The organism is Streptomyces sp. 2-1 (assembly GCF_048564895.1).
Lineage (GTDB): Bacteria > Actinomycetota > Actinomycetes > Streptomycetales > Streptomycetaceae > Streptomyces > Streptomyces phaeochromogenes.
In genome coordinates, this window is the sequence record NZ_CP183383.1 from 1,423,284 (window position 1) to 1,479,728 (window position 56,445).

50 protein-coding genes and 1 pseudogene (2 of these 51 running past the window's edge) are annotated in these 56,445 nt (G+C 71.0%); 19 read left to right on the forward strand and 32 right to left on the reverse strand.

Going from position 1 to position 56,445, the window contains the following annotated elements; genetic code table 11:
• Positions 1-971 carry the start of an FAD-dependent oxidoreductase gene (locus tag ACN20J_RS06435; RefSeq protein ID WP_419665473.1) on the reverse strand. Its footprint begins 1,045 nt before the window's first position, so the window shows 971 of its 2,016 coding nt (coding positions 1-971); it begins with the start codon at positions 969-971; the stop codon falls past the left edge of the window.
• A gap of 182 nt (positions 972-1,153) precedes the next feature.
• On the reverse strand, positions 1,154-1,927 hold the full coding sequence (locus ACN20J_RS06440; protein WP_419665474.1) for a putative protein N(5)-glutamine methyltransferase: 774 nt from the start codon (positions 1,925-1,927) through the stop codon (positions 1,154-1,156).
• Between the two features lie 307 nt (positions 1,928-2,234).
• Here ACN20J_RS06440 and ACN20J_RS06445 point away from each other — a divergent pair, with 307 nt between their 5' ends.
• Positions 2,235-2,693, forward strand: coding sequence for a MarR family winged helix-turn-helix transcriptional regulator (locus ACN20J_RS06445; protein WP_361998210.1), 459 nt, complete (start codon positions 2,235-2,237; stop codon positions 2,691-2,693).
• A 55-nt stretch (positions 2,694-2,748) separates the two neighbouring features.
• On the opposite strand, the gene ACN20J_RS06450 is transcribed toward ACN20J_RS06445, so the two are convergent.
• Both ACN20J_RS06450 and ACN20J_RS06455 read right to left on the reverse strand, forming a co-directional pair.
• Positions 2,749-3,471, reverse strand: coding sequence for a GNAT family N-acetyltransferase (locus ACN20J_RS06450; RefSeq protein ID WP_361998212.1), 723 nt, complete (start codon positions 3,469-3,471; stop codon positions 2,749-2,751).
• Positions 3,468-4,388 carry a quinone oxidoreductase family protein gene (locus tag ACN20J_RS06455; RefSeq protein ID WP_419665475.1) on the reverse strand — a complete coding sequence of 307 codons (921 nt, stop codon included), beginning with the start codon at positions 4,386-4,388 and terminating at the stop codon, positions 3,468-3,470. The genes ACN20J_RS06450 and ACN20J_RS06455 overlap by 4 nt, the downstream gene beginning before the upstream one ends.
• Before the next feature lie 194 nt (positions 4,389-4,582).
• Here ACN20J_RS06455 and ACN20J_RS06460 point away from each other — a divergent pair, with 194 nt between their 5' ends.
• Entirely contained in the window at positions 4,583-5,188 is a 606-nt protein-coding gene (locus tag ACN20J_RS06460) for a sulfite oxidase-like oxidoreductase (RefSeq protein ID WP_361998218.1), read from the forward strand.
• Positions 5,189-5,195: 7 nt separating this feature from the next.
• The gene (locus ACN20J_RS06465) at positions 5,196-5,972 is read left to right on the forward strand and encodes a ferredoxin reductase (protein ID WP_419668842.1); all 777 of its coding nucleotides are present in this window, start codon (positions 5,196-5,198) and stop codon (positions 5,970-5,972) included.
• Positions 5,973-6,036: 64 nt separating this feature from the next.
• On the opposite strand, the gene ACN20J_RS06470 is transcribed toward ACN20J_RS06465, so the two are convergent.
• Positions 6,037-6,924 (reverse strand): universal stress protein, encoded by an 888-nt coding sequence (locus tag ACN20J_RS06470; protein WP_419665476.1) that lies wholly within the window; start codon positions 6,922-6,924, stop codon positions 6,037-6,039.
• 306 nt (positions 6,925-7,230) lie between these two features.
• Here ACN20J_RS06470 and ACN20J_RS06475 point away from each other — a divergent pair, with 306 nt between their 5' ends.
• The gene (locus tag ACN20J_RS06475) at positions 7,231-7,815 is read left to right on the forward strand and encodes a hypothetical protein (protein WP_419665477.1); all 585 of its coding nucleotides are present in this window, start codon (positions 7,231-7,233) and stop codon (positions 7,813-7,815) included.
• A 34-nt stretch (positions 7,816-7,849) separates the two neighbouring features.
• Here ACN20J_RS06475 and ACN20J_RS06480 read toward each other — a convergent pair whose 3' ends face one another.
• Positions 7,850-9,208, reverse strand: a complete 1,359-nt coding sequence (locus ACN20J_RS06480; RefSeq protein WP_419665478.1) for an 8-oxoguanine deaminase — start codon at positions 9,206-9,208, stop codon at positions 7,850-7,852.
• A gap of 112 nt (positions 9,209-9,320) precedes the next feature.
• On the opposite strand from ACN20J_RS06480, the gene ACN20J_RS06485 reads away from it, so the two are divergent.
• From ACN20J_RS06485 to ACN20J_RS06495, 3 genes are all read left to right on the forward strand, one after another.
• Positions 9,321-10,289 (forward strand): acetylxylan esterase, encoded by a 969-nt coding sequence (locus ACN20J_RS06485; RefSeq protein ID WP_419665479.1) that lies wholly within the window; start codon positions 9,321-9,323, stop codon positions 10,287-10,289.
• Between the two features lie 10 nt (positions 10,290-10,299).
• Complete coding sequence (locus ACN20J_RS06490) at positions 10,300-10,707, forward strand: nuclear transport factor 2 family protein (protein ID WP_189838782.1); 408 nt, start codon at positions 10,300-10,302, stop codon at positions 10,705-10,707.
• 139 nt (positions 10,708-10,846) lie between these two features.
• Complete coding sequence (locus ACN20J_RS06495; protein WP_419665480.1) at positions 10,847-12,001, forward strand: serine hydrolase domain-containing protein; 1,155 nt, start codon at positions 10,847-10,849, stop codon at positions 11,999-12,001.
• 31 nt (positions 12,002-12,032) lie between these two features.
• Here ACN20J_RS06495 and ACN20J_RS06500 read toward each other — a convergent pair whose 3' ends face one another.
• Both ACN20J_RS06500 and ACN20J_RS06505 read right to left on the reverse strand, forming a co-directional pair.
• Positions 12,033-13,010, reverse strand: coding sequence for an anti-sigma factor RsbA family regulatory protein (locus tag ACN20J_RS06500; protein WP_419665481.1), 978 nt, complete (start codon positions 13,008-13,010; stop codon positions 12,033-12,035).
• A gap of 26 nt (positions 13,011-13,036) precedes the next feature.
• Positions 13,037-13,924: an MEDS domain-containing protein gene (locus ACN20J_RS06505; protein WP_361898483.1), complete on the reverse strand. Its 888-nt coding sequence runs from the start codon at positions 13,922-13,924 to the stop codon at positions 13,037-13,039.
• A 171-nt stretch (positions 13,925-14,095) separates the two neighbouring features.
• Between ACN20J_RS06505 and ACN20J_RS06510 the strand changes: the two genes are divergently transcribed.
• Entirely contained in the window at positions 14,096-16,168 is a 2,073-nt protein-coding gene (locus ACN20J_RS06510; protein ID WP_419665482.1) for an ATP-binding protein, read from the forward strand.
• A gap of 209 nt (positions 16,169-16,377) precedes the next feature.
• Positions 16,378-17,199: an alpha/beta fold hydrolase gene (locus ACN20J_RS06515; RefSeq protein WP_419665483.1), complete on the forward strand. Its 822-nt coding sequence runs from the start codon at positions 16,378-16,380 to the stop codon at positions 17,197-17,199.
• Between the two features lie 72 nt (positions 17,200-17,271).
• Here the strand turns inward: ACN20J_RS06515 and corA are convergent, their stop codons facing one another.
• From corA to ACN20J_RS06535, 4 genes are all read right to left on the reverse strand, one after another.
• A complete protein-coding gene (corA, locus tag ACN20J_RS06520; protein WP_361916351.1) occupies positions 17,272-18,351 on the reverse strand; it encodes a magnesium/cobalt transporter CorA in 1,080 nt (359 codons plus the stop codon).
• Positions 18,352-18,494: 143 nt separating this feature from the next.
• Entirely contained in the window at positions 18,495-19,832 is a 1,338-nt protein-coding gene (gene lysA, locus ACN20J_RS06525) for a diaminopimelate decarboxylase (RefSeq protein WP_361898471.1), read from the reverse strand.
• Positions 19,833-19,852: 20 nt separating this feature from the next.
• Positions 19,853-20,236 carry an SAV_915 family protein gene (locus ACN20J_RS06530; RefSeq protein ID WP_419665484.1) on the reverse strand — a complete coding sequence of 128 codons (384 nt, stop codon included), beginning with the start codon at positions 20,234-20,236 and terminating at the stop codon, positions 19,853-19,855.
• Positions 20,237-20,622: 386 nt separating this feature from the next.
• Positions 20,623-21,036, reverse strand: coding sequence for a VOC family protein (locus ACN20J_RS06535; RefSeq protein WP_189838773.1), 414 nt, complete (start codon positions 21,034-21,036; stop codon positions 20,623-20,625).
• Positions 21,037-21,337: 301 nt separating this feature from the next.
• Between ACN20J_RS06535 and ACN20J_RS06540 the strand changes: the two genes are divergently transcribed.
• Complete coding sequence (locus ACN20J_RS06540) at positions 21,338-23,377, forward strand: APC family permease (protein WP_364182296.1); 2,040 nt, start codon at positions 21,338-21,340, stop codon at positions 23,375-23,377.
• 159 nt (positions 23,378-23,536) lie between these two features.
• Positions 23,537-24,100 (forward strand): hypothetical protein, encoded by a 564-nt coding sequence (locus ACN20J_RS06545; protein ID WP_419665485.1) that lies wholly within the window; start codon positions 23,537-23,539, stop codon positions 24,098-24,100.
• A gap of 28 nt (positions 24,101-24,128) precedes the next feature.
• On the opposite strand, the gene ACN20J_RS06550 is transcribed toward ACN20J_RS06545, so the two are convergent.
• Positions 24,129-24,866, reverse strand: coding sequence for a class I SAM-dependent methyltransferase (locus ACN20J_RS06550; protein WP_361916289.1), 738 nt, complete (start codon positions 24,864-24,866; stop codon positions 24,129-24,131).
• Between the two features lie 137 nt (positions 24,867-25,003).
• Here ACN20J_RS06550 and ACN20J_RS06555 point away from each other — a divergent pair, with 137 nt between their 5' ends.
• Positions 25,004-26,599, forward strand: coding sequence for an alpha-amylase family glycosyl hydrolase (locus ACN20J_RS06555; protein ID WP_419665486.1), 1,596 nt, complete (start codon positions 25,004-25,006; stop codon positions 26,597-26,599).
• On the opposite strand, the gene ACN20J_RS06560 is transcribed toward ACN20J_RS06555, so the two are convergent.
• From ACN20J_RS06560 to ACN20J_RS06585, 6 genes are all read right to left on the reverse strand, one after another.
• The gene (locus ACN20J_RS06560; protein WP_419665487.1) at positions 26,560-28,059 is read right to left on the reverse strand and encodes an MFS transporter; all 1,500 of its coding nucleotides are present in this window, start codon (positions 28,057-28,059) and stop codon (positions 26,560-26,562) included. The two genes, ACN20J_RS06555 and ACN20J_RS06560, sit on opposite strands and share 40 nt — an antisense overlap.
• 3 nt (positions 28,060-28,062) lie before the next feature.
• On the reverse strand, positions 28,063-28,263 hold the full coding sequence (locus tag ACN20J_RS06565; protein WP_419665488.1) for a hypothetical protein: 201 nt from the start codon (positions 28,261-28,263) through the stop codon (positions 28,063-28,065).
• 49 nt (positions 28,264-28,312) lie between these two features.
• Positions 28,313-29,587 (reverse strand): RNA polymerase sigma factor, encoded by a 1,275-nt coding sequence (locus ACN20J_RS06570; protein ID WP_419665489.1) that lies wholly within the window; start codon positions 29,585-29,587, stop codon positions 28,313-28,315.
• Entirely contained in the window at positions 29,584-29,925 is a 342-nt protein-coding gene (locus ACN20J_RS06575; protein WP_055616712.1) for a YciI family protein, read from the reverse strand. The genes ACN20J_RS06570 and ACN20J_RS06575 overlap by 4 nt, the downstream gene beginning before the upstream one ends.
• Positions 29,926-30,052: 127 nt before the next feature.
• Positions 30,053-31,315 carry a cytochrome P450 family protein gene (locus tag ACN20J_RS06580; protein WP_419668843.1) on the reverse strand — a complete coding sequence of 421 codons (1,263 nt, stop codon included), beginning with the start codon at positions 31,313-31,315 and terminating at the stop codon, positions 30,053-30,055.
• A 71-nt stretch (positions 31,316-31,386) separates the two neighbouring features.
• Positions 31,387-32,598 (reverse strand): flavin-dependent monooxygenase, encoded by a 1,212-nt coding sequence (locus ACN20J_RS06585; protein WP_419665490.1) that lies wholly within the window; start codon positions 32,596-32,598, stop codon positions 31,387-31,389.
• Positions 32,599-32,970: 372 nt separating this feature from the next.
• Here ACN20J_RS06585 and rho point away from each other — a divergent pair, with 372 nt between their 5' ends.
• On the forward strand, positions 32,971-34,113 hold the full coding sequence (rho, locus tag ACN20J_RS06590) for a transcription termination factor Rho (protein WP_361998264.1): 1,143 nt from the start codon (positions 32,971-32,973) through the stop codon (positions 34,111-34,113).
• Between the two features lie 125 nt (positions 34,114-34,238).
• Positions 34,239-35,078: pseudogene (locus tag ACN20J_RS06595) on the forward strand (D-alanyl-D-alanine carboxypeptidase family protein); the annotation flags it as partial.
• 62 nt (positions 35,079-35,140) lie between these two features.
• On the opposite strand, the gene ACN20J_RS06600 reads toward ACN20J_RS06595, so the two are convergent.
• From ACN20J_RS06600 to ACN20J_RS06650, 11 genes are all read right to left on the reverse strand, one after another.
• Complete coding sequence (locus ACN20J_RS06600; protein WP_419665491.1) at positions 35,141-36,538, reverse strand: glycosyltransferase 87 family protein; 1,398 nt, start codon at positions 36,536-36,538, stop codon at positions 35,141-35,143.
• Positions 36,535-37,941 (reverse strand): polyprenol phosphomannose-dependent alpha 1,6 mannosyltransferase MptB, encoded by a 1,407-nt coding sequence (gene mptB / locus ACN20J_RS06605; RefSeq protein WP_419665492.1) that lies wholly within the window; start codon positions 37,939-37,941, stop codon positions 36,535-36,537. Before mptB ends, ACN20J_RS06600 begins: the two co-directional genes overlap by 4 nt.
• A 131-nt stretch (positions 37,942-38,072) precedes the next feature.
• Entirely contained in the window at positions 38,073-39,005 is a 933-nt protein-coding gene (locus ACN20J_RS06610; protein WP_189838761.1) for a glutaminase, read from the reverse strand.
• 515 nt (positions 39,006-39,520) lie between these two features.
• Positions 39,521-40,918, reverse strand: a complete 1,398-nt coding sequence (aspA, locus tag ACN20J_RS06615) for an aspartate ammonia-lyase (protein ID WP_361898424.1) — start codon at positions 40,916-40,918, stop codon at positions 39,521-39,523.
• 57 nt (positions 40,919-40,975) lie between these two features.
• Positions 40,976-42,001, reverse strand: a complete 1,026-nt coding sequence (locus ACN20J_RS06620) for an asparaginase (protein ID WP_190228590.1) — start codon at positions 41,999-42,001, stop codon at positions 40,976-40,978.
• Positions 41,998-43,449: an amino acid permease gene (locus tag ACN20J_RS06625; RefSeq protein ID WP_190228591.1), complete on the reverse strand. Its 1,452-nt coding sequence runs from the start codon at positions 43,447-43,449 to the stop codon at positions 41,998-42,000. Before ACN20J_RS06625 ends, ACN20J_RS06620 begins: the two co-directional genes overlap by 4 nt.
• Positions 43,446-44,189 (reverse strand): FadR/GntR family transcriptional regulator, encoded by a 744-nt coding sequence (locus ACN20J_RS06630; protein ID WP_189838757.1) that lies wholly within the window; start codon positions 44,187-44,189, stop codon positions 43,446-43,448. The genes ACN20J_RS06625 and ACN20J_RS06630 overlap by 4 nt, the downstream gene beginning before the upstream one ends.
• Before the next feature lie 89 nt (positions 44,190-44,278).
• Positions 44,279-45,109 (reverse strand): undecaprenyl-diphosphate phosphatase, encoded by an 831-nt coding sequence (locus tag ACN20J_RS06635; protein ID WP_419665493.1) that lies wholly within the window; start codon positions 45,107-45,109, stop codon positions 44,279-44,281.
• 132 nt (positions 45,110-45,241) lie between these two features.
• Positions 45,242-45,616, reverse strand: coding sequence for a fluoride efflux transporter CrcB (gene crcB, locus ACN20J_RS06640; protein ID WP_189838755.1), 375 nt, complete (start codon positions 45,614-45,616; stop codon positions 45,242-45,244).
• 97 nt (positions 45,617-45,713) lie between these two features.
• Positions 45,714-46,190: a fluoride efflux transporter CrcB gene (gene crcB / locus ACN20J_RS06645; RefSeq protein ID WP_189838753.1), complete on the reverse strand. Its 477-nt coding sequence runs from the start codon at positions 46,188-46,190 to the stop codon at positions 45,714-45,716.
• Positions 46,191-46,240: 50 nt separating this feature from the next.
• Positions 46,241-46,636, reverse strand: coding sequence for a nuclear transport factor 2 family protein (locus ACN20J_RS06650; RefSeq protein WP_189838752.1), 396 nt, complete (start codon positions 46,634-46,636; stop codon positions 46,241-46,243).
• Between the two features lie 126 nt (positions 46,637-46,762).
• On the opposite strand from ACN20J_RS06650, the gene ACN20J_RS06655 reads away from it, so the two are divergent.
• Complete coding sequence (locus tag ACN20J_RS06655) at positions 46,763-48,274, forward strand: AMP-binding protein (RefSeq protein WP_189838751.1); 1,512 nt, start codon at positions 46,763-46,765, stop codon at positions 48,272-48,274.
• 78 nt (positions 48,275-48,352) lie between these two features.
• Here the strand turns inward: ACN20J_RS06655 and ACN20J_RS06660 are convergent, their stop codons facing one another.
• Together ACN20J_RS06660 and ACN20J_RS06665 are read right to left on the reverse strand one after the other, a co-directional pair.
• Positions 48,353-49,921 (reverse strand): glycoside hydrolase family 53 protein, encoded by a 1,569-nt coding sequence (locus ACN20J_RS06660; RefSeq protein ID WP_419665494.1) that lies wholly within the window; start codon positions 49,919-49,921, stop codon positions 48,353-48,355.
• A gap of 308 nt (positions 49,922-50,229) precedes the next feature.
• On the reverse strand, positions 50,230-52,251 hold the full coding sequence (locus ACN20J_RS06665) for a beta-galactosidase (protein ID WP_419665495.1): 2,022 nt from the start codon (positions 52,249-52,251) through the stop codon (positions 50,230-50,232).
• A 310-nt stretch (positions 52,252-52,561) separates the two neighbouring features.
• Here ACN20J_RS06665 and ACN20J_RS06670 point away from each other — a divergent pair, with 310 nt between their 5' ends.
• The 4 genes in view from ACN20J_RS06670 to ACN20J_RS06685 are tightly spaced (each overlapping or abutting the next) and all read left to right on the forward strand, a layout consistent with a single transcriptional unit that may run on beyond the window.
• Entirely contained in the window at positions 52,562-53,884 is a 1,323-nt protein-coding gene (locus tag ACN20J_RS06670) for an ABC transporter substrate-binding protein (protein WP_189838748.1), read from the forward strand.
• Positions 53,881-54,804 carry a carbohydrate ABC transporter permease gene (locus tag ACN20J_RS06675; protein ID WP_361890035.1) on the forward strand — a complete coding sequence of 308 codons (924 nt, stop codon included), beginning with the start codon at positions 53,881-53,883 and terminating at the stop codon, positions 54,802-54,804. Before ACN20J_RS06670 ends, ACN20J_RS06675 begins: the two co-directional genes overlap by 4 nt.
• Positions 54,801-55,706, forward strand: coding sequence for a carbohydrate ABC transporter permease (locus tag ACN20J_RS06680; RefSeq protein WP_190228597.1), 906 nt, complete (start codon positions 54,801-54,803; stop codon positions 55,704-55,706). Before ACN20J_RS06675 ends, ACN20J_RS06680 begins: the two co-directional genes overlap by 4 nt.
• Positions 55,703-56,445, forward strand: the 5' portion of a protein-coding gene (locus tag ACN20J_RS06685) for a LacI family DNA-binding transcriptional regulator (RefSeq protein WP_190228598.1). It continues 289 nt past the right edge of the window; the window shows 743 of its 1,032 coding nt (coding positions 1-743); its start codon is at positions 55,703-55,705; its stop codon lies beyond the right edge, outside the window. The genes ACN20J_RS06680 and ACN20J_RS06685 overlap by 4 nt, the downstream gene beginning before the upstream one ends.

Here is a 56,445-nt window from a genome sequence, read left to right on the forward strand (position 1 = left end):
TTGGCGACGAAGTCCGGGTCGGCGAGCATCGGGCGGGCCAGCGACACCATGTCGGCGTGGCCCTCGGCGAGCAACTCCTCAGCGAGTTCAGGGGTGTTGATGCGGTTCGTCGTCACGAGCGGGATCGACACGGCACCCATGACCTTCTTGGTCACCCAGGCGTACGCGCCCCGCGGCACCGAGGTCGCAATGGTCGGGATCCGGGCCTCGTGCCAGCCGATACCCGTGTTGATGATGGTCGCCCCGGCCGCCTCGACGGCCTTGGCGAGCGTGATGACCTCGTCGAAGGAGGATCCGCCCGGGACCAGGTCCAGCATCGACAGCCGGTAGATGATGATGAAGTCCTCGCCGACCGCCTCCCGCACCCGGCGGACGATCTCGACGGGGAACCGCATGCGGTTCTCGTACGAACCGCCCCAGCGGTCCTCGCGTTTGTTGGTCTGAGCGGCGATGAACTCGTTGATGAGGTAGCCCTCGGAGCCCATGATCTCGACGCCGTCGTAGCCGGCCTGCCGCGCGAGACGGGCGGCCCTGGCGTAGTCGTCGATGGTCCGCTCGACCTCGTCGTCGGTGAGCGCGTGCGGCGGGTACGGGCTGATCGGCGCCTGGAGCGCGCTCGGGGCGACCAGGTCCTGGTGGTAGGCGTACCGCCCGAAGTGGAGGATCTGCATCGCGATCTTCCCGCCCTCGCGGTGCACCGCGGTGGTGATCCCGGTGTGCTGCTCGGCCTCCGCCTCGGTGGTGAGCTTGGCCCCGCCCTCGTACGGGCGGCCCGCGTCGTTGGGGGCGATGCCGCCGGTGACGATGAGGCCGACACCGCCGCGCGCCCGGGCCGCGTAGAACTCCGCCATACGCTCGAAGCCCCGCTCGGCCTCTTCCAGGCCGACGTGCATGGAGCCCATGAGCACGCGGTTCGCCAACGTGGTGAAGCCCAGGTCGAGCGGTTTCAGCAGATGCGGGTAACGGCTCATGGGCCCCTCCGTACGCGGTGTCGTCATGTCTTTGTAGACGACGGCGAGGGCCTTTTGCAACTAGTTGCACAATGGCGTGCCACACAGAGGGCCGCCGGGGTGTTGCACATGCGGCTCCGCCGAGTGGGCGCGAGCAGCCACAGCCGACCCGTACCGCACCCGCACCCGCAATCCCGCAGCCTCTAGCTCCCCTTCACGCCGATCACGACGTTCGCGTACAGCTCCTCCGAGACCTCCAGCCTCGGTATCAGCCCGGCATCGGCGAGGATCTCGACAGCGAGGCCCGCCTGGCGCTCACTCGTCTCGACGAGGAGACTCCCGCCGGGCGCCAGCCACCGCGGCGCCTCCACGGCGACACGACGCAGGACGTCGAGCCCGTCCCCACCCCCGTCGAGCGCCACCAGAGGCTCATGGTCACGGGCCTCGGGCGGCAGCAGCCCGACCTCGCCGCTGGGCACGTACGGCACATTGGCGGCCAGAATGCCGACGCGCCCGCGAAGGGCACACGGCAACGCGTCGAAGAGATCCCCCTCGTAGACATGAGCACCCGCACTCACGTTCCGCCGAGCGCATCGCACCGCGGCGGGATCGACATCGGCGGCGTGCAGTTCGACCCCGGGAAGCGCGGCGGCGAGCGCCGCACCCACCGCGCCGGAGCCACAGCACAGGTCCACGACGACGGGGGCCTCGGGGGCGAGCGCGACGGCCTGCTCGACCAGGAACTCGGTGCGGCGGCGGGGCACGAACACACCGGGTTCCACGGCTATGCGCAGGCCCCTGAACTCGGCCCAGCCCAGGACGTGTTCGAGGGGCAGGCCCGCGACGCGGCGGTCCACCATCACGGTGAGTTCGGCAGGCGTACGAGCAGTGGAGAGGATCAGACGTGCCTCGTCCTCGGCGAAGACACAGCCGGCGGAGCGGAGCGCGGTGACGACATGTGCGTAAGAAGGTGGCATGGAAGCCGAGAGCCTTTCGGGAAGCCGAAGGGCGCCCTCCAGGTCACCTGATGCCGGTGAGGCCCTGAGGCGAGAGCACCCGAGCTGACACAGCGGTAATGGGGCCCACCTCCTCGGTCCGTTCGCGGCTGGGGCGGTCCGCAGCCGGACGGCAACATTACACGGCGCCGACTCCGGCCGGGACCCGGTCTCCGACCCTCGCCACCTCGCACCCGAGGCACCTCCAGACGCGGCACCCGAGACGCCTCTAGTTGCATGAGGCAACCACTTAGTTGTACGGTGCAACCAGAAGAGGAAGGAAAGAACCGTGAACGCAGCCGACGTGTCCATCGAGACGATCCACCACGAGCTGACGGCCTTCGCCCGCCGCGCCCGGGCCTCGGCGGGACGTCTGCACCCCGAGCTTTCACTGGTCTCGTACACACTGCTCGGCCATCTCGAAGACGTCGGTGGCTGCCGCGCCACCGACCTGGCCGCGCACTACGCCCTGGACAAGTCCACGGTCAGCCGCCAGGTCTCGGCCCTCGAACGCGCCGGGCTGGTCGAGCGCCGCGCCGATCCGCAGGACCATCGCGTCCAGGTGCTCCACCTCACCCCCGCCGGCAAGGAGATCCTCGCCCAGGTGACCGCGAGCCGCCGGGTGGCGTTCCGCGAGCGGCTCGCGGGCTGGCCGGAGGAGGACCTGGAGCGGTTCGCCGGGTATCTGCTGCGGTACAACGCGGCGGCGGGCGGAGTGACGTTCAGGACCGCGCCCGCGAGCGACTGAGGCACGCCGGAACCACGAGCGGGCCGGTGGCAGGCCTAGCGGCCCGCCACCTCACCTATGCGACCCCCAACGTCTCCCGGTCGCCGAGCAGTTCGGGCACCCGCGCCCCCACGAACCGCGTCCTGCGCCGCAGCCGGAAGCCCATCGCCTCGTAGAGCCGGATGGCAGTGGTGTTGCCGGCGGCGGCGTGCAGGAACGGGGTCTCGCCCCGGGCGCGGATGCCGTGGGCGACCGCCAGGGTCAGCCGGGTCGCGAGGCCCTCGCCGCGGAAGTCCGGATCGGTGCAGACCGCGCTGATCTCGGTCCAGCCCGGTGGATGCAGCCGCTCCCCCGCCATGGCGATCAGGTTCCCGTTCCGGCGGATCCCGAGATACGTGCCGAGTTCGACGGTCCGGGGCAGGAACGGGCCCGGCCTGGTCCGCTCGACCAGGTCCAGCATCTCCGGTGCGTCGGCGGGCCCGAGCAGTACGGCCTCCGGCTCGGGTGCGGTGGCCAGGCCGTCGTCCACGAGCTGTACGCCGTCCAGGCTGAACGTCACTTCCCAGCTGTCCGGGATCCCCCCGTCGAAGGCGGGCAGCCCCAGCTCCTCGCCGGGGCCGACGAGTGCCGCGAGATCGGCCCAGTCGTCGGCGTCCGGCTCGTCGGGCAGCGCCAGCCAGGGCGACACGTCGACGGGGTAGCGCAGCACCCGACCGCGCTGCTCGGCGAAGTGGGCGTGCGGGCCGGTCAGCGAGCCGAGCGCGGGGTTGTCCAGCGGATGACGGGCACCGCCGCTCATATGGCGACCTCGATCACGACCTTGCCGCGCGTGTGGCCCTCCTCGACGGTACGCAGCGCCTCCCCGGCCCGTTCGAGGGGGAAGGTCTGCGTCACCAAGGGGTCCAGCCTGCCGTCGGCCACCAGCCGGGCCACCTGGTCGAGCACCGCGGCGGTACGGGCCCGCGCGACGGGCGAGCCACCGAGGCGCGCCACGATGTCCTTGCCGCCCGCGGTGATCAGCTTCGTCCGGTCCGCGACCAGCTCGGCCGCGGCTTCCAGGACCTCACCGCCGACCACGTCGTAGACGGCGTCCACACCGTCGGGCGCCACGGCCCGTACGCCGTCGGCGAAGTCGGGGCCCGACGGCACATGCACGGCGCCGAGCGACTCGACCAGGTCCTTCTTGCCCGCGCTCGCGACACCGATGACGTTCAGTCCGTCGGCGCGGGCGATCTGGATCACCGAGACGCCCACACCGCCGCCCGCGCCCGTGACCAGCAGGGCCGAACCGGCCGGAAGGTCCAGCTGACGGATTCCGTCGTACGCGGTCGCCGCCGCGACGGGCAGGGCGGCTGCGTCCGTGAAGGAGACACCGGCGGGCTTGTGGGCGGTGACCGCCACGGGGAGCAGCACGTACTGGGCGAACGCTCCGGCGACCGGGTTGCCGAAGACCTCGTCCCCGACCGCGAAGCCCGTGACGCCCTCGCCGACCTCCTCGACGACTCCGGCGGCCTCGTTGCCGAACACCGCGGGCACCGCGCGCGGCTGCTGGCCGGGGCGCTGGTAGCCGGTGCGCTGCTTGGAGTCGACGGGGTTCACGCCCGCCGCCCGTACGGCGACCAGCAGCTCGCCGGGTCCGGGGCTCGGGCGGTCCTGGTCGACGAGTGCTTCGGTCTCGGGGCCGCCGTACTGGGTGAAGACGTACGCCTTGGGCATTGCTCCGTCACTCTCCTTCGCACCGGGGTGTCAGTAGCGGCAAGGAAGATCACGGGGTTGCTATTCCCGGGCCGCCGGACTGTTCATGCGGCCGCAATGATCCGGGGAAGGGGCTTGCGGGCTGGCCCGGTACCGTGGAGGGCGTACGCAACGATCAAGGGCCGCCGTCCGGCAGGCCTGGAGGCACCTCCCACATGAACGTCACCCGAGGCTTCACCGGGCGCCCGCGCGTCCGGAACGACGGGCTGCCGCCCGGCCAGTACGACGCGGGCGACGACTGGCCCGTCCTGTCCGCGGAGGTCACACCGGACCTGACGCCCGCGGAGTGGACGTTCACCGTCGACGGCCTGGTCGCCGAGCCGCGCACCTGGACCTGGGACGAGGCGCACGCGCTGCCGCCGTCCGCCTACGAGGGCGACATCCACTGTGTGACGAGCTGGTCGAAGTTCGGGGTGCGCTTCGGGGGCGTGTCGCTCGACGCGTTCCTCGACACGGTCCGCCCGGCGCCGGAGGCCACGCACGTCGTCGCGTACTCGCACACCGGATACACCACGAACCTCCCCCTCGGGGATGTCACCGGCGGGCGCGCCTGGATCGTGTGGGAGTACGGGGACGGGCCGCTGCCCGCCGAGCACGGTGGTCCGGCGCGGCTGATCGTGCCGCATCTGTACTTCTGGAAGAGCGCCAAGTGGATCGCGGGGCTGAGGCTCCTGGACCACGACGAGCCGGGCTTCTGGGAGCAGAACGGCTACCACCACCGCGGCAACCCCTGGGAAGAGCAGCGCTACTCCGGTGACTGAGACCACCATGTCCGTTACGGACTCCACGCCGTCGGCCGGCTTCACGCCGCCGACCCGCTTCGCCGTGCCGGGGCGGATCGCCGTGAGCAACCGCGCGGCGGCCACCTGGCAGCGCGCCACGCTCACCGAGGTCCGCCGGGAGACCCCGCACGCGGCGACCTTCCGGTTCGCCGTGCCGGACTGGGAGGGCCATCTTCCCGGGCAGCACCTGATGCTGCGGCTCCGGGCGGGGGACGGCTATGTCGCCCAGCGGCACTACTCGATCGCCTCGCCGCCCGACGACGCCGGGCACATCGAGCTCACCCTCGACCATGTCGACGGCGGTGAGGTGTCCGGCTGGTTCCACACGGTCGCCAAGCCGGGCGACGAGGTGGAGGTGCGCGGCCCGCTCAGCGGCTTCTTCGCCTGGCCGGGCGACCGGCCCGCCCTGCTCGTCGGCGCGGGCTCCGGCGTCGTACCGCTGATGTCGATGGTCCGCCACCACCGCGCGCGGGGGCTGTCGGTGCCGCTGCGGCTGCTCGTGTCGGCCCGCAGTCCCGAGGAGCTGATCTACGCGTCTGAGTACGGCGCCGAGACCACACCCGTGTTCACCCGCACCGCGCCGGAGGGTGTACCCGTGGGACGTGTGTCGGCCGCACATGTGGCGGCGCTCCTGGCCGACGGGCCCGAAGGTGGGTGGGAGGCCTATGTGTGCGGTTCGAACGGGTTCGCCGAGCATGCCTCGCGGCTGCTGGTGGACGCCGGCCAGCCGGTGGACCGTATCCGGATCGAGCGCTTCGGCTGATCGGCCCGAGTCGTGCGGCCGGTCCGAGACATGTGGCCGGCCCGACTCGCGCGGTCGGCCTCACTCACGGATGCGGCACCACGGCGACCGGGCACGTGGCGTGGTGGACCAGGGAGCGTGCAGCGCGGCCCAGGCCCGGGCCGGCCGAGGCGCGGCGGCCGATGACCAGCAGTCCGGCCCGGGCGGACGCCTGCAGCAGATGGTGCCCGGCGTGCCCGTGGGCGACGCGCTCGGTGACCTCGGTCTCCGGGTACTTGTGGCGCCATGGCCCCAGGGTCACCGCCAGGGAGCGGGACTTGGCGTTCTCCTGCTCGGCCGTGTCGCCGGGCGTCCGACCGCCGTCGAGGTAGCCCCGCCGCGGGGACGGCGTCCAGGCGTGCACGACGTGCAGCGGCGCCGAGCGGACCGTGGCGGTGTCGAAGGCGTGGCCGATGAGGCCGTCGGCGGGGTGGGCGAGGTCGAGACCGAGGACCACCGGCAGGTACGGGGCCCTGGCCGGCGGGGTGGTCCCGTCGACCGGCATCCGCTCGTCCTCGGGGAGTTCGCCCGCGCGCACCAGCACCACCGGGCGCTGGGCCCGTGCGGCCACCGCGAGCGCGACCGAGCCGACGAGGAATCCGGCGAAGCCGCTGAAGCCCCGCGAGCCGAGGACCAGGGTCTCCGACTCCGCGGCGGCGGCGACCAGCGCCGGGACGGCAGGCGTGTCGGTGCGGCGGGCGATGATGTCCAACGCCGGGTGGCCGTAGGAGAGTTGGACGGCGGCCCGGTCGAGGGTGGTACGGACGGGCGCGCCGCCCGGGGGCCGTGCGGGTTGGGCGGGTTCGGCTCCGGCGTGCAGCAGCCGTAGGGCGACCCCGCGTCGCTCGGCTTCTCGGGCCGCCCAGTCGGCGGCGTCGAGACTCGCGCGGGAGCCGTCTATGCCGACGGTGACGGTCCGGGTGTCCTTGTTCATGGCTCGTACCTTTCGAAGCTCATGCCTCCTGCCTTTCGCCCGTGTGTCCCGGGGTACCCCTCTCGCGTGTCGCGCGGATGCCCTCGTGGTGATCGCCACCCCGGTCGCACACACGACTTCCCGGTCGCACACAGGACGCGGGTTCCACACCGGGCGCGGATCAGTCGTGGGCGGCTGGCGAAGTCGCCCGACCAAGAGGACGGTGGAAGGTGGGCGGCGTACGCCGGTGAGGTTGTGACGAGAGGCGGTAACGGTCACGAGCGGTGCCGGGAGGCGCGAGCGGTCGAGCGGTGAGGAGGCCGGGAGATGCGGACGCGGATGCGGGGCTGGCGATGGCGGCGCAATCCGCTGCGGCGCCGCTCGGACGTGGTGGAGGCGTGGACCGCACTGTGTGTCGCGGTCCTGCTGTGCGTCGGCGGCCCGCTGGCCGGGATCGCCGCGGGCTGGTGGGCGTACGACGGAGCGCGGACCAGGGCCGAGGAGCAGCGCACCCAACGGCACCGGGTGCCCGCCGAGGTCACCGAGCACGCGCCCGCCGCGATGCCGGCCTCGGAGGGCGAGCGGCAGCCGACCTACCGGGTGACCGTCCGCTGGACCGAGCCGGGCGAGCAGCCGCGCACGGACAAGGCGCGGGTACCCGCCGGCACCCGGAGCGGCGACCGCACGTACATCTGGCTGGACGACCGGGGCCGGGTCGTGCCCGCCCCCGCGGACGGCACCGCCGTGTGGCAGCACACGCTGTCGGCGGGCGCCTGCGGCACGGCTCTGTTCGCGGGCGGTGTCCTGGCCGGGTACGCCGTCGTACGACGGGTCGCCGCACGCCATCGCCTCGCCGAGTGGGAACAGGAGTGGGCGTACACGGGGCCCGAATGGCGACGTCACTGCACCTGAGCGGATCCGCCGGTGATCAGCCTTCGGCGGGGGGTCAGCCGAGGCGCTGCATGCTCCGCGCGATGCGCCCGTGCTCCCGCAGCGCGTCACGCAGTCCGGGCAGCACCGGCTCGCCGCGGTCGACGAGGACTCGGCCGCCGACCACCGTGGTCCAGGCGCGGCCGGGGCCGCAGCGCAGCCAGGCCTCGACGGGGTCGCTCAGCGCGCCCGCGAGCGCGACCTCGTGGAGGTCCCAGACGACGAGGTCGGCGCAGGCGCCCGGCCGCAGATGCCCCAACTCGTCGGCGCGGCCCAGGCATTGGGCGGAGCCGCGGGCCGCGATGTCGAGGGCGTCGCGGGCGGTCATCGCGCCGGGCCCGCCCCGGTAGCGGCCGAGCAGGAGCGCGCCGCGGGTCTCCATCCACAGCGAGGCGTGGTCCGTGGAGGCGGAGCCGTCGCAGCCGATACCGACGGGCAGGCCCAGCTCGCGCATCTCCTTCACCCGGGCCGTGCCGCCGCCGATGAGCATGTTGGAGCTGGGGCAGTGCGCCACCCCGACCCCGGCCCCGGCGAGGCGCCGCAGCTCGGCGTCGTTCGGGTAGATGCAGTGCGCGACCCAGCTGCGGTCGCTCAGCCAGCCCGTGTCCTCGAAGTACTCGACGGGCCGGCAGCCGTACGTCTCCAGGCAGTACGTGTCCTCGTCGCGGTCCTCCGCGAGATGCGTGTGCAGGCGTACGTCGTACCGTTCGGCGAGTTCCGCGGTCGCCGTCATCAGTTCCTTGGTGACCGAGAACGGCGAGCAGGGGGCGAGTGCGACCCGGACGAGCGCGCCCGGTTCCGGGTCGTGGTGGGCCTTGATCAGCCGCTCGCTGTCGGCGAGGACCTCGTCCTCGGTCTGCGTGACGCTCCTCGGCGGCAGGCCGCCGTCCTCCACCGACCGGGTCATCGAGCCGCGGGTGGCGTGGAAGCGGAACCCGATGTCCCGCGCGGCCCGGATCTCGGCGTCCACGAGGCGCGGGCGCGGATGGACGTAGAGGTGGTCGGAGGAGGTCGTGCAGCCGCCCATCAGCAGCTCGGTCATGCCGACGTACGCCGACACGTAGACCGCCTCCTCGTCGAGCGCGGCCCACAGCGGGTACAGCGTGGTGAGCCAGTCGAAGAGGGAGCCGTTCACCGCGGGCGCGTAGGAGCGGGTGAGGTTCTGGTAGATGTGGTGGTGCGTGTTGATCAGTCCCGGGGTGACGATCCGGCCGGACGCGGACACCGTCGAGCGGGCCTCCGGTTCGGCCCCGGGACCGCCGACGACAGCGACCCGGCCGTCCGTGACGGCCACCCAGCCGCCCGGGATCTCCCGTTCCCCGTCCACGACGAGCAGTTCGGCGTCCTTGACCAGCAGGTCCACGGCAGGCGGCATGGCGTCATCGTAGCCAGGACGGGCCGGCCCGCGGAGGAGGTCTGGCGGCCCTCCGGCCACCCCCGTACGGTGTGATCATCCGCACCCTTATTCGTAGCAAAGGCGGTCTTCCATGGCCTTGTTCGACCTTCCTCTCGATCAGCTCCGGACCTATCGCAGCGCGTCCGTCGAGCCCGAGGACTTCGACGCCTTCTGGGGCAAGACGCTTCAGGAGGCGCGCGAGCACGGTCTGGACGCCCGCTTCGAACCCGTCGAGGCGCATCTGAAGAACGTGAAGGTCTTCGACGTCACGTTCGCCGGGTTCGGCGGCCACCCGGTGAAGGGCTGGCTGACGCTTCCGGCCTGGGCGAACACACCGCTGCCGACGGTCGTCGAGTACATCGGCTACGGCGGCGGACGCGGCCTCGCGCATACGCATCTGCTGTGGGCCTCGGCGGGCTTCGCGCACTTCGTGATGGACACGCGGGGACAGGGCGGCGCGTGGGGCGGCGGCGGTGACACGCCGGACCCGGTGGGCAGCGCGCCCGCGTATCCCGGGTTCATGACGCGGGGCGTCGACGCTCCCGAGAACTACTACTACCGGCGGGTGTTCACCGACGGGGTACGGGCCGTGGAGGCGGCCCGCTCGCACGAGTTCGTCGACTCCGAGCGCGTCGCGGTGGTCGGTTCGAGCCAGGGCGGCGGCATCTCGATCGCGGTGGGCGGACTGGTGCCGGACCTCTCGGCGGTCGCGCCGGACGTGCCGTTCCTGTGCGACTACCCGCGCGCGACGACGCTCACGGACCGCGATCCGTACCGGGAGGTCGGCAACTACCTCAAGACGCACCGCGGTCGCACCGAGCAGGTGCTGCGCACGCTCTCCTACTTCGACGGCGTGCACTTCGCGTCGCGCGGCAGCGCTCCCGCCCTGTTCTCGGCGGCGCTGGAGGACCAGACCTGCCCGCCGTCGACGGTCTTCGCTGCCTTCAACGCGTGGGGGCACGACGACAAGGCGATCGAGGTGTACGACTTCAACGACCACGAGGGCGGCGGCCCGTTCCAGGAGGCCGTGAAGCTGGCCTGGCTGCCCCAGCGCTTCTGAGGCGGCCGGAATGGAGACGCGCGAGGCGGCCGAGCGGTTCGTCCGGGTGTGGGAGCGGGCCTGGGCGCGGCACGACGTGGACGCGCTGCTGGCGCTGTACGCCGAGGGGTGCGTCCACCGGTCGATGCCGTTCCGCGAGCCGCATCGCGGGCGGGACGAACTCGCCGCGTATCTTCGCTGGTCGTTCGCCGACGAGCGGGTCGTCGATGTGCGGTTCGGGCCGCCGGTGATCGGTGAACACGGCCTCGCCGTCGCCGAGTTCAGGGTTCTCGCCGAGGAGGGCGAGGGGCCCTCGACGCTGGCCGGGTGTGTCTTCGTCCGCTTCGACGCGGAGGGCCTCGCCGTGGAGACGCGGGACTACTGGCACTCCGCGCCGGGGCATCAGGAGCCGGCGGGGTCGTCGCTGTTTCTTGGCTGAACGCGCCGACTTCACCGATCCGGCTTCAGAGCCCGCACACGCGCCGTCCGACCGCTTCCCTCCTGTCCGACCAGTCGGTATGTTCAGGGAGGCCGAGCGCCCTGTCGCGCCCGGCTTCCCGGCGGACGACGGAGGAGCCATGTCTCAGGTTCAGGGTCGGTGCGAGACTCGCTTCGAGGCGGTGCGGGCCGCGTTCGAGGCGAACTTCCGGGAGCGCGACGAGCTGGGCGCGGCCGTGACCGTCACGGTGGACGGCGAGACCGTGGTCGACCTGTGGGGCGGCTGGGCGGACGCGGCCCGGACACGCGCGTGGGAGCGGGACACGCTGGTCAACGTGTGGTCGACCACGAAGGGGCCGACAGCGCTTTGCGCGCACATCCTGGCCGACCGCGGGCTGCTCGACCTGGACGCGCCGGTGGCCACGTACTGGCCGGAGTTCGCCGCGGCGGGCAAGGAGGCCGTGCTCGTACGGCATCTGCTGTCGCACCGGGCGGGTCTGGCCGGGCTGCGGGAGCCGCACTCGCTCGAGCAGTCCCTCGACTGGGAGCTGACCACGAAGCGGCTCGCGGCGACGGAGCCCTGGTGGGAGCCGGGGACGGCCTCGGGCTACCACGCCTTCACGTACGGCTACCTGGTCGGTGAAGTGGTGCGGCGCGTCTCGGGGTTGCTGCCGGGCGCGTTCCTGGAGCGGGAGGTGACCGGGCCGCTCGGCATCGACTTCACCATCGGCCTGCCGGAGAAGGAGGCCGGGCGCGCGGCCGAGCTGGTGCATGCGCCGGCCGCCTCGTCCAGTGAACAGGCCGCGATCTTCAGCCAGTTGACGCCGGTGGCGCTGGCCGCCCTGGCCAATCCCGTGCTGGGCGCGGCGGAGGCCAACACGGCAGCGTGGCGGGCCGCGGAGATCCCGGCCGCCAACGGACACGGCACCGCCCGCGCGGTCGCCGCGCTGTACGGAATCCTCGCCGGGCGCGGGTCGTACGGCTCGCAGCGCGTTCTCTCCGCGGAGGCCGTCGAGCGGATCCGTGAGGGACAGGGCGCATGCCGGGACCTGGTCCTCGGGGCCGGTTTCCAATACGAGACGGAGATCGGCCTGGGCCTCTGGCTCAGCGGCCCCGGCCGCTCCTACGGCCCGAATCCGAGGGCGTTCGGGCATGACGGCTTCGGCGGTTCCTGCGGTCTCGCCGACCCGGAGGCGGGTGTCTCGCTGGGCTATGTCATGAACCGCATGGGCACGCACATCGCCGACGACCCACGGAAGATGGCACTCGTCGACGCCGTCTACAGCGCGCTCTGAACACCGACGCGGATTCGGCCCCTCCCTCCTGTCACACGGCTGCTGCGCTTCTCCGGAAGTACAGGCGTACGACGGAGCCCGTGGGGTCCAGCGTCTGAGTGGCCAGGTCGCTCAACTGCCGTACCACCCACATCCCGTGGCCGTTCGGGGCGCGCGGGCCGGGTGGCAGATGTCCCGGGAACGGCGGGGGCGGTGCAGGTGGCGCGGCCGGCGTGCCGGTGTCGGAGATCTCGCAGATCACGTACCCGGAGTCGCAGCGCAGCCGCAGGACGCCCCGACCGCCTCCGTGGCGCACGGAGTTGACCACCGCCTCGTGCACCGCGCTCACGATGTCGTGTGTCAGCTGCTCGGACACGCCCAGGCCACGGGCGTACGCGGAGACCGCGCGCCGCACATGTGCCGACCGGCCCCGCGCGAAGGGAACGTCGTCGCGTCCCGCGGGGAGGACCGGCGGCCGGGTCGTGTCGCACTCGGCGTAGAAGTCGGCCGGGTCCACGTAGCGGCCGCAGTGTGCCGACCGCCTTGGGCCCAGGGCGAGTTCGGGATGGGTGCGGACCGCCGAGCGGATGATGTCCACCGTGAGGGCGCGGGTGTCGTACGGGCAGAGGATCCAGTGGCCGGTGCCCGCGAAGGCGATGTTGAGCAGGGACTCGTAGCGCGTCCACTCCCGGACCTCCAGGGCCGTACGGTCCGACCAGACTGGCTCGCCGATGACCCGGATCCCGCGCGGCCGGCCGGTCGCATCCGTGTCGTGGGCGGCGCAGTAGGCGTTGTAGCGGCCCAGGGTGCGGGACGGACTGCCGTACCAGTCGTTCGCGTCGACGAACTCGACCTCGTCGGAGCGGTGGCCGAGCGCCTCGTCGAGGAGGCCGATGTTGTGGGACGCGACGACGGCGAGGACGGTGTCGCCGGCGTCCAGGCCGTCGCGGGCGAAGGTGAGCGTCCCGTCGAGGAACTCCTCGTCCGAGCCGTAGCAAAGCGCCTGGTGGACGAACCGCGTACGGCTCACGGCGCCGCTCCTTCCGCCAAGTCCTCTTACTGGTGCGCTTGCTCCACGACCAGCCCGGGCACCCGGTCCCAGCCGGTGACCCGCATCAGCCGCTGGATGTGCGGGGCGACGCCGTGCAGGACGAGGGTGCCGCCGGACGCGGACAGGGCACCGCCCGCGAAGACCAGCAGGCGCAGCGCGCCGACGTCGATGAAACGCAGGTCGCGCAGGTCGATCCGGGTGCGCATCCCGTGCACCGGGCGGGCGCGGGCGCGGGCCGTCTCGGCGTGCAGGGCGCGGGCCAGGGCGGTCACGTTCGTGTCGTCGACCTCGCCGGCGAGCGCGAGACCGGGCGGGGCGAAGGTGCGGGTGATGGAGAGCAGTTCGTCGTGCCAGACGAGGTCGGCGGCGACCCGGCCGTGGTGCAGTCCGTCGAGAGGGGCCAGCTCGCCCTCGTCGAAGACCCGGCGGTCGTACTGGCAGATGCCGAGGACCGGCAGGGACGCGAAGACGGGTTCGAGGAGGAGTTCGCTGTCGTGCAGCGTCTTGAGGCCCTTGCCCGCCTGGCCGCGCATGATCTCCATGCTGACGCGCAGGCCGAGGTAGCCGTCACCGACCGCGCGGCGCGTCTCGCGGCGGATCACCTCGTCGAGGTCCCACAGGCCGTCGGGGGTCGCGAGGTGCGGGTCCACGGTCAGCCGTCCGGCGGCGAGTTCGTCGTCGACGGCGCAGCCGCGGGACTCCAGGAAGGTGAGGGCGAGGTCGGCCGGCAGATCGGCCGGGCCCAGCACCAGCCCGCGGTGGCCGCTGGCCAGCCCGTCCAGGAGGAACGCGGCGACCACGGTCTCGCGCTCCTCGTCCGCTTCGTAGCCCAGGAGCAGATGGTCCCCGGCGCGCATCTCTCCGACTGCTCTCGGTGCGGGCACGGTGTCCATCCCCCGCACCTCCCAAGGGCGCCGCTTCGGCGTGCCGGAACGCATCCACGCTACGCCCAATACGGCCTCGGCGTGAGGGCGAAGGCCCTATTACCGGTCACCCGGACAGGTGTCGGACACGGGCGTTCCCGGGCGTTAGGGTGACCGCCATCGGTCGGGTGAGGGGGAGCGATGGTGGCCTCGGTACGCAACGGCATGACCGGCAATCTCCCCGCCGAGTCCAACGCCTTCATCGGCCGCAGATCCGAACTGGCCGAAATCTCCGCCCTGTTGGGGACCGCGCGGCTCGTCACCCTCACCGGCCCCGGAGGCGTCGGCAAGTCACGGCTGGCGCTGCGGGCCGCACACACCGTGAGGGCCGCCTTCCCCGGCGGGGTGTGGCTGGTGGAACTGTCCGACCTCAAGAACCCCGACCTCCTCACAAACGCCCTGGCCGAGGCGACCCGGCTGACCGAGCAGACGCTGCGCCCGCTCCTGGAGGCCGTCTACGAGCATCTCGACGACGGTCCGCTCATGCTCGTCCTGGACACCTGCGACCACGTACTGGACGAGTGCGCGCGTGTCGTGCAGGAACTCCTCGCGCACGTACCCGAGTTACGGGTTCTGGCCACCAGCCGTCAGCCATTGGGCGTGGCCGGCGAGCATCTGCTGTCCGTGACGCCGCTGCCACTCGGCGAACGCGACGACGCGGTGGCGCTGTTCGCGGCCCGCGCCGCGGCAGCCGTGCCGTCGTTCGCGCTGACCGACGCCAACCGGGCGAACGTGGCGGCGGTCTGCGCCCGCCTCGACGGGATACCGCTGGCCCTGGAACTGGCCGCCGTGCGGCTGCGCGGCTTCGCCCTCGACCGGCTCCTGGCAGGCCTCGACTCCCGGTTCGACCTGCTCGTCTCCCCCGCCCGGCCGCGGCTCGCCCGGCACCAGACGCTGCGTACGGCGATCGGCTGGAGCCATGAGCTGTGCACTCCGCTGGAGCGGCTGCTGTGGGCCCGCCTCTCGGTGTTCGCGGGCGGCTGGGACGTGGAGGCGGCCGAATTCGTGTGCCACGGGGGCCCGTTGGACGCGGAGGAGATCCTGGCGCTGCTCGCGTCGCTCACCGAGAAGTCGATCGTGACGCGCGAGGGCGACGGGGTGGCCGGGCGCTACCGCATGCTCGACACGGTCCGCACCTTCGGCGCCGAGTGGCTCGAAGGTCTCGGTGAGCAGGACACCGTACGCGGCCGTCACCGTGACTACTTCCGCTGGATCGCGCGCCAGGGCCAGGCCGAGTGGCTGGGCCCGGGCCAGCGGATGTGGGCCGAGCGGCTGAGCGTGGAGCACGCCAACCTGCGGGTCGCTCTGGAGGAGTGCCTGACGGCGCCGGAGCCCGAGACGGCACTCGAACTCGCGGGCACGCTCTGGTACTTCTGGTTCGCCTGCGGCTTCGCAGAGGAGGGCCGCGGCCACCTGGAGCGCGCACTGCGCCGGGCGCACCACAGCGGCCCCGAGCACACGCTGGCGACCTGGGCACACCGGCTGGTCACGGTCGTGCCGGACGACCTGGACGCCGCGGAGTCGGTGAGCGCGGCGTACGTGTGGCTCGCCGAGGAGCGCCAACTGCCCGTGCCCGCGCTGCCGTTGACCGGGGCAAGTCTCGCGGTGCGCGGGGAGTCGGCACGGTCCGCGCTGCTGTACGGCAGCAGCACGCAGGGGCCGGGCGGTGGGGGCGGAGCGGAGTTCTTCCAGCTCCTGACGCTGGCGCTGCAGGCGTATCTCCTGGCGGGCCAGGGCGCGTTCGAGCGCTGCGCGGCGGTGGCCGAGCGGCTGCGCGCCGACTGCGCCAAGCGCGGTGAACTGTGGATGCGGGCCTGGGGCGACTTCTTCGTCGCCCTCGCCGGGATCGGGCTCGGGCGGCCGGACGACGCGCTGGTCTCCGCGCGCGAGGCGCTGGCCGCCAAGTGGCGCGTCCACGACCGGCTCGGTGCCGCGGCCGTCGCCGACCTGCTGGTCGCGGTGGAGGCCTCCAGCGGCGAGCCCGAACGCGCCGCCCGCCTCCTGGGCGCGGGCACCCGCCTCTGGCACGCGGCCGGACTCCCCCAGCTCGGCGACACCGGGACGACCGTCTTCCGCCGGGAGTACGCACGCCACCTCCGCAAGGCCCTCGGCGAGGAGGTCTTCGCCGAAGCGGTGCGCGAGGGAAGGGAGTTGAGCCCGGAGGCGGCGGTCCTGCTCGCACTGGACGGCGTACTCGACGAACCGGATCTCTGAGCGGCACCGGATCTCTGGGCGGCACCGGGCCTCTGAACGACACCGGTCCGAGAATGCCGTCACGTGACGGATGGCAGATGTGCTGTGCGGGCCTAACCTCGAAGGCATGTCCGAGACGGCCACCGAGATGCCGAATCGGGCCCACTCGCTCACCATCGACAAGGGGCCACCTGCAGAGATCCTTAATGTTCGAAAGGAAAGGCACCCCCATGGGAACCTTCACCACCGGCGACGGCACCGAGATCTTCTACAAGGACTGGGGCACCGGACAGCCGGTCGTCTTCAGTCACGGCTGGCCCCTCAACGCGGACGCCTGGGACGGACAGGCCCGGCTGGTCGCCGACAACGGCTTCCGTGCCGTCGCCCACGACCGTCGCGGTCACGGCCGCTCCGGTCAGCCGTGGCAGGGCAATCACATGGACCAGTACGCGGACGACCTGGCGGAGCTCCTCGACGGGCTCAACCTCACCGACGTGGTTCTGGTCGGCCACTCGACGGGCGGCGGCGAGGTGACCCGGTACGTCGGGCGCCACGGCACCGCGCGGGTCGCCAAGGCCGTGCTGCTGGGAGCCGTACCACCGCTGATGCTCAAGACGGACGCCAACCCCGAGGGCACCCCGCGGGAGGTCTTCGACGGCATCCGGGCCGGCGTCGAGTCGGACCGCTCGCAGTTCTACTGGGATCTCAGCGAGGCCTTCTACGGCTTCAACCGGCCCGGTGCCACGGTCTCGGAGGGCCTGCGCCGCTCGTTCTGGATGTGGAGCATGCAGGTCGGGCTGAAGGCCGCGTACGACTGCGTCGAGCAGTTCTCCGAGCAGGACTTCACCGAGGACCTGGGGCGCATCGACGTGCCCACGCTGATCGCGCACGGCGACGACGACCAGATCGTGCCCATCGTGGCGGCCGCCCAGAAGTCGGCGCAGCTCGTCAAGGACGCCACCTTGAAGGTGTACCCGGGCGCTCCGCACGGCCTGGTCGGCGAGTACGAGAAGGCCTTCAACGCGGACCTGCTGGCCTTCATCAGGAGCTGAGGCGGGTTCTTCGGTAGCTGAGGCATCTTCGTCGGGAGCCGAGGCCCGCGGTGATCGCTTCGCGGGCCCGGCTCAGAGCCAGCCGTTGCGCCGGAAGCCCCGGTGGATGACGAGGCAGAGGGTGGCGATGACGCCGAGGACCAGGGGGTAGCCGTACGTCCAGCGCAGTTCGGGCATGTGGTCGAAGTTCATGCCGTAGAGACCGCAGATCATGGTGGGGACGGCGACGATGGCGGCCCAGGCCGTGATCTTGCGCATGTCCTCGTTCTGGGCGACCGTGACCTGCGCGAGGTGGGCCTGGAGGATCGAGTCGAGCAGCCCGTCGAAGGCGTTGATCTGCTCGGTGACGCGGGCGAGATGGTCGGCGACGTCGCGGAAGTACGGCTGGATGTCCGGGGAGAGGGCCGCCGGCGGCTCGTGGGCGAGGATCTGCAGGGGACGGGCCAACGGGACAACGGCCCGTTTGAGCTCCAGGAGTTCCCGCTTGAGCTGGTAGATCTGGCCGGCGTCGCCGCGTGCGGTGTGCTCGGCGAAGACGGCGGTCTCGACGGCCTCTATGTCGTTCTGGACGGCGTCCGTGACCTCCAGATAGTCGTCGACCACATGGTCCGCGATGGCGTGCAGGACGGCGGAGGGCCCCTTCGCGAGCTGCTCCGGCAGGCTCTCCAGGGCTTCGCGGAGCGGGCCCAGGGAGCCGTGGCTGCCGTGCCGGATGGTGATCACGAAGTCACGGCCGATGAAGACCATCAGCTCACCGGTGTCCACCACCTCGCTCGTCGCGGTGAGCCGCTCGTGCTCGACGTAGCGCACGGTCTTGAAGACGGCGAACAGCGTGTCGTCGTACCGCTCCACCTTCGGCCGCTGATGGGCGTGCACGGCGTCCTCGACGGCCAGCGGGTGGAGGCCGAAGAGTTTGGCGAGGCCCGCGAACTCCTCGTCCGTGGGCTCGTGCAGTCCGATCCAGACGAAGCCCCTGCCCTTGCGGGCCCGCCGGATCGCCTCGGCCGGTGCCCAGTCGCCGGGCTGCCGTCCGCCCTCACGGTAGACCACGCAGTTCACCACCGCGCTGCCGAGCGGGGAGCGGGCGGGATGGCTGAGGTCCACGGTGCGGCGGTAGGCGCGGCGCACCGCTCTGCTCAGGTTGCTGATCATGGGCACGGGTCGGTCTCCTTCGGTGACCGGGTCAGTGTGCCACCGAATTCCGTTCGCTCCGCATATGGGTCACCGGGCCGCTGACCGGGATGAACACCTCCGGGCGGGGCCGGGCCGTCACTCGCCCGGAGGTGGGTCCTCGCCTACAGGCCGACGTCCCGCCTGCGGATGTCCTCCAGCGACTCCCGGCGGACCAGGAGCCGGGCGTGACCGCGGTCGACGGCGACCACGGGCGGACGTCCGACCAGGTTGTAGCCCGAGGCCATGGAGAGGTGGTACGCACCGGCCACCGGCACGGCCAGCAGGTCCCCCGGGTGCACGTCACCGGGCAGCCGGACGTCCGAGGCGAGGATGTCGCCCGCCTCGCAGTGCCGGCCGACCACCGTGACCGGGGCAGGCTCCGCGGTGGAGTGGCGTCCGATCAGCCGGGGCGCGTACCGCACTCCGTAGAGCGCCGGGCGCGGGTTGTCGCTCATCCCGCCGTCCACGGCCACGAAGGTGTGATCGGCGGTCCGCTTCACCGCGAGCACGTGATAGAGCGCGAGGCCGGCCGGTCCGGCGATGGCACGCCCGGGCTCGATCAGCAGCCGCGGCACCGGCAGTCCGGCGGCGGCGCAGCTCTCGACGAGTTCGGCGCGCACCTTGCGGGCCAGCATGGTGAGGTCGAGCGCCTCCTCCCCCGGCCGGTAGGCGATGCCGTGACCGCCGCCCAGGTCCAGTTCGGGCAGGACGACACCGTGGGCGTCGCGCAGGCGGGCCATCAGCCCCACCATGCGTCGTACGGCCGCGAGATAGGGCTTGACGGTGGTGATCTGCGAGCCCAGGTGGCAGTGCAGGCCGGTGAGTTCCAGTTGGGGCTGGTCAAGGATGCGGGCGATGGCGTGCTGGGCGTAGCCGTCGGTGAGGGTCAGGCCGAACTTCTGGTCGTCCGTGCCCGTCCGGATCTTCTCGTGGCCGCCCGCGCTGATGCCGGGGACGACCCGCACCATCACCTTCTGGTGTCCGCCGGGGCCGACCGCCGCGGCGAGCCGCGCGATCTCCGACGGGCTGTCGATCACGATGCGTCCGACGCCGAGGCGCAGCGCGGTCTCCAGGTCGTGCGGCGACTTGGCGTTGCCGTGCAGCACGATCCGCTCGGGCGGGAAGCCGGTGGTGACGGCGAGTTCCAGCTCACCGGCGGAGCACACGTCCAGGCCGAGGCCCTCCTCCTCGACCCAGTGGGCCATGGCACGGCACAGGAACGCCTTGGCGGCGTAGAGGACTTCGGCCTCGGGGAAGGCGTCCCGGTAGGTGCGGCAGCGTGCGCGGACCTCGCCCTCGTCGAGCACGTAGACGGGGGTGCCGAAGCGGTCGGCGATCTCGGTGAGCGGTACGCCGCCGACGGCGAGGTCTCCCCGGTCGTGCCGGGCGGTGGAGGCGGGCCACACCGACAGGTCGTCGGCGGCCCGGGTGGTGACGGCGGGCTCATGCAGAGTGGTCATCGCGGGTTCCTCTTCCGGCCTCAGACGGTCCGTACGGCCCGTACGGCGCGGGTGTTCGACGCGCTCGCGCGCGGCATCTCGGCGGCCCGCGGATCCCATGCGCGGGGCGCGGGACCGGGCAGGGGCGCGGAGAACTGGGGGTCCACGGTGACCGTGGTGACGCCGAGCGGTTCGGTGAGGGCGCGGAGCACGGGCTCGGCGAGCCGGATCCAGGCCTGCCCGTCGCCGAGGGTGGCGGTCAGCAGCTCACTGCTGGTGAAGCCGACGGCGGTCCGGGCCCCGAGGGGTGTACGGAACAGCCGGGTCGAACATCCTGCTGGTCCCGGCCGGACGGGTACGTACAGGGGCCCGGCCGGGAACCGTTCTGAGGGCTCGGGGTCTTCGGCGCACGCGATGTCTGTCATGGGATACCTCCTGGAGGATCCGGGTGGTGGGGCGTGATGCCGCCCCGGCGCGGGGAGGCGAACCCGGGGCGTGCCACGAAGGTATGCCCCCTCCCGCCGGCTCCCTTGGCCACCGACGCCCTTCATGACGGGATGCTGACGGCGAACCGCCACGGACTGACGGGACGCTGACGCGAGGGCCCCCGGGGTCAGGCCTTCGCCCCAGCGCCGCGGGCCGCCGGGCGCCGGGACCGGGACCGGCGGTGGCGGTGGCGGTGGCGGTGGCGGTGGCGGCCACGAGACCACGACCGCGACCGCGACCGCGGAAAACGACGAGGTCCCGCCGACCGTAGGGTCGGCGGGACCTGGGACGGGCGTCCGGGCCCGGTTTTCTGCGGGTGGCCCGCTCAGCCCTGTGTCTCGCTGATGTTGACCATCCAGGGGATGCCGAACCGGTCCGTACACATGCCGAACACGTCACCCCACATCTGCTTCTCGAGCGGGACGGCCACCGTGCCGTCGGCGGACAGCTTCTCCCAGTAGCCGCGCAGTTCGGCTTCGTCGTCACCGCTGAGGCTGACCGAGAAGTTGCCGCCCGGTGTGTACTTCATGCCCGGCGGGGTGTCGGCGCCCATCAGCGTGAACCCGCTCGGGGTCTCCAGCATGCCGTGCATGATCTGGTCCGCTTCGGGGCTGTCCGCCATACCGGACTCCCCGAAGGTGTTCAGCGCCAGTGTGCCGCCGAGGACCTCCTTGTAGAACTCCAACGCCTGCCGGGCGTCACCGTCGAAGCTGATGTACGGATTGAGGCGCGAGGCCATGAAAACCTCCCAGATTGGGCCAAACGATCAGATCTGCGCAGACTAGCGCGGGCCACTGACAACGGCCCGTCGTGACTGATGGGCGCCGGACGAAGGACAGGTGAACCGGGGGAGGGTCCCGCCGCGCGGGGCACTTTCGGCCAGGAGGCCGCCGGGGCGATCGGCAGGGACGGTCCGGACGGTCCCTGCCCGGCAGCCTCTTACGCCATCCGTAGCGATCTCGCCGGACCTGACGTGGTCCTGACGCCCCGCCGGGCAGGGCGCCCCGGATTCGGACCGCTCCCGCGCTTACGCTCGCGCCGTGTTCAACGTGACCGGTCTGCTGAAACGCCTGGTGATCGGCCGGGCCAGGCGCAGCGAAGAGCTCCAGGGCACGCTGCTGCCCAAACGGCTCGCCCTGCCGATCTTCGCCTCCGACCCGCTGTCGTCGGTGGCGTACGCGACGCAGGAGATCCTCCTCGTGCTCACCCTCGGCGGGCTGGCGTATCTGCACTTCACGCCGTGGATCGCGGTGGCGGTCGTGTCGCTGATGACGGTGGTGGTGCTCTCGTACCGCCAGGTGGTGTACGCCTACCCGAGCGGCGGCGGCTCGTACGAGGTGGTCTCCACGAATCTCGGCCCGTCGGCCGGTCTGGTGGTGGCGGCCTCGCTGCTCGTCGACTACGTGATGACGGTGGCGGTCTCCGTCGCCTCGGGGGTCGACAACATCATCTCGGCGATGCCCCAACTGGCCGATTACCGCGTCCCGTTGGCGCTGGCCTTCGTGGCAATCCTGACCGCCATGAACCTGCGCGGCACCCGCGAGTCCGGGAACGCCTTCGCCGCTCCGACCTACCTGTTCATCGGCGGCGTACTGATCATGGTCGGGACCGGTCTGGTCCGCTATCTGCTCGGTGACGCGCCCGTCGCGGAGAGCGCGAAGTACGGCGTGACACCGGAGCCCGGGGACGCGAATCTCGCCGGGCTGGCGCTGCTGATGCTGGTCCTGCGGGCCTTCTCGTCGGGCTGTACGGCGCTGACGGGTGTGGAGGCGATCTCCAACGGCGTACCGGCGTTCCGCAAGCCCAAGTCGCAGAACGCGGCGGCCACGATGGTGGCGATGGGGGCCATCGCGATCGTCATGTTCGTCGGTGTCACCACGCTCGCGATCGTCTCCAAGGTGCACATCACCGACGACTCGTGCCGGCTCACGGGCCTGGACGGCAACTGCGAGGACCATACGCAGCGCACGGTCATCGCACAGATCGCCGCCGCCGTGTTCGGCGGTGAGAACAGTGTCGGCTTCTACTTCATCCAGGCGGCCACCGCGCTGGTGCTGGTCCTCGCCGCGAACACCGCGTTCAACGGCTTCCCGCTGCTCGCCTCGATCCTCGCCCAGCACCGCTATCTGCCGCATCAGCTGCACAACCGCGGCGACCGGCTCGCCTTCTCCAACGGCATCATGGCGCTCGCGGTCGTCGCCGGTCTGCTGCTGTGGGGTTTCCGGGCGAACGTCACGAACCTCATCCACCTCTACATCCTGGGTGTGTTCACCTCGTTCACGCTGTCGCAGACGGGCATGGTCCGGCACTGGAACCGTGAGCTGCGTGCCACGACCGACCCGGCGCTGCGCCGACGCCACCACTCCGCGCGCGTGATCAACGCGGTGGGCGCGGTGGTCACGGGCCTCGTCCTGGTGATCGTGCTCGCCACGAAGTTCCTGGAGGGCGCATGGCTGGCGGTGCTCGCCGCGATCGTGCTGTGGGTGATGATGCGGGGCATCCGCCGGCACTACGACGCCACCTCCGCGGAGCTCGCCGTGACGGACCCGCGCGAGGAACTCGTCCCGCCCTCAAGGGTGTTGGGCATCGTGCTGGTCTCGACACTGCACAAGCCGACCCTGCGGGCACTGTCGTACGCGCATGCCCTGCGCCCCGACCGGCTGGAGGCGCTGACGGTGTCGGTGGACCGCGACGAGGCCCTCGCGCTGCGGGAGCGCTGGGAGGAGTACGCCATCGACGTGCCCCTCAAGGTCATCGACTCGCCCTATCGCGAGGTGACCCGGCCGGTGGTCGAGTACGTGCGCTCGCTGCGGCGGGAGAGCCCGCGGGACGTCGTGGCGGTGTTCATCCCCGAGTACGTCGTCGGCCACTGGTGGGAGAACCTGCTGCACAACCAGTCCGCCCTCTGGCTGAAGAGCCGACTGCTGTTCACGCCCGGTGTGATGGTCACCAGCGTCCCCTGGCAGCTGAGCTCCTCGGCACGCGCCGACCGCCCCACCGCCCGGGCACCGGGCTCGGTCCGCCGCGGCGAGCCCGTCTACACGAGGACGCGCGAGGACAGCGACCTGAGCAGGCACTGACCGGCATCCCCCGCACCGACGAAAGGGCGACCACGGACGGTGACGGGTGGTTGCATTCCGGACGGGCGCCGTACGACACGCGTCAATTTCGTCGGCCGGAGAGTCAGCGAAGCATCAAGTCGCTCCCACCGCGTGACGCGCGTGCCTACCGTCGCCGCCATGTCTCGACGTATCGAGGGGCCCGCGTCCGGTCGTTTCCCCGATGTGCCGGCGTACGACGACGGCACCTGGGTGCACGACCGCACGTGGGCGGGTGAGGCGCGCTCGGCCGTGGGTTGTGCCGTGCTGATGCTGGGCCTGTTGCTGGTGTTCGACGCGGGTTCGGGACGCCTCACGGCGGTGCGGTTCCTGCTGTGGGCGGCGCTGGCCTTCGCCCTCTTCGCCGTGCTGCTGCCCGCCCGCGTGTCCGCGTGCGAGGACGAGCTGGTGTGCCAGGGCCTGTTCGCGCACCGTTCCGTGTACACGGACCGGCTCGTCGCGGTGTGCCGCTCGGACGGAGTGGCCCAACGCCTCGTCCTGCGCGACGAGTTCGGCGGACGCGTCGAGTTCGATCCCCGGGTCCTGGTCGCCAACCCCGCGCTGTGGCGGCTCCTGGACGAGGGCGCGCGGGCCTCGGAGGCGGGCGGCTCGCTCGTCTGCGGTACGACGGAGCTGCGAAGCCTGTCGGAACGGCTCGACCGGGAGACGGCACGGACGGTGTTCAGGGTCTCCGGGCTCGAATAGCCCCTCCAGGCGCCCCGGCCGGCCGCAGCTACTCCGCACTCCCCGACTTCGTCGCCACCACCATCCGGCAGCGGGGGCTGCCGTCACTCCTGCGCCCGAACTCGGAGAGCGCGTACAACTCCACCGTGAAACCGGCGCGGGCAAGTTCCCGCCGCACGTCGTCGAGACGGAAATCCCGGTAGTACATGACGAACGGAGGCCGCCACACGGCGTTCCGAACGCGCATCGCCGCGTCGAAGCCGAGCAGGGCCCAGTAGCCGCGCGAACCGGGGCGGGCGGGGGCGCCGATCGGGAAGGCGAACCGTCCGCCGGGCCGGAGCACCGAGTGGACCTGCGCGAACAGCCCCGGCAGCTCCCTGGGCAGGAAGTGCCCGAACGCCCCGAAGCTCACCACCAGGTCGAAGGCCGGCCCGAACGGCAGGGCCCGGGCGTCGCCGCGTACCCAGGCGGTCGGCGGCCCGCCGGGACGTGCCGCCCGTTCCCGGGCCACGGCGAGCATGCCGGTGCTGATGTCGAGGCCGGTGACCTGCTCCCGGCACACCGTCCGCAGCACGTCCATGCCCGCGCCGGTGCCGCAGCACAGGTCGAGTCCGCTCTCGAACGGGCCGATCGTCCTGAGCGCCCGGGCGACGGACCGCAGTACCGAGTCCGGCGTACGGAAGGGGGTGTGGTCGAACTTCGGTGCGAGGAGGTCGTAGCCGTGCTCGACGGACGACAGCGCCTGTACGGCGAGTTCGCGGAACGTGGGGCCTTGCGGAGTGAACATGGCTACTCAGCGTAGGCGTTCCACGGGGGTGCGGGGATTCGTCCGAGGGTTCGTCGTGGCCCGGCGCGCCCCTCGCGGCGGAGCCGTGTGAACACGCGGCCTCGCGCCCCTTCAGGGCTCTGCCGAATACTCGCCCTATGACCTCCTTCCGTCCCGCGCCCGCCTGGCTGGCCGATGCCGTGTTCTACCAGATCTACCCGCAGTCGTTCGCGGACTCGAACGGCGACGGGATCGGTGACTTCGACGGCATCGCCGAGCGTCTCGACCATCTGGAGTGGCTGGGGGTGAACACGGTCTGGCTGAACCCGTGCTTCGTCTCGCCGTTCGGGGACGCCGGGTACGACGTCGCCGACTATCTGAACGTGGCTCCGCGCTACGGATCCAACGACGACCTGGCGAAGCTCGTCGACCTGGCGGGCCGCCGCGGCATTCGCGTGCTCCTCGACCTGGTCGCCGGGCACACCTCCGCCGAGCACCCGTGGTTCAGGGCCTCGGCGAACGATCCGGACGACCATCGCTACATCTGGGCGCCGGAGGGCCGGTCAGGGGATACGCCTGACGGTTTCGTGGCCTCGCCGGGCAGCAGGCCGGGCGCGTATCTGCCGAACTTCTTCGACTTCCAGCCGGCTCTCAACTTCGGTTACGCGCGCGAGAGTTCGGCCGAGCCGTGGCGGCAGCCGGTGGACGCGGAGGGCCCGCGCGCCAACCGTGAGGCCCTGCGCACGGTCATGGACCACTGGCTGAGCCTCGGCCTCTCGGGCTTCCGCGTCGACATGGCCGCCTCGCTCGTCAAGGACGACCCGGACAAGGCCGGGACGAGCGGGATCTGGGCGGAGCTGCGCCACTGGCTGGACCGTACGCACCCGGACGCGGTGCTGCTGTCCGAGTGGGGCGAGCCCGAGGTGTCGGTTCCGGCGGGGTTCCACACGGACTTCTTCCTGCACTTCGGCGGCCCCACCGACGGCCTGGCGCTGCGCTCGCTGTGGAGCAACGGCACCGGCACCGTCAATGAGACCTGGGACCCGCTCGACTGCTTCTTCGACCCGAGCGGCCGGGGCTCGCCGCGCCCCTTCGTCGAGGCGTGGCAGCGGGCTTCGTCCGCCCTGGGTGACAGCGGTTTCATCTCCCTGCCCACCGCCAACCACGACTTCTCGCGCCTCAACTGCGGCCCCCGCACGGCCGAACAGCTCCCCGCCGCCTTCGCCTTCCAGCTCACCTGGCCCACGCTCCCCGCCATCTACTACGGCGACGAGATCGGTATGCGCTACGTCCCGGACCTCCCCGACACCGAGGGCAGCGTGCTCGGCCCGCGCTACAACCGGGCGGGTTCCCGCACCCCCATGCAGTGGGACGACGGGCCCAACGCGGGCTTCTCGACGTCCGACCACCCCTACCTGCCGGTCGACCCCGCCCCCGACCGCCCCACCGTCGCCGCCCAGCGCGCCGACGACACGTCCCTCCTCCATCTCGTACGCCGTCTCATCGCTCTCCGCACAACGACCCCGGAACTCGGGGCGGACGGCTCGGTGGAGGTCCTGCACACCGGCTACCCGTTCGTGTACGTACGCGGCGGACGGTACCTCGTGGTCGTCAACCCCCAACGGGAGCAGGCAAGTTACCGCCTCGACGGCATCCGGCCCGGCCGAGCCCTGGAGGCATCCGGTGCCGGGACCGACGGTGACACCGTCACGGCTCAGGGCTTCGGGTTCGGGATCTTCGACGTGCTCGGGTAGTCCGGCCCGGGGCCGGCAGAGCTGCGCCCGGCAGGCCGTCGCCTCCGGCCGAGAAGGACGAGTGCGACGGCCGTCCCGACCACCGCGAGGACGACACACGCGACGAACGCGGCCCGGTAGCCCGCTGTGAGGGCCGCGAGCCGGTCCGCCCCGCTCGTGTACGACACCGCGACCGAGGAGACGACCGCGACGCCGAAGGCACCCCCGATCTGGAAGGCCGCGGTGTTGATCCCGGAGGCCACCCCCGACTCCCGCTCCCCCACTCCGGTCAGCGCGGCGATGGAACCGGCGACCGCGCAGGCACCGAGACCCAGCCCGAAGACCAGCAGCCCGGGGAACAGGTCGCGCACGAACCCGCCGTCCACCGGCACCCCGGCCAGCAGCAGGCTGCCCACGCCGACCAGCGTGAGCCCGCCGACCGCGACCGGACGCGGGCCGACACGGGTGACCAGGGCCTGTCCTGCGTACGAGCCGATCACGGCCGTCACCGGCATCACGACGTTGTAGAGGCCGAAGCGCAGCGGCGAGTAGCCGAGAACGCCCTGCCCGTACTGGGAGAGCGTGTACGACATCCCGAAGGCACTGCCGCCGAGCAGGAACACCACGAGGTTGCCGCCGCTCACCCCACGGGAGCGCAGCAGTCGCAACGGCACAAGGGGCGCCTTCGACCGGGCCTCGACTCGTACGAACAGCAGCGCCAGTGCGGCGGAGACGGCCAGCAGGCCCAGCGTCTGCGCCGACAGCCATCCGGCCCGGGGCGCCTCGACGACGGCGTAGACACAGGCGAGGAGCGCCGCCGTGACGGCCAGGGCGCCGGCCGGATCGTACGAGCGGGTCCGTGCCTCGGTGCGGCTCTCGCGCAGCAGAACGGGGCTCAGGGCGAGCAGCACCAGCGCGACGGGCACGTTCAGGAAGAACACCCACTCCCAGCCGAGGACGTCGGTGAGCGGGCCGCCGATCAGCAGCGCCGCCGTGGCGCCGAAGCCGCCGCTGCCGGACCAGAGGGCGAGGGCCTTGTTGCGCTCGGTGCCCTCTTCGAAGGTGTTCAGGAGGATGGAGAGCGCGGTGGGTGCCATGACGGCGGCCGACACGCCCTGCACGGCGCGGGCGGCCACCAGCACGCCGGCCGTCCAGGCGAACCCGCACAGCAGTGAGGACATCGCGAAGAGCAGGGTGCCGGTCATGAAGACGCGGCGGCGGCCCAGCAGGTCGGCGATCCGTCCGCCGAGGAGCAGGAGCCCGCCGAAGCTGAGCAGATAGGCGCTCATCACCCACTGGGCGCCGCCCGCGGTGAACCCGAGTCCGTCGGCGATGGACGGCAGCGCGAGGACGACGATCTGTGCGTCGAGGATGACCATGAACCCGGCCACGCAGAGCAGGGCGAGGGCACGCCAGCGGCGCGGATCGGGGGCGGGGCCGGAGGTCGTGCCGGTCCGGCTTTCCGGTGTCGTGGCGGCCATGGTTCAGCTCCCCAGCCGGAGGCCCGCGAGCCAGACGTCCGGGCCGCTGTCCGGGGCGCCGCCGCCCGTGCTGTGGCTGGTCGAGGGTCGCGTCACATGGGACACGGGCCGTCGGCGGCGCGGCGACAGCAGCGCGAGGAGTTTGTCGGTGCGCCGGATGGGGACGGCGGGCACGGCTGGAATGGTCGAGACAGTGGCGGTCATCGGAATCTCCGGTGTCGTCGGGTGCTTTCGCCCCACCGACGAACCGCGCCTACGCCGATCGACACTCCGCGAGCCGCTTTTCCAGAAATCGCCGCTCGGCGTCGTTCTCCACCAGCTCCAGCGCCTTCTCGTACGCCTCGGCCGCTTCTCCCATCCGTCCCGAGCGCCGAAGGAGGTCCGCCCGGGTGGCGGGCAGCAGGTGGTACCCGGCCAGGTCGCCCGCCTTCTCCAGCTCCGCCACGAGGGCCAGACCGGCCTCGGGGCTCTCGGACATGCCGACGGCCACGGCACGGTTCAGCCGGACGACGTCGGACGGCACGTGGAGCGCCAACTCCCCGTACAGCGCGGCGATGTCGGCCCAGTCCGTCTCCTCGGCGGTGGCCGCGGTGACATGGCAGGCCGCGATGGCGGCCTGGATCTGGTACGGCCCCGGCCGCCCGCGGCGCAGTGCCGTCTCCAGCAGGGCGGCGCCCTCGTCGGCCTCCGCCCGGTCCCAGGCCGTACGGTCCTGGTCCTCCAGGGTGACCAGGTCACCGGCCGCGTTCACCCGGGTGTTCCGCCGGGCGTCGTGCAGCAGGAGGAGCGCGAGCAGGCCGAGGACCTCGGGTTCGTCGGGCATGAGCCGGGCCAGCACCCGGGCGAGCCGGACGGCCTCCGCGCAGAGGTTCGTCCGCAGGAGATCGGCGCCGGACGTGGCCGCGTACCCCTCGTTGAACAGCAGGTACACCACGCCCAGCACGCCGGTCGTCCGCTCGGGCAGCAGATGCGCGGGCGGTACGCGGTACGGAATCCCGGCGTTGCGGATCTTCCGCTTGGCGCGCACGAGGCGTTGCGCCATCGTCGCCTCGGGGACGAGGAAGGCGCGGGCGATCTCGGGCGTGGTGAGCCCCGCGAGGGTGCGCAGGGTCAGGGCGACCCGGGCCTCGATGGGCAGCGCGGGATGGCAGCAGGTGAAGAGCAGCCGCAGCCGGTCGTCCGTGACCCCGCTGTCGTTGTCGAAGTCCGGGTCGTGCGGGTCGAACGGTCCCCCGTCCCGTGCCAGCACCGCCGCCTCCCGCAGTTTCGCCGCGCCAACGGCCTCCCGGCGCAGCACGTCCATGGCCCGGTTGCGCGCGGTCGTGGTCAGCCAGGCGCCGGGGCGGCGCGGCACTCCGTCGCGCCGCCACCGGTCGAGTGCCTGGGCGAAGGCGTCCTGCGCGCACTCCTCGGCGAGGTCCCAGTCGCCGGTCACCCTGATCAGGGTGGCGACGACCTGGCCCCATTCCTCTCGGAAGGCGGCGGCGACAGCCTCCTCGACGCCGTCCGCCCGCTCGTCCTCGTTCACTCCCAGACCGGCCGCACCTCCACCGAACCGCCGCCGAGCGCGGCGGGATGCCTGGACGCCAGCGCGATGGCCTCGTCGAGGTCGGCGACCTCGATGATGTCGAAGCCGGCAACATACTCCTTGGACTCCACGAAGGGCCCGTCGCTGAGCAGGACCTCGTCGCCCTGGACGCGCACGGTGGTGGCGTCGGTGGCCGGCCGCAGCCGTGCGCCGCCCTTCACCACGCCGCTGGTGCGCACCTCGTCGATGTACGAGGTGAAGCGGGGGTCGTCGGCGATCTCCTCGGGGCTGAGTTCCTCGCCGCCGACGGGGGTGCAGATGAACATCACGTACTTCATGACCGGTCCTCCTGAATTCCCGCGGTTCGTTCAATTTCGGTGTCACTGCACCCCACCGACGAACGGACCGGCGCCGGATCGACACATCCCCATGATTGTTCGGGATGACTACTCGGGCGAGCGGACTTCACACCCTCGGTGACACCCGCGGCGACACCCGTACGGGAAGCGCCCGGACGCTGTTGCCCACGAAACTGGAGTGGCGGGCGAGGTCCGCCTCGGGCAGGGCCAGGTCGAGGCCGGGGAAGCGGGCGAACAGCCGCTCAAGGGCGATGGTGGACTCCAGCCTGGCCAGCGGGGCGCCGAGACAGTAGTGGGCGCCGTGGCCGAGGGACAGATGCCGGGTGGTGCCGGGCCTGGCGGGCCTGGTGACGTCGAAGCGGTCGGCGTCGGGCCCGTGCGCGGCCCGGTCGCGCCCAGCCGCCGAGTAGCCGGCGAGGACGGGCGTACCTCGAGAAATCACGGTCCCGTCGACCGTCAGGTCCCGCACGGGATAGCGGAAGGGGAAGTAACTGACGGGCGCGTCCCAGCGCAGGGTCTCCTCGACCACGTCCGACCAGCTTGCCTCGCCCTTCCTGACCCGCTCCAGCTGGTCCCGGTGGCCGCACAGGGCGCGTACGGCGTTGGTGATGAGGTTCAGCGTGGTCTCGTGCCCGGCGATGATCATCAGTACCAGGGTGCCGATGAGTTCCTCGTGGGTGAGCCGGTCGCCGCCCTCGTCGCGGGCGGTGATCAGCGCGCTGGTGAGGTCGTCGCCCGGCCGCTCAGTCCGGTCCGCGACCACCGCACCCAGCACGGCGACCAGCTCCCTGTTCGCGGCGAGGGCCTTCTCCGGGCGGATGTCGGTGGCGACGACCTGGTTGGAGAGGTGGTGCAGCCGGTCGCGGTATTCGGCGTCGACCCCGAGCAACTCCCCGATGACGCCCATGGGCAGCGGCAGTGCGAAGTGCTCGCGCAGGTCCGCGACTCCCCCGCCCTGTTCGGCCGCGTGGTGCAGGTCGTCGAGGAGCCTGTCCGTCAACTCCTCTATCCGAGGCCGGAGTTGCTCGACCCGCCGGGCGGTGAACGCCCTGCTGACCAGCGAGCGCAGGCGCCGATGGTCTTCGCCGTCCGCGGTCGTCATCCCCCGTACGGTCGCGAAGGTCGCCAAGGGCCATCCCTTGGCTATCCGCCCCTCCCGCAGCGCGGTGAAGTGCCCTGCGTCCTTGGCGACTTCGGGGTGGGCGAGGAACTCCTTCAGCGCCTCGTGTCCGAGGACCGCCATGCCCTCCACACCGCCGGGCAGGACGACCGACGCCACGGCGCCGCGCGCGAGGAGCCGTGCGTTGTCGGCGTGCGGGCAGCCACCGGCGGGGTCCATCCGATGCGGTGGCGTGGCAGGGGTGTTCATGGCAGGGGTGCTGTCCAACCGAATCTCCTGAGTGTCGTCGCCGAAATCGCCCTGGCCGCCGTCCGTGACCGTCAAAGGAAGGGCGTTCCCGGGTCGACTCCCGACAGGACACGCCCGTAGATCTCCAGGTTGGTGGCCGGGTTCATGAAGGAGTGCAGGGACAGGGCGTTGATGTCGCGGGCGATGCGCTGCATGGGCACCTCCCGCTGGAGCGAGGAGGCACCGGCGGCAGAAGCGAGCAGATCGACGGCCTCCTTGCAGAGGCGTGTCAGATAGCCGCTCTCGGCCCGGATCCTGGCCCGCTCCGCGAGGGTGTACGGGGAGCCGTCGCGGGCCTTGGTCTCGATCTCGGAGGTCAGCCGGGCGGCGACCAGCTCGGCGCTGGAGATCCTCATCTGCGCCTCGGCCGCCTGGAGATGGGTGACAGTGGCCTCGTTCTGCCGCTCGTAGAAGGTGTACGTGATGCCGCGCCGGTGAATGCGCTCGCCGAACTCCGTCATCGCCGCCCGGGCGAGCCCCAGCGCCACCGGCGCGGCCCAGGCGCAGAACAGCAGCAGCACGGGCATGCGGTAGAAGGGATCGTCCGCGTTCGCCTTGGACGGGATCTGCCCGGCGAGCATCGGACCGACCGGAAGCACGCGATGAGCGGGCACGGGAATGTTCCGGGCCACGACGGTGTTGCTGCCAGTACCGGCGAGACCTGTGACATGCCAGTCGTCCAGGATCTCCAGCTCGGACATCGGCACCGCGGCCCAGATCATCTCGGGCGGTCCTTCCGGCGGCGAACCGTCTGCGGGAGTGACCGCAGCCGTCAGTAGATGCCAGTCCGCGTGATGACAGCCGGTCGCGAAGGCCGAGGCGCCGTCCACCCGATAGCCCCCGTCGTACGGCACCGCCGTGGCGCCGGGGACGAGCGTGCCACCGATCCTCGCGTCGGGCCCGCTCGGACCGGTGAAGAAGTCGTCCTGCGCCTCGTCGGGAAAGAGCGCCGCGATGTACGAGACCCCCGCCTGACTCAGTGTCATCCACGCCGTGGAGCCGCATTCGACGGCGATCTCGGCGAAGGCGGCGACCTGTGTGCGCAGCGGAGTCTGGTAACCGCCGTACCGGCGCGGGACGTTCATCCGGTGGACGCCGGTGCCGTTCAGCGCGGCGGCGACCTCGTCGGGCACGCGCCGTTCCCGCTCGGCCCGCAGCGCGTTCCGCCGGATCAACGGCCGCAGTTCCCTTACGCGTTCGACGATCCCGGCATCGACCATGCCGACCACCGTGACGCGAGGCATCTCCCCTGTCAACGCCCTGGGATCCGGCCATCCGGCCCTCGCCGGAGGGAGTAGTGCTACAGTGCCATCAGCACTTGTGTACGCCCCCTTTCTCGGGCGCCGGTGCCGAAGTACCTCTCATCCAGCTGAACCGCCCGTCCCTTCCGACCGGCGAAGCAGCTTCTCCGCACCACCTCTCCTCGTACGGGCACAAGGCGTGCGAGTCGTGCGACTCCTACGGCGTGTCCGGCCACGGGTCTTCCCGCCCGCCGTGCGCGGCGCGGCACGAGAGGTGATGTCTCCGCCGAGCCGGGGTGTGTCCATACCGCCCCCGATCCGGCCTCTCCCCCATCCCTCATGACCACATGAACCGTCCTCGAAAGGACACCCACCATGACCACCACACTCGAACGCCCGCCCACTCCCGTCACGCAGGAGCAGGCCACCGGCGTACTCGACATCACCTCGAACGGGCAGGGCCACCTGCGCGCCCAGAGCCTGCTTCCCGGGCCCTCCGACCTTCAGGTCTCCTCCGCGCTGATCCGCCGACACGGACTGCGCAAGGGCGACCTCGTCGAAGGCGTACGCGGCAAGCAGCGAGCCCTCACCGAGGTCCAGCGGGTCAATGGCCTGCCAGCAGCTGAGCTGCGTGGCCGCCCGCATTTCCATGACCTGACCCCGCTGCACCCGCGTGAGCGGCTGCGGCTCGAACACCCGGCGGGCGGTGCGACCACCCGCCTCATCGACCTGGTCGCGCCGATCGGCAAGGGCCAGCGCGGCCTGATCGTCGCCCCGCCCAAGACCGGCAAGACCGTGCTGCTCCAGCAGATGGCCGCCGCCGTCGCCGGCAACCACCCCGAGGCACATCTGATGGTCGTACTCCTCGACGAGCGGCCCGAGGAGGTCACCGACATGCGCCGTTCCGTACGGGGTGAGGTGCTCGCCTCCACCTTCGACCAGGCTCCCAAGCAGCACATCGCGCTCGCCGAGCTGGCCGTGGAGCGCGCCAAGCGGCTGGTCGAGGCCGGCCAGGACGTCGTGATCCTCCTCGACTCGCTGACCCGGCTGTGCCGGGCGCACAACAACGCGGCCGCCACCAGTGGCCGCACCCTCAGCGGCGGTGTCGACGCGGCCGCACTGCACGGACCCAAGCGGTTCTTCGGAGCCGCGCGCCTCACCGAGGAGGCCGGCTCGCTCACGATCATCGCCACCGCCCTCGTGGAGACCGGCTCCCGCGCCGACGACTACTACTTCGAGGAGCTCAAGAGCACCGGCAACATGGAGCTCCGCCTGGACCGCGGCCTCGCGTCCCGACGGGTCTTCCCCGCCGTCGACATCACCCCGTCCGGCACCCGCCGCGAGGAACTCCTCGTCCCGGCCGCCGAGTTGGGGGCCGTACGCGGTCTGCGGCGCGCCCTGCTCTCCCGCGGGGACCCGCAGGCCGGACTGGAGACGCTCCTGGACAAGCTGCGCCGGACCCCGGACAACGCGACGTTCCTGCGGCAGGTCCAGCCGACCGTACCCACGGGCCAGTAGGGATGGACCTCGCGGGCCCGCCCCGGACCGGGCGGGTCCAGGGACGCTGCGGCATCCGGGTGCTCGATGCCGCCGCCCGGCCCGGGCAGCCGGGGATGTGACCTGCGCGTTCCTAGGTTGGCAGTATGACAATCGGACTTCCTTCGCGTGCGGCCGTCTGCTGCTCCGCCGCCTGTGTGGTGGGTGCGCTGGCCTTCGCGCCGAAAACGGCCGCCGCCCACGACGGAGCCGCCCCGGCCACTCCCCATGTCTCCGCGTCGAAACCCGCCACCGCGCGGCCCTCGACGCTGGACCGGCCCGGGACCCAGGTACGGCCCCGGGCCGGGGCGCCCAAGGTTCCCCAGGACGTCTCCGCGCGGTCGTGGGTGGTGGCCGACGCCGGCACCGGCGAAGTACTCGCGGCCCACAACGCCCATCTCAAGCTGCCGCCTGCCAGCACTCTGAAGACCCTCTTCGCGCTGACCGTGCTGCCGGTGCTGCCCGCGGCGGTCCGGCACACCGTCACGGAGGAGGAACTGGCCGGCGTCGGCCCCGGCAGCAGCCGGGTCGGCATCGCCGCGGGGCGCACCTACAACGCCGCCGACCTGTGGCGGGGCGTCTTCCTGAACTCCGGCAACGACGCCGTGCACGTACTGGCCGAGATGAACGGCGGCTGGGGCAGCACGGCCGCCCAGATGCAGGCCAAGGCCCGGTCCCTGGGCGCCCGCGACACGCGGGTCGTCTCGCCCGACGGGTACGACACGCCGGGCCAGGTGTCGTCCGCGTACGACCTGGCCGTCTTCGGGCGGGCCGGGCTGCGCAACGCGGACTTCGCGCGGTACGCCGCCACGGTCCGCGCCAAGTTCCCGGCCGGCGGCTGGTCCTTCGAGATCCAGAACACCAACCGGCTGCTCACCGGCGCCGACGGGGTCGCGCCCTACAAGGGGCTCGTCGGCGTCAAGAACGGCTACACCTCCCAGGCGGGCAACACGCTCGTCGCCGCCGCACGCCGGGACGGACGCACCCTCGTCGTCACGGTGATGGCTCCTCAGGCGGGCGGCTTCGCCGTGTACGAGGAGGCGCGCTCGCTGCTCGACTGGGGCTTCGGGGCCGCCGGGCGTGTCGAACCGGTGGGCTCGCTCCTGCCGCCGCGCCGCGTGTCCACGGCGGGCCCGACGGCAGTGCCCGCGGCCATGGCGGCCGAGGACGGCTCCGTCGGCTGGCTGGGGGAGGCGGGAACCCTCGCAGGCGCCGCCGGACTGGGCGCGGGTGCCGTGTCTCTGGTCCTGCGCCTCCACGGCGGGCGGTTCACCCGTGCCTGACCGACGGGCAGCCCGAGGAGCAGGCCGAGGGTGATCCACACGTAGGTGTTGCTGCCGACGAAGCCGTCGATGCCGGACGCGTCGTCGAACCACAGCCACACCACGCTGCTGCACAGCAGGACGTACAGGCACCCGGCGATCCACAGCAGCCGCCTGCGCCTCAGCCCCTCACCGAACAGGATCGCGAGCGACGGCAGCAGCCACACGAGGTGATGCACCCAGGTGATCGGGCTGAGGAGACAGGCGGCGAGTCCGGTGAGCGCGAAGGCGCCGAGGACGTCGTCCGCGGCCAGTGCTCGGCGCGCCCTCCACACCCATACACCGAGGACGGCCAGCGCCGCCAACGCCCAGGCGGCGCGGCTCGGTTCGGCAGGGTCGGCGAGGCGGGCCAGTACGCCTTGCAGCGACTGGTTGGAGACGTAGTCGAGGCGGCCGATGCGGGTGGTGTCCCAGACCGCCTCGGTCCAGTAGAAGCGGGAGGCATCGGGCATGACCCAGGCCGCCAGTGCGGTGGCGGTCGCGGCGACGCCCACCGAGGTTCCTGCGGCTCGTGAACGTCTGGCGAGCAGCAGCAGGACGATGAAGATCGCGGGCGTCAGCTTGATCGCGGCGGCGAGCCCGATCCCGACGCCCGCCCAGCGCGCACGGCCCGTCGACAGCAGCCACGCGTCGCCGAGGACGAGGGCCAGCAGCACGAGGTTGACCTGGCCGAAGCTGAAGGTGTCGCGTACCGGTTCGAGCAGGGCGAGCAGACAGACCGTGACGGCGAGCCCGAACCAGCCGTGCCGACGCAGCCTCTCCCCCGCCAGGACGTGCAGGACGAAGGCCGTCGCGGCGAGGTTGAGCAGCAGCCCCACGGCGATCGCGGCGTGCAGACCGAACAGCGCCATCGGCAGCATGATCACCGCGGCGAACGGCGGATACGTGAAGCCGTACTCCGTCCCCGGCACCCGGTAGTCGTAGACGCTGCCGCCGTGGTGGATCCAGGCGTCGACGGCCCCGTGGTAGACCCGCAGGTCGAACCAGTCCCGCAGGAGCGGCACGGTCGCGGTGAAGACGGCAACGGCGGTGGCGAGGGCGAGCACGAAGAGCAGCCGCCCGCGATCTGTGCCGGTCAGCCTCATGCGGTCCGCCCCAGGACGGGCGAGGTCGTCGTCTGGTGGGCCTGCCAGAGCACGACCAGCGCGAGCATCCCGCCGGAGACCGCCAGGGCCAGCTGCTCGGCATCCGGTGGACCACCGCTGGGCAGGACCGCGAGCGCGAGGGCCCCGGACACGGCCGCGACCCGATGGCGTACGGAGGTGCTGGGCGCCGCCGCGGCGATGAGGAACAGCCCCCACAGCGCGTACCAGGGACGGATGGCCGGGCCGAGCACGGCCACCGCCGCCAGGCTGAGGCCCAGTGCGTAGACGGGGCCGAGGCGGGGGCTGCGCAGCCATATGGCGAGTACGGCGACAGCGGTGGCCACGAGGCCCAGGGCGTGCCAGGCGGGCAGCGCGAACGGAGCGAGGTCACTGCCCAGGCCCTGGAGAAGGGCACCGGTGGCACGGCCGAGGACGCTCGTGGGCGACAGGTTCTCCGGCGACACGGGCGTCTTGAGGGCGCCTATCCAGCCGTATCCCGTACCGGCGGCGGCCGTTGCGGCGACGGTGGTGGCCACCGCGGCGACCGCGGTCGTGGCGACGGCTCTCGCCATGCTCCGGCCGGACCGCACCTGGAGGGCCACGACGGCCGCGAGGCCGAGCAGGGCGGGGACCTTGACGAGGGCGGCGAGTGTGACGAGCACGGCGCCCAGGACGGGCCAGCGGCCGAGTGCCGCCACCAGGCCCGCGCCCAGCAGGCCGAGCATGATGGCGTCGTTGTGCGCTCCGGCGACGAGGTGCAGCAGCACGAGCGGGTTGAGCGCGCCGAGCCACAGCGCGGCGGCCGGATCGGCGCCGCTGTGCCTGGCCAGCCTCGGCAGCGCGGCTGCCATCAACGCCACGCCTAGCAGTGCGACGACCCGCATGCCGAACAGCCCGGCGGGCACCTCGCCCCGGGTCAGCCCGGACAGAGCGGAGGAGACTGCGAGGAAGACAGGTCCGTACGGTGTCGCGGTCCGTTGCCACACGGGGGCGACCTCGTCCGCGAGGGGGCCGCCGAGGATGGCGGGGCCGTGCGTGTAGACGTCGATGTGCGCGTCGACCATCGCGCCCTGGGCGAGATAGCTGTAGACGTCACGGCTGAAGAGAGGTGGCGCGAGGAGCAACGGGGTGGCCCATACGGCGAGTACGACCAGGAGCGCTCGGGGACTCGGTGGCTCGGGTCCTCGGATCACGCGTCCCAGCAGGGCCCAGGCCGCTATGAGCAGCACCACTCCGAAGTACACGCCGACCAGCCCGAGCGCCGCCCGTCCGGACGCGAGGGCCGGCAACTCCCTCACGGGCAGCGCCCCGGCCGTCTCGCCTCCCAGCGCGAGGACGACCGAGCCCGTGAGCCCGAGCAGTTGACAGCGACGCAGATCGACGGAGAAACCCTTGGCCAACACTCGGTCAGCGTGTCAACGCGGGGTGGCCGGAAAGCGACGCCTCTCCCTCTGAGCGGCAGCCGCAGTATGGCCGCCGTCTTACCGGACGGCGGCCGGCCTTTCGTGGCGGGCGGATGTTCCCGGAGAACCGGTCAGAACACGGACACGCCGGTGAGGGTCGTGAAGCGGTCCAGGGCCGTTACTCCCGCCACCGAGTTGCCCCGCTCGTCCAGGCCGGGGCTCCAGACGCAGAGCGTGCAGCGGCCGGGGACGACGGCGATGATGCCGCCGCCGACGCCGCTCTTGCCCGGCAGGCCCACGCGGTAGGCGAAGTCGCCCGCCGCGTCGTACGTGCCGCAGGTGAGCATGATCGCGTTGACCTGTTTGGCCTGGCTCTGGGTCAGCAGGCGCGTGCCGTCGGCGCGGATGCCGTGGCGTGCGAGGAAGCCGGTGGCGAGGGCGAGGTCGGCGCAGGAGGCCTCGATGGAGCACTGGTGGAAGTACTGGTCCAGGAGGACCGGGACCGGGTTCTCGATGTTCCCGTACGACGCCATGAAGTGGCCCAGCGCGGCGTTGCGGTCGCCTCTGGTGGCCTCGGAGGCAGCCACGTCCTTGTTGATGGCGAGTTGTTCGTTGCCGCTCTCAGCGCGCAGGAAGTCGAGGAGTGTTCCTGCGGCGTCGCCGGTACGGGTGTGGAGGCGGTCGGTGACTACCAGTGCGCCTGCGTTGATGAATGGGTTGCGGGGGATGCCGTTCTCGTACTCCAGCTGTACGAGGGAGTTGAAGGGGTTGCCGGAGGGTTCGCGGCCGACGTGTTCCCAGAGTTCGTCGCCCTCCCTGGCCAGGTCCAGGGCGAGGGTGAAGACCTTGGTGATGGACTGCGTCGAGAACGGCTGCCGCCAGTCGCCGACGCCGTACACCGTGCCGTCCAGCTCCGCGACCGCCATGCCGAACCTGTGCGGGTCGCATGCCGCGAGTGCGGGGATGTAGTCGGCGGGGCGGCCTCGGTCGGGGGCGGCCGCGATCTCTTCGGCGATTCGCTGCAGGACCGGGTGGAAGGTCAGGGGCGAGCTCATGATCACCATTGTTACGCGGGTTCGCTCCGCGGGGGTGCGGTGGGGTTGGTGGCTGTTCGTGTATGGGTGCGGGTTGGTTGTGGCTGGGGTGCGCGGTTCCTCGCGCCCCTAAAAGATGCGCCTGCCGTTGGGTGTGGGGTCGGGGCCGCGACGGGGCATCCGATCGCAGCTGTGTCATCCCGCACCAACACGTTGCCCATCAGAGGTCGTGCTGCGATCGGAAACCCCGACACGACCCCTTCGTCGGGAGGGCGGCAGCCGGAGGGGTAGGTGGCTGGTTTTTTAGGGGCGCGGGGAACGGCGCAATCTTTTGCCTTTCAGGGGCGCGAGGAACCGCGCACCCAGCCACGGCCCACCCGCACTTCATAGGGGCGCGGGGAACGGCGCAGTCTTGTGTCTTTAGGGGCGCGAGGAACCGCGCACCCAGCCACGACTCACCCGCACCCACACACCAACCTCAGCCCCGCTTTCAGGGGCGCGGGGAACTGCGCGGCCAGCACCGACCCACCCGCACCCCCCGCTCCTCACCCCCGCTGGGAGCCCGCAAGAACCTCCGGGCGGAGTAGCGCCGCCAGGTGGTCCGCCGGGAGTAGGCCCTTTTCGAGGACGAGCTCGGCAACGCCGCGCCCGGTGGCGAGGGCCTCCTTCGCGATGTCCGTCGCGGCCGAATAGCCGATGTGGGGGTTGAGCGCGGTCACGAGGCCGATCGAGTTCTCCACGGTCACCCGCAACGCCTCCGTGTTCGCCGTGATCCCGGAGACGCACCGCTCGGCCAGCGTCATGCAGGCCGCCCGCAGATGCGTGAGGCTCTCGGACAGCGAGTGCAGGATGATCGGCTCGAAGGCGTTCAGCTGGAGCTGCCCGGCCTCGGCGGCCATGGTGATCGTGACGTCGTTGCCGATCACCTCGAAGGCGACCTGGTTGACGACCTCGGGAATCACCGGATTCACCTTGCCGGGCATGATGCTCGAACCGGCCTGTACGGGTGGCAGGTTGATCTCGTTCAGGCCTGCCCGCGGCCCGGACGAGAGCAGTCGCAGGTCGTTGCAGCTCTTGGAGAGCTTGACCGCTATCCGCTTCAGCACTCCGGACATCTGGACGAACGCCCCGCAGTCCTGGGTCGCCTCGACCAGATTCGCCGCCGTGACGAGTGGCAGGCCGGTGATGTCCGCGAGGTGCCGCCGCGCCGCCTCGGCGTATCCGGCGGGCGCGTTGAGCCCCGTACCGATCGCCGTCGCACCCAGGTTGATCTCGTGGATCAGCTCGACGGCCTCGGCGAGCCGGCTGCGGTCCTCGTCCAGCATCACCGCGTACGCGGAGAACTCCTGCCCGAGCGTCATCGGCACGGCGTCCTGCAACTGCGTACGCCCCATCTTCAGGACGTCGCGGAACTCCAACGCCTTGGCCGCGAAGGCGTCCTGGAGGACGGACATCGCCTTGAGCAGCTCGCGCACGGCGAACACCGTGGCGACCTTGACGGCCGTCGGGTAGACGTCGTTGGTCGACTGCCCGAGGTTGACGTCCTCGTTCGGGTGCAGGAACTCGTACTCGCCCTTGGCATGACCGAGGAGCTCCAACGCCCGGTTGGCGACCACCTCGTTGGCGTTCATGTTGGTCGAGGTGCCGGCGCCGCCCTGGATGACGTCCACGACGAACTGGTCGTGCAGCTTCCCGTCCCGGATCTCCCGGCAGGCCGCCACGATCGCGGCCGCCTTGCGGGGCTCCAGCAGACCGAGGTCCTCGTTGGCGCGGGCTGCGGCCTCCTTGACGGCGGCGAGCGCCTCGATCAGGTGTGGGTACGCGGAGATCGGCATCCCGGTGATGGGGAAGTTCTCCTTGGCACGCAGGGAGTGGACACCCCAGTACGCCTCGGCGGGGACGTCGCGGTCGCCGAGCAGGTCGTGCTCACTGCGGACGGTCATGTCGGTGCAGCTCTTCCTTCTGGAGAGGGTGGGGCGAGGCTGTGCACGGCACACGGCTTACTCCGCGAGCGGGTCGAGTGCCCTCGCCGGGCGGATGCTTCCGACCACCGCGCCGCCGCCGAGGAGTGGCGCCCCGGCGAACTCGGTGAGTGCAGCCGGGTCGACGCCGCAGCGGGCGAGCGCTGCCGCGGTGACCGGTACGCGGGCCCGGTCGGCGCCGTCCGCGATCTTCACGGCGACGGCCCGGCCGTCGGGGAGCGCGGCGACCTGTACGCCCTCGAAGCCGTCCTTGGTGAGCAGGCCCGGTACGGCCCGCATCAGCGCGGCGACGTCACGGCCGGTGCCGGACGCCATCTCGGCGTGCTCGCGCATCGCGTCGGCGACCCGTGCCTCGGGAGTGCCGGGCGGCGCCGTCGTGATCCGGGCTGCGGCGCGGGCGAGCCCGTGCAGCGAGACGGAGAACAGCGGGGCGCCGCAGCCGTCGACCGTGACACGGGCGATGGCCTGGCCGGTCAGGTCCTCGACGATCTCCGCGATGGCCTGCTGGAGCGGATGCGCGGGGTCGAGGTAGTCGTCGAGCGACCAGCCGTTCAGGCGTGCCGTGTAGAGCATCGCCGCGTGCTTGCCCGAGCAGTTCTGCGCGAGCCGGGACGGCAGGCGCCCGGCACGGATCCAGTCCTCGCGGACGACCGGGTCGAAGGGCAGGTCCGTGACGTTGCGCAGATCGTCCTCGGCGAGTCCGGCGAGCTCCAGGATCCGCCGGGTGCCGGCGAGATGACGTTCCTCGCCTGAGTGGCTTGCGGCGGCCAGCGAGAGCAGGTCGCCGTCGAGCGGCAGCCCGGCCCGCAGCATGGCCACGGCCTGCACCGGCTTGAGAGCCGAGCGGGGGTAGAAGGCCGCCTCGATGTCACCGATCTGCAGTTCCACGCTGCCGTCGGCGGCCAGCACGACCACCGACCCGTAGTGGATGCCTTCGATGACCCCGCCGCGTACGAGATGGGCGACGGGCGCGTGCAGCGGTTCCCTGATCGAGGGCGCCGCGGCGAGCGAGCAGCCGTAGTCGGCAAGGGCGTTGGGGCTCATGCGTCCACCTCGGGCTTGCGTATGGACTCGACCCTGCGGCGTACGCCGTACCAGCCGGCGACCAGCGCCGCCACGATCAGCGGCAGGCAGAGGACCGTGGTGCGGCCCGCCCCTCCGTCCGCGTACATGAGGACCAGTACGGAGGCGAGGAAGAAGAGGGTCACGAGTTCGGTCCAGGGCGAGCCCGGGAGGCGGTAGCTCGGGCGGTCCAGTTCGCCGTCCTCCGTCTTCCGCCAGAACTGCAGGTGACAGATCATGATCATGCCCCAGGTGGCGAGGATGCCGATCGCCGCGAAGTTCAGCACGATCTCGAACGCGTCGGCGGGGACGACGAAGTTGAGTCCGACGCCGAGTACACAGATACCGCTGGTCAGCAGGATTCCGCCGTACGGGACCTGGCTGCGGCTCATCACGGAGGTGAACTTCGGCGCCGAGCCGGACATCGACATGGAGCGCAGGATGCGGCCGGTCGAGTAGAGCCCGGAGTTGAGGCTGGACATGGCGGCGGTCATCACGACGAGGTTCATCACGCCGCCCGCGGCCGGGATGCCGATGTTGGAGAGCACGGTGACGAACGGGCTCTCTCCGGCGGTGTACTTGTTCCAGGGCAGCAGCATCGACAGCAGCAGGACCGAGCCGACGTAGAAGAGACCGACGCGCCACATGATCGAGTTGATGGCCTTCGGCATGATCTTCTCGGGGTTCTCGGTCTCGCCCGCCGCGACGCCCACCAGCTCGACGGAGGCGTAGGCGAAGACGACGCCCTGGACGATCAGCAGCATCGGCAGCAGGCCGTTGGGGAAGAGGCCGCCGTTGTCGGTGATCAGGGAGGGGCCGGGGGTGGTCCCGTCCACGGGGTTCTGGGTGACCAGCAGGAAGATGCCGATCAGCATGAAGACGACGAGCGCGCTCACCTTGATGATCGCGAACCAGAACTCCAGTTCGCCGAAGATCTTCACGGAGATGAGGTTCACGGTCAGCACGACCGCGAGCGCGATGAGGGCGATCACCCACTGCGGGATGTCGGAGAACATGCCCCAGTAGTGGGTGTAGGTGGCGACCGCGGTGATGTCGGCGATGCCAGTCGTCGCCCAGTTGAGGAAGTACATCCAGCCCGCGGTGTACGCGCCCTTCTCGCCCAGGAACTCCCGGGCGTACGACACGAAGGCACCGGACGAGGGCCGGTAGAGGACGAGCTCGCCGAGGGCGCGGACGACCAGGAAGGCGAAGACACCGCAGACGGCGTACGCGATGAAGAGCGAGGGTCCGGCCTCGGCGAGACGTCCGCCGGCGCCGAGGAAGAGACCGGTGCCGATGGCTCCGCCGATGGCGATCATGTTGACGTGCCGGGACTTCAGGGACTTGCTGTAGCCCGCGTCACCGGCGTCGACATGAACGGCGGCTTTCCGTGTCTGCCCGGTCTCTTTTTCGAGGGACTGCTCGCTCACGCCTTGGGTCCGCCTTCCGTGGGGGTGTCCGCGCCGTCCGTGTGCTCGGAGCGCACGATCGCGGTGAGGGTCGTCTCGACGCGGTCGAGGTGATGTGCCATCGCCTCGGTCGCATCGTGTGCGCTGCCGTCGATCAGGGCCTCGACGATGGCGCGGTGTTCGCGGTTGGACTGCTCGCGGCGGCCTCCGAGCTCGTTCAGGAACGCCGACTGGCGGGCCAGCGCGTCCCGGATCTCCTCGATCACACGGCGGAAGACCGGGTTCTGCGCGGCCTGCGCCACGGCGAGATGGAAGAGCGTGTCCATGGCCACCCACGCGGTGGTGTCGGTCTCGCGCTCCATCCGCTCCAGCAGGTGGGCCAGATGGTCGAGGTCCTCGGGGGTGCGGCGGGCCGCCGCGTATCCGGCCACGGGGATCTCGACATGCCGCCGGACCTCCAGCAGGTCGCTGGCCGCGTAGTCGCCGAAGGTGGGGTCCTCGACGGGGCCGTTGGACAGGACGAACGTGCCCTTGCCGGTCCGGGACACGGTCAGCCCCATCGTCTGCAGGGCCCGGAGCGCCTCCCGCAGCACGGGCCGGCTGACCTCCAGCCGCCGGCACAGCTCCGCCTCGGAGGGCAGCTTGTCCCCCACGGCGTACTCACCGCGCTCAATGGCACCACGAAGGTGCCCGAGCACCGCTTCCATGGCGCTGATGCGCCTCGGCACCGAGCCAGCTGTCTGGCTGTCTGACAGGTTCACGGGGGTGATCCTGGGGGGAACGGGAGGTGACTGTCAAGGGAGGGCCCGGGGCGTGAGACCGGCCCGCGACCCCCCGCTCGGCCGGACGATCAGAGGACCCCTGCGCCCAGCAGCCCGAACAGCAGCAATCCGACGATGATCCGGTAGATCACGAACGCGTTGAAGGAGTGCTTCGCCACGAACCTCAGCAGCCACGCGATCGAGGCGTACGCCACCAGGAAGGACACCGCTGTGCCCACGGCCAGTGGGAGGGCGCCGGTACCCGAGCCGAGGGCGTCCTTGAGTTCGTAGAGGCCGGCGCCGGTGAGGGCCGGGATGCCGAGGAAGAAGGAGAGGCGGGTGGCGGCGACTCGGTCGAGGTCGAGGATCAGGGCGGTGGACATCGTGGCGCCGGAGCGGGAGAAACCCGGGAAGAGCAGGGCCAGGATCTGTGAACTGCCCACCAGCATCGCGTCCTTGAACGAGGTGTCGTCCTCGCCGCGCTTGTGCCGACCCATCTGGTCCGCCGCCCACATCACCCCACTGCCGACGATCAGGGAGCCCGCGACCACCCAGAGCGAGGCGAGCGGGCCTTCGATGAGCGGCTTGGCGGCCAGGCCGACGGCCACGATCGGGATCGTCGCGCAGATCACCCACCAGGCGAACTTGTAGTCGTGGTGGTAGCGCTCTTCAGGGTCCCGCAGGCCCCGGAACCAGGCCGAGACGATCCGCACGATGTCCTTGAAGAAGTAGACGAGCACCGCGGCGATGGCACCGACCTGGATGACGGCGGAGAAGCCGACGACGGCGTTGTCGTCGACGGGGATGCCCATGAGCCCCTCGGTGATCTTGAGATGGCCGGTGGAGGAGACGGGGAGGAACTCGGTCACCCCCTCGACGGCTCCGAGGACGACGGCCTGACCGACGGAGATGGCGCTCATGTGATCCAGTTCTGGTGGACGGGCGTGCCGGCGACGGGCGTGCGCGCGACGGCCGCGGCACGGGCACCGGCAAGCAGTCGTACGTCGGCCGCGGCGGAGCCAGTCCTACTACGCCCAGGTATGACCCCGGGACTACGCCCAGAGAGCCTCGGCCGCCGAAACACCCGCAAACGCCGCACCGAGTCCTACGACCACGCTCGCGATCACGTTGGCGGCGGCGTGGAGACGGGCCCCGTCCTCGGCCAGCCGGAGGGTCTCGAACGAGAACGTCGAGTACGTGGTGAGCGCTCCGCACAGGCCGGTGCCGAGCAGCAGCTGGAGGTGCGAGGAGGCCGCTCCGGCCACGGCCGCGCCGGTGAGGGTGCCCAGGATCAGACACCCGACGACGTTCACCGCGAAGGTGCCCCAGGGGAAGACGGTGTCGTGCCGGGACTGCACCGCGCGGTCGGTGAGATAGCGCAGCGGCGCACCGACCATGCCACCGACGATCACCAGCACCCAGTTCACAACGACTTCTTACCCTTCCCGCCCGTGTCACCGGTACGTCCTCCGGCGGGCTCCGCCCGGCCGACGTACCGCATCGCCGACTCCACACCCGTGGCGCTCATCGGCGCCGCCGCCACGCCAGGACCCGGCGCGCGGCCGTCACCGCGAGCCAGACCGCCGCGAGCGCCGCCACCAGGGTCGCGGCGAGATAGGCGAGGGCGGTGCGGGGATGGCCCGTGTCGACGAGTCTCTGGATGTCGACGGCGTACGTCGAGAAGGTGGTGAAGCCGCCGAGCACCCCGGTGCCGAAGAACGGGCGTACCAGTCGGTGGGCCGCCCACGCCTCGGTGATCACGACCATGAAGGCGCCGATCACGAAGCACCCGACGACGTTGACCCAGAACGTGGTCCACGGGAAGCCGCCCGTGTGCGTGGGCCACAGGAGCGAGGCCCCGTAGCGTGCCGAGGCGCCGAGCGCGCCGCCGACCGAGACCGCCGCCACGACCGGGCCCTGCCCTCGCCAGACCGAGGACCGCCGGGCGGGCGCGGGGAGGTCCGCGGGTTCGTCCGCCGTATCGGCATCGGGGGCAGGCATGGGCGTATGTCTCCTGGTCGTGGCAGGAGATCAGGCTAAGCCCCGGCCGGTCAGGACGCGCCCGACGCCTGCTTCTCGACGGCCTCGAACCGGGCCGCCATCGCCGCCTGGAGTGCCTGGGCCGCCGACAGCGGGCGGACCATGACCGTGAGCTCGTCGACGCGGCCGTCCTCGTCGAAGTGCAGGATGTCGCAGCCCTGGAGCGCCCGGTCGCCCACTCGCGCCTCGAAGACGAGGACGAGGTCCCGGCCGTCCGGGTTCTCGATCTCGCGGATGTAGTGGAAGTCCTCGAAGACCTCGATGACCGCGCCCAGGATCGCCGCGGTGATCGGCTTTCCGGCGTACGGCTTGAACACCACCGGGCTGGTGAACACGACGTCCTCGGCGAGCAGGTCGACGACGGCCGCGTGGTCGCCGTCCTCCACCGCCTTGCGGAAGGGATTCATCTGCCACCTCTTAGGTAACTGTCTAGGTAACTAATTGATTAGGCACTTTGGACAGTAGTGGCCGCTGGTGGCATTGCGCAACGCCGGGGTAGGTACGTATGCATCGCCGACCCCGGAGGTGCTGTCGTGTACTACCCGCTGACCGTCCGTGACTTCCTCGACCGCGCGGCCCACGTCTATCCGGACCGCGTCGCCGTCGTCGACGAACCGGAACAGCCGGGGCCGAGCCTCGGCGAACTCACCTATCGGGAGCTGGCGGCACTCGCCCGCGCCCAGGCCGCCAAGCTCGACCAACTGGACGTACCCGTGGGCGGCAGGGTGGCGGTGATCTCGCAGAACTCGGCGCGGCTGCTCACCTCGTTCTTCGGTGTCTCCGGGTGGGGGCGTGTCCTGGTGCCGGTGAACTTCCGCCTGACCCAGCCCGAGATCGACTACATCGTCCGCCACTCCGGCGCCTCGGTCGTCTACGCGGACGCGTCCTGCGCGGACGTGCTCGACACTCTCGACGTCAAGCACAAGTTCGTCCTCGGCGACGACGAGGACCTCTTCCTGCGCGACACGGAACCGCGGGAGTGGGCCAAGCCCGACGAGAGCGCGACGGCCAGCGTCAACTACACGTCCGGAACGACCGCCCGCCCCAAGGGAGTTCAGCTCACGCACCGCAATCTGTGGCTGAACGCGGCCGTGTTCGGGCTGCACACCACGATCAGCGACCGTGACGTCTACCTCCACACGCTCCCGATGTTCCACGCGAACGGCTGGGGCATGCCGTACGGCGTCACGGGCGTCGGCGGCCGGCACATCGTGCTCCGCCAGGTCGACGGCGCCGAGATCCTGCGGCGCGTCGAACGGCACGGCGTCACCCTGATGTGCGCGGCGCCCGCCGTCCTGAACGCCGTGCTCGACGCCGCCGCCGACTGGGAGGGCGAGATCCCCGGCCGCGACCGGGTCCGTATCGTCTGCGCGGGAGCGCCGCCGCCGACCCGCACGATCGAGCGCGTGATGGGCGAGCTGGGCTGGGAGTTCATCCAGATCTACGGGCTCACCGAGACCTCACCGCTCGTCACGGTCAACCGCGGGCGCGAGGAGTGGGACGACCTGGAGCCCACCGATCGTGCGCGGCGGCTCGGGCGGGCGGGGGTGCCCGCTCTCGGCGTGCGTATCGCTGTGGATGTCGACGGCGAGGTGCTGACCGCGTCCAATCACAACCTGGACGGCTACTGGGACCAGCCCGAGGAGACCGCGAAGGCGCAGGCGGGCGGCTGGTTCCACACCGGGGACGGCGGATACCTCGACGACGAGGGCTACTTGGTGATCTCCGACCGCAAGAAGGACGTCATCATCTCGGGCGGCGAGAACGTCTCGTCGATCGAGGTGGAGGACGTGATCACCTCGCATCCGGCCGTGCGCGAGGTCGCGGTCATCGGGATTCCGGACGCCAAGTGGGGCGAGCTGGTGACCGCGCTCGTCGTGACGGACGGATCGGGCGTCACCGCCGAGGAGTTGATCGCGCACTGCCGTAAGCGGCTGGCCGGTTTCAAGACGCCCAAGCGGGTCGACTTCGTGGAGTCGCTGCCGCGCACGGCGACGGGGAAGCTGCAGAAGTTCAAGCTGCGCGAGCCGTTCTGGCGGGAGTGAGGCAAGGGGCGGGAGGGGGTGACGGACGCGCGGGCCCGCGTGTCCGTCACCCCCTCCCCTTGTCACGCCTTCAGTCCGTCACCGGTGGCTGAACCACGCCATCGCCGGCAGCGCCCTGTCGTCGTAGCCGAACAGGGCCTGGTTCTCCCAGCCGTTGCCGGAGGAGGGGTCCGTCGGGTCCCAGCCGTTGCCGGTGACCGCGGTCCAGGTGGACTCCCAGTAGAAGATGCCGAGTCCGCGGCCGTTCGGGACGGCCTCCACGATGCTCGCCACGTCCTTCATCCACTGCGTCTGGCCGGCCGTGGAGGCCGGGTAGCCGGACACCAGCTCGCTGCTGAGATCGATGATGTTCTCGTGCGAGTCCTTGCTGTCGAGGCGGAAGGGGTAGGCCGTCTCGGCGAGGTACACCGGCTTGCCGTAGCGGGTCGCCGCGTCGTCCAGGGTCGTCTGGAAGTCGGCGAGCGTGCCGTGCCAGTAGCCGTAGTAGGACAGGCCGATGACGTCGAACTTCACGCCGTTGGAGACCGCGCTGTCGAACCACCAGCGGGTGCCCGCCAGATCGCCGCCCTTGGCGAGGTGCAGGGCCACGGTCGTACCGGAGTTGACCGCCTTGACCGCGTCGTAGCCGGAGTTGAGCAGCCCGGCGAGCTGCGACCAGTTCGAGGTGGAACCCTCGTTCCAGAGCATGCCGCCGTTGATCTCGTTGCCGACCTGCACCATGTCGGCCGTGGTGCCCTGCGCCTTCAGCGCGTTCAGCACGTCGTACGTGTGGTTGTAGACGTCGGTCTTCAACTGGCTGTACGAGTGTCCGGCCCAGGCGGCGGGCTTGGACTGGGCGCCCGGGTCGGCCCAGGTGTCCGAGTAGTGGAAGTCGACGAGGAGCTTCATGCCCTGCGCCTTTACCCGCTTGGCCGTCGCCAGGACGCGGGTCTTGTTGTTGTAGCCGTCGGCGGGGTTCACCCACACCTTGAGGCGGGCGTAGTTCTGCCCGGCGGACCTGAGGATGGCGAGCGCGTCACCGGTCGTGCCGGAACTGTTCTTGTAGACGCCGCCCTTGGCCTCGCTCTTGGCGAGCGACGACACGTCCGAGCCCTTGATGGGCAGGCCCGCCGTGCCGGACGTGAACGTCAGGTCGTCCACGTTGATCCAATTGCCCGCCTTCGCATCGGAGTTGATGCTGATCGTGCACTGGTTGTTCGTCACGGCCACGGGGGTGACGATCCGTATCCAGCCGCTGGACGAGACCGGGATGTCGGTGCGCTGTTCCGCACCGCCGCAGTTCTTCAGCGCGAGGTAGGCGGAGTTCTGGCCGCCGCCCGAGCGCACCCAGGCGGTGAGCTTGTAGTTGCCGTTGGTGAGGCCCGAGAGGTACTGGTACGTCTCCACCTTGTAGGCGGAGGCCGAGTAGTGCGTCAGGCGGTAGCTGCCGGCGTGGCCGCCTGCCTCCGTGAAGGAGGCCGCGGTCTGGCCTCCCGCGGAGTAGGTCGACCAGCCGGTCGGGGTGGTGGTGCCTGTGCCGTTCGACTCGAAGCCGGGGTTGGTGAGGGTGCTTGCCGCGCTGGCGCTCTGCGCGGGCAGGGCGGTGAGGGCCAGGCCTGCGGCCAGCGGCAACAGCAGGGCCTTGAGTGTGCGTCTGGGATGGAACATCGTCGTCCGTCGTCCCTTCGACGTGATGATGTGGATGTGCCCCTGAGTGGGGCGTAGGGGGTGGGCGTGGGGTTCTTCGCCCCCGCCGCCCCTACCCGTTCCCGTCCCTTTCTGGGGGCTGCGCCCCCAGACCCCCGCCATCGGCCTGAACGGCCTCGTCCTCAAACGCCGGACGGGCTGAAGTTGTCGGCCCGGGCTGCGAAATCTTCAGCCCCTCCGGCGTTTGAGGAGCGGGGGTTCGGGGGCGGAGCCCCTGAGTAAGGGACGGGAATGGGTAGGGGCGGCGGGGGCGAAATCAATGGGGCGAGTCAGTCGTCGAGGCGTACAACCCGTACGGTCCCCGCCGGCACCGCGAGCCGCCCCGCCGCCCGCTCACCGGTGAGCAACTCAGTGCCATGCGCGTCGAGCGCGACCTTCGCGTCGACACCGGAGTGGTTGATCGCGAAGAGGAACGTCCCCGACTCCCCCACCCGCCGCACCACTTCGACATCCCGAGGCAGATCGGCCCGCGGCGCGATCCGCGCGTCATCGGCGGCCCAGCCGACGAGCGCGTCGAGCCCGTGGGCCCCGAGCCGCGTGGACACGTACCAGGCGGATCCCTCACCGAGCCGGTGACGGGTGACGGCCGGATGTCCCTCGGTGAGCCCGTCGGCGTACGTCCACACGGTCTCGGCGCCGCGCGGCACGACGAACTCGGTCCAGACGTCCCCGGCGAGTTCGGATCCGTCGGGTCCGGTGATGCGGACGTGGTCGCCGGCGAGGAGCGGGGAGAACTCCTCGACGGTCAGCCCGAGTACGTCCCGCAGCGGGCCGGGGTAGGGGCCGTCGTGCACGGCGTCGTGTTCGTCGACGATGCCGGAGAAGTAGGAGACGACGAGGGTGCCGCCGTTCTCGACGTACTCCGTGAGGTTCTGTCCGGCGGCCTCGGTCATCAGGTAGAGGGCCGGCACGACGACAAGGGGATAGGCGGACAGGTCGGCTTCGGGGTGGGCGAAGTCGACGGTGAGGTGGCGGTCGTAGAGGGCTTCGTAGAAGGCGTCGGCGCGCTCGCGCGGGTCGTGGTCCTCGCTGGGGCGCCACTGGAGGTTCTGCGCCCACCAGGAGTGCCAGTCCCACAGGACGGCGGCGTCGGCCTGGGTGCGGGTGCCGCGGATCGTGCTCAACGCGTCGACGGAGGCGCCGAGTTCGACGACCTCGCGCCACACGCGCGAGTCCGTGCCCGCGTGCGGCAGCATCGCCGAGTGGAACTTCTCCGCGCCGCGCCGTGACTGCCGCCACTGGAAGAACATCGCGCCGTCGGAGCCGCGGGCCACATGGGCGAGGGAGTTGCGGGCCATCTGGCCGGGGGCCTTGGCGGGGTTGCGGGTCTGCCAGTTGACGCCCGAGGTGGAGTGTTCGAGCAGCAGCCAGGGGGCGCCGCCCGCGACGGAGCGGGTCAGGTCGGCGGCCATCGCGAGGTTCACATGCGTACGGCGGCCGTCGGTGATCAGGTAGTGGTCGTTGGTGACGAGGTCGACCTCGCGGCCCCAGGCCCAGTAGTCGACGGAGTCGCACTGGCTGAGGGCGGTCATGAAGTTGGTGGTGACGGGGATGCCGGGCGCGAGGCGGTGCAGGATGTCCCGCTCGACGACGAAGTTCTCGCGCATGGTGTCGTCGGCGAACCGCTTGTAGTCGAGCGCCTGGGCCGGGTTGCCGACCGTCGGGGTAACCCGGGGCGGGTTGATCTGGTCGAGGTCCGCATACCGCTGGCCCCAGAAGGCCGTGCCCCAGGCCTCGTTGACCTCGTCCACCGTGCCGTAGGTCTGCGCCAGCCAGCGGCGGAAGTGCGCGGCGCAGCTCTCGCAGTAGCAGGCCGAGACGGGGACGCCGTACTCGTTGTGGACGTGCCACATCGCGAGCGCGGGGTGCTCGGCGTACCGGGTGGCGAGCTCGGTGGTGATGTCCGCGGCGGCCGAGCGGTAGTGGGGGTTGCTGTGGCAGATGGCGCCGCGTGAGCCGAACTCGTAGCGGGTGCCGTCGGCGGTCACGGGCAGGGCTTCGGGGTGCTCGCGGTAGAACCAGGCGGGCGGCGCCACCGTCGGCGTGCCGAGGTCGGCGCGTATGCCGTTCTCGTGCAGCAGGTCGAGGAGCCGGTCGAGCCAGCCGAAGTCGTGGTTCCCGGGCTCGGGCTCCAGCAGGGCCCAGGAGAAGATTCCGACGCTGACCATCGTGACGCCGGCCTCGCGCATCAGCCGGACGTCCTCGGGCCAGACGGTTTCCGGCCACTGCTCGGGGTTGTAGTCCCCACCGAAGGCGAGCCTCGAGAGGCCCTTGGGGGTGGTCTCCGGCATGGATTGTCTCCCGGTCGATCGATCATTTGGGAACGTGCACACACAGCGCCAGCGGCGCGGGGCCAACATAACCGCACAGCAACAACCATTGACAAGTGTCCTGGATGTTTCTCTACTGTGAACGCTCACAGAAGCAGCACGGGCGAGCCGGAGGGGCGCGCCGGTGTCGAGGGTGCGAGCGCGCGGAGGCCCGAAGGGCTGAGCACGGTCGTGATCCCGACACCGGCTGAAGCGTCCCGGAGCGAGCCGCACATGAAAAAAGGGGCAGGCCTCCGCAGCAGGCGGAGACCCAGGTCAGGGAGATACATCCATGCCACACACGAAGCTGCGTCGCCTCGTGACCGTCTCGGTCGCCGTCACGCTCGGCGCCACCGCACTTGCCGCTTGCGGCTCCTCGGACGACAACGACAGCGAGGCCGACTCGGGGCCGGTCTCGCTCACGTACTGGTCCTGGACGCCGGGCATGGACAAGGTCGCCGACCTGTGGAACAAGGGCCAGGGCAAGAAGGACCGGATCACGGTCACGGTCAAGAAGCAGGCGTCCGGCGACACGCTGGTCACCAAGATCCTCACCGCGCACAAGGCCAAGAAGGCCCCGGACCTGGTCCAGGCCGAGTACCAGGCCCTGCCGACGCTGGTCAGCAATGACGCGCTCGCCGACATAGCCGGCGACGTCGACGGCGTGAAGGACAAGTTCGCCGACGGTGTCTGGCAGCAGACCACGCTGGGCTCGGACGCGGTGTACGCGATCCCGCAGGACTCCGGGCCGATGATGTTCTACTACCGCCAGGACCTGTTCAAGAAGTACGGCCTCGAAGTCCCCCAGACCTGGGACCAGTTCGCCGAGACGGCCCGCGCGCTGAAGAAGAAGTCGCCGGAGACCGACTTGACCACCTTCTCCGCCAACGACTCCGGTCTCTTCGCCGGTCTCGCCCAGCAGGCGGGCGCCAAGTGGTGGACCACAGAGGGCCAGAAGTGGAAGGTCGGCATCGACGACGCGGCGACGCAGAAGGTCGCCGACTTCTGGGGCGGCCTCGTCAAGGAGGGCGCGATCGACAACCAGCCGATGTACACCCCGGCCTGGAACAAGGCGCTCAACACCGGCAAGCAGATCGCCTGGGTCAGCGCGGTCTGGGCGCCCGGCACCCTGACCACCGCCGCGCCCGACACCAAGGGCAAGTGGGCGATGGCTCCGCTGCCGCAGTGGTCGCAGGGCGACAGCGTCACGGGCAGCTGGGGCGGTTCGTCCACGGCCGTCACCACGGACTCCAAGCACAAGTCGGCAGCCGCCAAGTTCGCCGCCTGGCTGAACACGGACCCCCAGGCGCTGACCGCGCTCGCGAAGGAGGGTGGCATCTACCCGGCCGCCACGACCGCGCAGACCAGTGACGCGTTCACCGAGCCGCCGGCCTTCTTCTCGAACCAGAAGGACTTCTACACCCAGGCCTCCGAGATCGCGAAGACCACCGCTCCCTCCGCGTGGGGCCCGAACGTGAACGTCGCGTACACCACGTTCAACGACGCGTTCGGTTCCGCCGCCAAGAACAAGTCGGACTTCGGCGCCGCTCTGAAGACGATGCAGGGCGACACCGTCGCCGACCTCAAGAAGCAGGGCTTCGAGGTCGCGGAGTGACAAGCGCACGCCAGAAGTCGTACGGGGTCAAGGGGGCCCCGTACGCCTTCCTTCTTCCCGCGACGATCCTCTTCGCCCTCTTCTTCGCGCTGCCCATCGGCTACGCGGTGTGGCTCAGCCTGCACAAGGTCCAGGTCAAGGGCCTCGGCCTGGGCGCGGGCGCCCGCGAGGAGGTCTGGGCGGGCCTGGAGAACTACACCGACTCCCTCACCGACTCCCAGCTGCTCGACGGAGCCGTGCGCGTGCTCGGATACGGCGCCATCGTGGTGCCGGTGATGCTCGGGCTCGCGCTGCTCTTCGCGCTGATGCTCGACACCGACCGGGTCCGCCTCGCGCCGGTCACCCGGCTCGCGATCTTCCTCCCGTACGCCATTCCGGGTGTCGTCGCGGCGATGCTGTGGGGCTTTCTCTACCTGCCGGACGTCAGCCCCTTCTACTTCGTCCTCGACCGGCTGGGCATGCCGCAGCCGGATCTGCTGGACGGCGGGCCGCTGTATCTCGCGCTGTCCAACATCGCGGTGTGGGGCGGCACCGGATTCAACATGATCGTCATCTACACCGCGCTGCAGTCCATCCCTGCCGAGGTGTACGAGGCGGCGAAGCTGGACGGCGCCACCCCGCTGCAGATCGCGATCAGGATCAAGATCCCGATGGTGGCGCCCTCGCTGGTGCTGACCTTCTTCTTCTCGATCATCGCGACGCTCCAGGTGTTCAGCGAGCCGACCACCCTCAAGCCCCTGACCAACTCCGTGTCCACGACCTGGAGTCCGCTGATGAAGGTGTACCAGGACGCCTTCCGCAAGGGTGACATCCACTCGGCGGCCGCGACAGCGGTGATCATCGCCATCGTCACGCTGGTCCTGTCCTTCGGCTTCCTGCGGGCCGCGAACTCCCGTAACAAGCAGGAGGCAGCACGATGAGTTCTCTTGCCGTCCGCAAGGCGTCCCCGGCCGCGGGCACGACGCCCGGCACCGCCCAAGGGCCGCCGCCGCGCCGCCGGATCGCCTTCGTCCCGACGGTGACGCTGCTGATCGGCGCGATCTACTGTCTGCTGCCGGTGGCGTGGGTGGTGATCGCGGCGACCAAGTCGGGCAGCGAACTGTTCTCGACGTTCACGTTCCTTCCGGGCACGGGCTTCGCCGAGAACGTCACGGACCTGAACGCCTACCGCGACGGCGTGTACTGGAAGTGGATGGGCAACTCCGCCCTCTACGCGGGCCTGGGCGCCCTCCTGTCGACCGTCGTCTCCGCGTTCAGCGGCTACGCCCTCGCGATCTACCGGTTCCGGGGCCGCGAGACCATCTTCAACATCCTGATGGCGGGCGTGCTGATGCCGCCGGTGATCCTCGCGATCCCGCAGTATCTGCTCATGGCCAAGGCCGACCTCACGGACTCGTACGCGTCCGTCCTGCTGCCGCTGATCCTGTCGCCGTACGGCGTCTACCTCGCGCGGATCTACGCCGCCGCGGCCGTGCCCAGCGACGTCGTCGAGGCGGGGCGGATGGACGGGGCGAGCGAGCTGCGGATCTTCACCGGGATCGCGCTGCCGATGATGGTGCCCGGACTGGTGACGGTGTTCCTCTTCCAGTTCGTGGCGGTGTGGAACAACTTCCTGCTGCCGTACATCATGCTCAGCGACGACGAGAAGTTCCCGATCACCCTCGGTCTGTTCACCCTGCTCGAACAGGGATCCAACACCCCGGCCCTCTACACACTGGTGATCACCGGCGCGCTGCTCGCGGTCATTCCGCTCATCGCTCTGTTCCTGGTCATCCAGCGGTTCTGGAGCCTCGATCTGCTGTCGGGAGCCGTAAAGTCGTGACCATGAGCCAATCGGGGGGCCGGCGCAAACCGCCGACGATTCACGATGTCGCGCGCGAGGCGGGAGTCTCACGAGGGACCGTCTCGCGCGTGCTCAACGGCGGGCACTACGTGAGTCCCACGGCCCAGGAGGCGGTCAACGCCGCCATCCGCAGGACGGGGTACGTCGTCAACCGGCACGCCCGCTCACTGATCACCGGACGCTCGGACTCGATCGGCTTCCTCCTCACGGAGCCGCAGGAGAGATTCTTCGAGGACCCCAACTTCAATGTCCTGCTGCGGGGTTGTACGCAGGCACTGGCGGCGCACGACATCCCGCTGCTGCTCATGCTGGCAGGCACCGAGGACGAGCGGCGCCGTATCACCCGGTACATCACGGCGGGTCATGTCGACGGGGTGCTGCTGGTCTCCAGCCACTCCGGTGATCCGGTCGCCGAGCAACTGCGGGAAGCGGGCGTGCCGTTGGTGATGTGCGGCAAGCCCATCGGCGTCGGTTCCAAGGTGAGTTACGTGGCCGCGGACGACCGGGACGGCGCCCGTGACATGGTGCGCCATCTGGTGTCGCTCGGCCGTCGGCGTATCGGCGTGGTGACCGGCCCCCTGGACACACCCGGCGGTGTGGAGCGGCTCGCGGGCTACCGGGAGGTGCTCGCCGAGTCGGGCATCGACTTCGACGAGCGGCTCGTCGTGTCCGGTGACTACAGCCGGGCCAGCGGCGAGGCGGGCGCGGAACGGCTCCT

Excerpts from the sequence above, each read along its gene's own strand:
- ACN20J_RS06660 (WP_419665494.1), bottom strand. The coding sequence starts at position 49,921 with ATGTTCCATCCCAGACGCACACTCAAGGCCCTGCTGTTGCCGCTGGCC.
- rho (WP_361998264.1), top strand. The coding sequence starts at position 32,971 with ATGACCACCACACTCGAACGCCCGCCCACTCCCGTCACGCAGGAGCAG.
- ACN20J_RS06440 (WP_419665474.1), bottom strand. The coding sequence starts at position 1,927 with ATGCCACCTTCTTACGCACATGTCGTCACCGCGCTCCGCTCCGCCGGC.
- ACN20J_RS06460 (WP_361998218.1), top strand. The coding sequence starts at position 4,583 with ATGAACGTCACCCGAGGCTTCACCGGGCGCCCGCGCGTCCGGAACGAC.
- ACN20J_RS06530 (WP_419665484.1), bottom strand. The coding sequence starts at position 20,236 with ATGACAGACATCGCGTGCGCCGAAGACCCCGAGCCCTCAGAACGGTTC.
- ACN20J_RS06455 (WP_419665475.1), bottom strand. The coding sequence starts at position 4,388 with ATGCCCAAGGCGTACGTCTTCACCCAGTACGGCGGCCCCGAGACCGAA.
- ACN20J_RS06680 (WP_190228597.1), top strand. The coding sequence starts at position 54,801 with ATGAGTTCTCTTGCCGTCCGCAAGGCGTCCCCGGCCGCGGGCACGACG.
- ACN20J_RS06475 (WP_419665477.1), top strand. The coding sequence starts at position 7,231 with ATGCGGACGCGGATGCGGGGCTGGCGATGGCGGCGCAATCCGCTGCGG.
- ACN20J_RS06610 (WP_189838761.1), bottom strand. The coding sequence starts at position 39,005 with ATGGTGATCATGAGCTCGCCCCTGACCTTCCACCCGGTCCTGCAGCGA.
- ACN20J_RS06535 (WP_189838773.1), bottom strand. The coding sequence starts at position 21,036 with ATGGCCTCGCGCCTCAATCCGTACATCAGCTTCGACGGTGACGCCCGG.
- ACN20J_RS06470 (WP_419665476.1), bottom strand. The coding sequence starts at position 6,924 with ATGAACAAGGACACCCGGACCGTCACCGTCGGCATAGACGGCTCCCGC.
- ACN20J_RS06650 (WP_189838752.1), bottom strand. The coding sequence starts at position 46,636 with ATGAATCCCTTCCGCAAGGCGGTGGAGGACGGCGACCACGCGGCCGTC.
- ACN20J_RS06465 (WP_419668842.1), top strand. The coding sequence starts at position 5,196 with ATGTCCGTTACGGACTCCACGCCGTCGGCCGGCTTCACGCCGCCGACC.
- lysA (WP_361898471.1), bottom strand. The coding sequence starts at position 19,832 with ATGACCACTCTGCATGAGCCCGCCGTCACCACCCGGGCCGCCGACGAC.
- ACN20J_RS06635 (WP_419665493.1), bottom strand. The coding sequence starts at position 45,109 with ATGAGCGCCATCTCCGTCGGTCAGGCCGTCGTCCTCGGAGCCGTCGAG.
- ACN20J_RS06550 (WP_361916289.1), bottom strand. The coding sequence starts at position 24,866 with ATGTTCACTCCGCAAGGCCCCACGTTCCGCGAACTCGCCGTACAGGCG.
- ACN20J_RS06620 (WP_190228590.1), bottom strand. The coding sequence starts at position 42,001 with ATGAGCCCCAACGCCCTTGCCGACTACGGCTGCTCGCTCGCCGCGGCG.
- ACN20J_RS06490 (WP_189838782.1), top strand. The coding sequence starts at position 10,300 with ATGGAGACGCGCGAGGCGGCCGAGCGGTTCGTCCGGGTGTGGGAGCGG.
- ACN20J_RS06580 (WP_419668843.1), bottom strand. The coding sequence starts at position 31,315 with ATGAACACCCCTGCCACGCCACCGCATCGGATGGACCCCGCCGGTGGC.
- ACN20J_RS06545 (WP_419665485.1), top strand. The coding sequence starts at position 23,537 with ATGTCTCGACGTATCGAGGGGCCCGCGTCCGGTCGTTTCCCCGATGTG.
- ACN20J_RS06560 (WP_419665487.1), bottom strand. The coding sequence starts at position 28,059 with ATGGCCGCCACGACACCGGAAAGCCGGACCGGCACGACCTCCGGCCCC.
- ACN20J_RS06450 (WP_361998212.1), bottom strand. The coding sequence starts at position 3,471 with ATGAGCGGCGGTGCCCGTCATCCGCTGGACAACCCCGCGCTCGGCTCG.
- ACN20J_RS06505 (WP_361898483.1), bottom strand. The coding sequence starts at position 13,924 with ATGGACACCGTGCCCGCACCGAGAGCAGTCGGAGAGATGCGCGCCGGG.
- ACN20J_RS06485 (WP_419665479.1), top strand. The coding sequence starts at position 9,321 with ATGGCCTTGTTCGACCTTCCTCTCGATCAGCTCCGGACCTATCGCAGC.
- ACN20J_RS06670 (WP_189838748.1), top strand. The coding sequence starts at position 52,562 with ATGCCACACACGAAGCTGCGTCGCCTCGTGACCGTCTCGGTCGCCGTC.
- ACN20J_RS06495 (WP_419665480.1), top strand. The coding sequence starts at position 10,847 with ATGTCTCAGGTTCAGGGTCGGTGCGAGACTCGCTTCGAGGCGGTGCGG.
- ACN20J_RS06575 (WP_055616712.1), bottom strand. The coding sequence starts at position 29,925 with ATGAAGTACGTGATGTTCATCTGCACCCCCGTCGGCGGCGAGGAACTC.
- ACN20J_RS06600 (WP_419665491.1), bottom strand. The coding sequence starts at position 36,538 with ATGAGGCTGACCGGCACAGATCGCGGGCGGCTGCTCTTCGTGCTCGCC.
- corA (WP_361916351.1), bottom strand. The coding sequence starts at position 18,351 with ATGATCAGCAACCTGAGCAGAGCGGTGCGCCGCGCCTACCGCCGCACC.
- aspA (WP_361898424.1), bottom strand. The coding sequence starts at position 40,918 with ATGACCGTCCGCAGTGAGCACGACCTGCTCGGCGACCGCGACGTCCCC.
- ACN20J_RS06585 (WP_419665490.1), bottom strand. The coding sequence starts at position 32,598 with ATGCCTCGCGTCACGGTGGTCGGCATGGTCGATGCCGGGATCGTCGAA.
- ACN20J_RS06565 (WP_419665488.1), bottom strand. The coding sequence starts at position 28,263 with ATGACCGCCACTGTCTCGACCATTCCAGCCGTGCCCGCCGTCCCCATC.
- ACN20J_RS06480 (WP_419665478.1), bottom strand. The coding sequence starts at position 9,208 with ATGCCGCCTGCCGTGGACCTGCTGGTCAAGGACGCCGAACTGCTCGTC.
- ACN20J_RS06665 (WP_419665495.1), bottom strand. The coding sequence starts at position 52,251 with ATGCCGGAGACCACCCCCAAGGGCCTCTCGAGGCTCGCCTTCGGTGGG.
- crcB (WP_189838753.1), bottom strand. The coding sequence starts at position 46,190 with ATGCCTGCCCCCGATGCCGATACGGCGGACGAACCCGCGGACCTCCCC.
- ACN20J_RS06515 (WP_419665483.1), top strand. The coding sequence starts at position 16,378 with ATGGGAACCTTCACCACCGGCGACGGCACCGAGATCTTCTACAAGGAC.
- ACN20J_RS06510 (WP_419665482.1), top strand. The coding sequence starts at position 14,096 with ATGGTGGCCTCGGTACGCAACGGCATGACCGGCAATCTCCCCGCCGAG.
- ACN20J_RS06555 (WP_419665486.1), top strand. The coding sequence starts at position 25,004 with ATGACCTCCTTCCGTCCCGCGCCCGCCTGGCTGGCCGATGCCGTGTTC.